The 43,128-nt window shown below is 44.2% G+C and carries 42 protein-coding genes; 15 read left to right on the top strand and 27 right to left on the bottom strand.

Annotated elements, in window-relative coordinates:
- Positions 1–144 precede the first annotated feature (144 nt).
- Positions 145–2,166: an alpha-amylase family protein gene (locus K339_RS0123030; RefSeq protein ID WP_028525716.1), complete on the bottom strand. Its 2,022-nt coding sequence runs from the start codon at positions 2,164–2,166 to the stop codon at positions 145–147.
- 75 nt (positions 2,167–2,241) lie between these two features.
- Between K339_RS0123030 and K339_RS0123035 the strand changes: the two genes are divergently transcribed.
- Positions 2,242–2,835, top strand: coding sequence for a Crp/Fnr family transcriptional regulator (locus K339_RS0123035; RefSeq protein ID WP_028525717.1), 594 nt, complete (start codon positions 2,242–2,244; stop codon positions 2,833–2,835).
- Between the two features lie 73 nt (positions 2,836–2,908).
- Complete coding sequence (locus K339_RS0123040) at positions 2,909–3,469, top strand: DinB family protein (protein WP_028525718.1); 561 nt, start codon at positions 2,909–2,911, stop codon at positions 3,467–3,469.
- A gap of 48 nt (positions 3,470–3,517) precedes the next feature.
- Here K339_RS0123040 and K339_RS0123045 read toward each other — a convergent pair whose 3' ends face one another.
- The 3 genes from K339_RS0123045 to K339_RS0123055 form a co-directional block, all read right to left on the bottom strand.
- On the bottom strand, positions 3,518–3,976 hold the full coding sequence (locus K339_RS0123045; RefSeq protein ID WP_028525719.1) for an RES family NAD+ phosphorylase: 459 nt from the start codon (positions 3,974–3,976) through the stop codon (positions 3,518–3,520).
- A gap of 1 nt (position 3,977) precedes the next feature.
- Positions 3,978–4,481, bottom strand: a complete 504-nt coding sequence (locus K339_RS0123050; protein ID WP_028525720.1) for an Xre family toxin-antitoxin system antitoxin — start codon at positions 4,479–4,481, stop codon at positions 3,978–3,980.
- 315 nt (positions 4,482–4,796) lie between these two features.
- Positions 4,797–6,920 carry a Tex family protein gene (locus K339_RS0123055; RefSeq protein WP_028525721.1) on the bottom strand — a complete coding sequence of 708 codons (2,124 nt, stop codon included), beginning with the start codon at positions 6,918–6,920 and terminating at the stop codon, positions 4,797–4,799.
- Positions 6,921–7,146: 226 nt separating this feature from the next.
- On the opposite strand from K339_RS0123055, the gene K339_RS0123060 reads away from it, so the two are divergent.
- Entirely contained in the window at positions 7,147–8,127 is a 981-nt protein-coding gene (locus K339_RS0123060) for a phosphotransferase (RefSeq protein ID WP_028525722.1), read from the top strand.
- 20 nt (positions 8,128–8,147) lie between these two features.
- Here the strand turns inward: K339_RS0123060 and K339_RS0123065 are convergent, their stop codons facing one another.
- The 6 genes from K339_RS0123065 to K339_RS0123090 form a co-directional block, all read right to left on the bottom strand.
- The gene (locus K339_RS0123065) at positions 8,148–9,455 is read right to left on the bottom strand and encodes a TolC family protein (RefSeq protein WP_028525723.1); all 1,308 of its coding nucleotides are present in this window, start codon (positions 9,453–9,455) and stop codon (positions 8,148–8,150) included.
- Between the two features lie 5 nt (positions 9,456–9,460).
- Complete coding sequence (locus K339_RS0123070; protein ID WP_028525724.1) at positions 9,461–10,579, bottom strand: ABC transporter permease; 1,119 nt, start codon at positions 10,577–10,579, stop codon at positions 9,461–9,463.
- Between the two features lie 12 nt (positions 10,580–10,591).
- A complete protein-coding gene (locus K339_RS0123075; protein ID WP_037301638.1) occupies positions 10,592–11,551 on the bottom strand; it encodes an HlyD family secretion protein in 960 nt (319 codons plus the stop codon).
- Positions 11,552–11,563: 12 nt separating this feature from the next.
- Positions 11,564–12,268 (bottom strand): ABC transporter ATP-binding protein, encoded by a 705-nt coding sequence (locus tag K339_RS0123080; RefSeq protein WP_028525726.1) that lies wholly within the window; start codon positions 12,266–12,268, stop codon positions 11,564–11,566.
- Between the two features lie 220 nt (positions 12,269–12,488).
- Positions 12,489–15,977, bottom strand: coding sequence for a PVC-type heme-binding CxxCH protein (locus K339_RS0123085; RefSeq protein ID WP_028525727.1), 3,489 nt, complete (start codon positions 15,975–15,977; stop codon positions 12,489–12,491).
- A 120-nt stretch (positions 15,978–16,097) separates the two neighbouring features.
- Positions 16,098–17,348, bottom strand: coding sequence for a GDSL-type esterase/lipase family protein (locus K339_RS0123090; RefSeq protein ID WP_028525728.1), 1,251 nt, complete (start codon positions 17,346–17,348; stop codon positions 16,098–16,100).
- A 237-nt stretch (positions 17,349–17,585) separates the two neighbouring features.
- Here K339_RS0123090 and K339_RS0123095 point away from each other — a divergent pair, with 237 nt between their 5' ends.
- Together K339_RS0123095 and K339_RS0123100 are read left to right on the top strand one after the other, a co-directional pair.
- A complete protein-coding gene (locus tag K339_RS0123095) occupies positions 17,586–18,497 on the top strand; it encodes an MBL fold metallo-hydrolase (protein ID WP_028525729.1) in 912 nt (303 codons plus the stop codon).
- A gap of 212 nt (positions 18,498–18,709) precedes the next feature.
- Positions 18,710–19,249 carry a DUF6580 family putative transport protein gene (locus K339_RS0123100; RefSeq protein WP_028525730.1) on the top strand — a complete coding sequence of 180 codons (540 nt, stop codon included), beginning with the start codon at positions 18,710–18,712 and terminating at the stop codon, positions 19,247–19,249.
- Positions 19,250–19,303: 54 nt separating this feature from the next.
- Here K339_RS0123100 and K339_RS0123105 read toward each other — a convergent pair whose 3' ends face one another.
- Positions 19,304–20,218, bottom strand: a complete 915-nt coding sequence (locus K339_RS0123105) for a 1-aminocyclopropane-1-carboxylate deaminase/D-cysteine desulfhydrase (protein WP_028525731.1) — start codon at positions 20,216–20,218, stop codon at positions 19,304–19,306.
- Between the two features lie 79 nt (positions 20,219–20,297).
- Between K339_RS0123105 and K339_RS36185 the strand changes: the two genes are divergently transcribed.
- The gene (locus K339_RS36185; protein ID WP_051398185.1) at positions 20,298–21,128 is read left to right on the top strand and encodes a DUF2059 domain-containing protein; all 831 of its coding nucleotides are present in this window, start codon (positions 20,298–20,300) and stop codon (positions 21,126–21,128) included.
- 2 nt (positions 21,129–21,130) lie between these two features.
- On the opposite strand, the gene K339_RS0123115 is transcribed toward K339_RS36185, so the two are convergent.
- Complete coding sequence (locus tag K339_RS0123115; RefSeq protein ID WP_028525732.1) at positions 21,131–21,550, bottom strand: DUF4783 domain-containing protein; 420 nt, start codon at positions 21,548–21,550, stop codon at positions 21,131–21,133.
- 99 nt (positions 21,551–21,649) lie between these two features.
- Here K339_RS0123115 and K339_RS0123120 point away from each other — a divergent pair, with 99 nt between their 5' ends.
- Positions 21,650–22,147 (top strand): phosphoribosyltransferase family protein, encoded by a 498-nt coding sequence (locus K339_RS0123120; protein ID WP_028525733.1) that lies wholly within the window; start codon positions 21,650–21,652, stop codon positions 22,145–22,147.
- Positions 22,148–22,165: 18 nt separating this feature from the next.
- On the opposite strand, the gene K339_RS0123125 is transcribed toward K339_RS0123120, so the two are convergent.
- From K339_RS0123125 to K339_RS0123135, 3 genes are all read right to left on the bottom strand, one after another.
- Positions 22,166–22,486, bottom strand: a complete 321-nt coding sequence (locus tag K339_RS0123125; RefSeq protein ID WP_028525734.1) for a YbjQ family protein — start codon at positions 22,484–22,486, stop codon at positions 22,166–22,168.
- Between the two features lie 139 nt (positions 22,487–22,625).
- On the bottom strand, positions 22,626–23,393 hold the full coding sequence (locus K339_RS0123130) for an SDR family NAD(P)-dependent oxidoreductase (RefSeq protein WP_028525735.1): 768 nt from the start codon (positions 23,391–23,393) through the stop codon (positions 22,626–22,628).
- A gap of 33 nt (positions 23,394–23,426) precedes the next feature.
- On the bottom strand, positions 23,427–24,185 hold the full coding sequence (locus K339_RS0123135) for an SDR family NAD(P)-dependent oxidoreductase (protein ID WP_028525736.1): 759 nt from the start codon (positions 24,183–24,185) through the stop codon (positions 23,427–23,429).
- A gap of 408 nt (positions 24,186–24,593) precedes the next feature.
- Here K339_RS0123135 and K339_RS0123145 point away from each other — a divergent pair, with 408 nt between their 5' ends.
- Positions 24,594–26,282: a sodium:solute symporter family protein gene (locus K339_RS0123145; protein ID WP_028525737.1), complete on the top strand. Its 1,689-nt coding sequence runs from the start codon at positions 24,594–24,596 to the stop codon at positions 26,280–26,282.
- On the opposite strand, the gene K339_RS0123150 is transcribed toward K339_RS0123145, so the two are convergent.
- Positions 26,279–27,130, bottom strand: a complete 852-nt coding sequence (locus K339_RS0123150; protein WP_374754673.1) for a zinc dependent phospholipase C family protein — start codon at positions 27,128–27,130, stop codon at positions 26,279–26,281. The genes K339_RS0123145 and K339_RS0123150 overlap by 4 nt on opposite strands.
- A gap of 528 nt (positions 27,131–27,658) precedes the next feature.
- On the opposite strand from K339_RS0123150, the gene K339_RS0123160 reads away from it, so the two are divergent.
- Positions 27,659–28,057 (top strand): Dabb family protein, encoded by a 399-nt coding sequence (locus K339_RS0123160; RefSeq protein ID WP_028525739.1) that lies wholly within the window; start codon positions 27,659–27,661, stop codon positions 28,055–28,057.
- Positions 28,058–28,127: 70 nt separating this feature from the next.
- Here K339_RS0123160 and K339_RS34540 read toward each other — a convergent pair whose 3' ends face one another.
- The gene (locus K339_RS34540) at positions 28,128–28,919 is read right to left on the bottom strand and encodes an anti-sigma factor (protein WP_051398187.1); all 792 of its coding nucleotides are present in this window, start codon (positions 28,917–28,919) and stop codon (positions 28,128–28,130) included.
- Positions 28,916–29,455: an RNA polymerase sigma factor gene (locus K339_RS0123170; RefSeq protein WP_028525740.1), complete on the bottom strand. Its 540-nt coding sequence runs from the start codon at positions 29,453–29,455 to the stop codon at positions 28,916–28,918. Before K339_RS0123170 ends, K339_RS34540 begins: the two co-directional genes overlap by 4 nt.
- Positions 29,456–29,622: 167 nt before the next feature.
- Between K339_RS0123170 and K339_RS0123175 the strand changes: the two genes are divergently transcribed.
- Entirely contained in the window at positions 29,623–30,054 is a 432-nt protein-coding gene (locus K339_RS0123175; RefSeq protein WP_028525741.1) for a heavy-metal-associated domain-containing protein, read from the top strand.
- 77 nt (positions 30,055–30,131) lie between these two features.
- Positions 30,132–30,596, top strand: a complete 465-nt coding sequence (locus K339_RS0123180) for a group I truncated hemoglobin (protein ID WP_028525742.1) — start codon at positions 30,132–30,134, stop codon at positions 30,594–30,596.
- A gap of 60 nt (positions 30,597–30,656) precedes the next feature.
- Here the strand turns inward: K339_RS0123180 and K339_RS0123185 are convergent, their stop codons facing one another.
- The gene (locus tag K339_RS0123185) at positions 30,657–31,859 is read right to left on the bottom strand and encodes a class I SAM-dependent rRNA methyltransferase (protein ID WP_037301643.1); all 1,203 of its coding nucleotides are present in this window, start codon (positions 31,857–31,859) and stop codon (positions 30,657–30,659) included.
- A 97-nt stretch (positions 31,860–31,956) separates the two neighbouring features.
- On the opposite strand from K339_RS0123185, the gene K339_RS0123190 reads away from it, so the two are divergent.
- Positions 31,957–32,796, top strand: coding sequence for a sugar phosphate isomerase/epimerase family protein (locus K339_RS0123190; RefSeq protein WP_028525744.1), 840 nt, complete (start codon positions 31,957–31,959; stop codon positions 32,794–32,796).
- 49 nt (positions 32,797–32,845) lie between these two features.
- Here the strand turns inward: K339_RS0123190 and K339_RS0123195 are convergent, their stop codons facing one another.
- From K339_RS0123195 to K339_RS0123210, 4 genes are all read right to left on the bottom strand, one after another.
- Positions 32,846–33,532, bottom strand: a complete 687-nt coding sequence (locus K339_RS0123195; RefSeq protein WP_229598797.1) for a SanA/YdcF family protein — start codon at positions 33,530–33,532, stop codon at positions 32,846–32,848.
- Positions 33,533–33,544: 12 nt separating this feature from the next.
- A complete protein-coding gene (locus K339_RS34545) occupies positions 33,545–36,202 on the bottom strand; it encodes a DNA gyrase/topoisomerase IV subunit A (RefSeq protein WP_037301645.1) in 2,658 nt (885 codons plus the stop codon).
- A gap of 130 nt (positions 36,203–36,332) precedes the next feature.
- Entirely contained in the window at positions 36,333–37,223 is an 891-nt protein-coding gene (gene hemF, locus K339_RS0123205) for an oxygen-dependent coproporphyrinogen oxidase (protein ID WP_028525746.1), read from the bottom strand.
- Between the two features lie 7 nt (positions 37,224–37,230).
- Complete coding sequence (locus K339_RS0123210) at positions 37,231–37,947, bottom strand: tRNA1(Val) (adenine(37)-N6)-methyltransferase (RefSeq protein ID WP_028525747.1); 717 nt, start codon at positions 37,945–37,947, stop codon at positions 37,231–37,233.
- Between the two features lie 25 nt (positions 37,948–37,972).
- Here K339_RS0123210 and K339_RS0123215 point away from each other — a divergent pair, with 25 nt between their 5' ends.
- A complete protein-coding gene (locus K339_RS0123215) occupies positions 37,973–38,374 on the top strand; it encodes a hypothetical protein (RefSeq protein ID WP_051398188.1) in 402 nt (133 codons plus the stop codon).
- An 8-nt stretch (positions 38,375–38,382) separates the two neighbouring features.
- Here the strand turns inward: K339_RS0123215 and K339_RS0123220 are convergent, their stop codons facing one another.
- Complete coding sequence (locus K339_RS0123220) at positions 38,383–39,015, bottom strand: ribonuclease H1 domain-containing protein (RefSeq protein ID WP_028525749.1); 633 nt, start codon at positions 39,013–39,015, stop codon at positions 38,383–38,385.
- A 75-nt stretch (positions 39,016–39,090) separates the two neighbouring features.
- On the opposite strand from K339_RS0123220, the gene K339_RS0123225 reads away from it, so the two are divergent.
- Positions 39,091–40,122 carry a DUF6807 domain-containing protein gene (locus K339_RS0123225; protein ID WP_028525750.1) on the top strand — a complete coding sequence of 344 codons (1,032 nt, stop codon included), beginning with the start codon at positions 39,091–39,093 and terminating at the stop codon, positions 40,120–40,122.
- A 44-nt stretch (positions 40,123–40,166) separates the two neighbouring features.
- Here the strand turns inward: K339_RS0123225 and K339_RS0123230 are convergent, their stop codons facing one another.
- Together K339_RS0123230 and K339_RS0123235 are read right to left on the bottom strand one after the other, a co-directional pair.
- Positions 40,167–40,958, bottom strand: coding sequence for an oxygenase MpaB family protein (locus K339_RS0123230; RefSeq protein WP_028525751.1), 792 nt, complete (start codon positions 40,956–40,958; stop codon positions 40,167–40,169).
- 302 nt (positions 40,959–41,260) lie between these two features.
- Entirely contained in the window at positions 41,261–41,872 is a 612-nt protein-coding gene (locus tag K339_RS0123235) for a master DNA invertase Mpi family serine-type recombinase (RefSeq protein ID WP_028525752.1), read from the bottom strand.
- Between the two features lie 67 nt (positions 41,873–41,939).
- Here K339_RS0123235 and K339_RS34550 point away from each other — a divergent pair, with 67 nt between their 5' ends.
- Positions 41,940–42,587, top strand: coding sequence for a TaqI-like C-terminal specificity domain-containing protein (locus tag K339_RS34550; RefSeq protein ID WP_084332290.1), 648 nt, complete (start codon positions 41,940–41,942; stop codon positions 42,585–42,587).
- A 278-nt stretch (positions 42,588–42,865) separates the two neighbouring features.
- On the opposite strand, the gene K339_RS0123245 is transcribed toward K339_RS34550, so the two are convergent.
- On the bottom strand, positions 42,866–43,128 hold a 263-nt coding region (locus K339_RS0123245; RefSeq protein WP_028525753.1), incomplete at its 5' end, for an integrase core domain-containing protein.

Here is a 43,128-nt window from a genome sequence, read left to right on the forward strand (position 1 = left end):
TACAAATGTTGTGCCTCTACCGAGGCTACTTCCGATACACTTGCCTACTGGAAACCACTACAAATGTTGCGCCTCTACCGAGGCTACTTCCGATACACTTGCTCATTGGAAACCACTACTACAAATGTTGCGCCTCTGCCGAGGCTACTTCCGATATACTTGCCCACTGGAAGCTGCAATTGGTGAGGGCGAAATCTGCGCAGTGGTAGCATAAATCAGTTCGTACCCTTTCAGCGACAAATCGTCTATTTGTGGGCTTGGCTCGGTGCCTAAATTCGCGACAAAAACGTAAGAATCATCTTCCACCAATGTCCATGCAATGAGCTTCTTTTCGGCCGTAGCATCGGGAGCGAGTAGCCATTTTACCCTTTTTCCATCAATCTGCGGCCATATTGTTTCCGCAAAAAGACGCAACTCCAACATTTCGGTAAATTGTTCGATGTTTTCTCCCCACTCAAACGGCCCGTGGGTTACTTTGTCGGTCTCGGCATCGTCGTGGATTTGAAAGACGTAGAGTTTGGTATATTCTTCATTTTTGCCCCGTTGTTGGTGCAGGTTTCTTACTTCAAAGCCCAAACTATAATAACTTGGCATATCTGTCAAAAACAGCCCTGTAAAGTACCGAACAATGTTGCCTGCACGGTAAAATTCATCAAAACGGGGGTCGTCTTTGTCGGCCGTAATCATGGTAAAGCTTGGCGCAAACGCCCGCGAACGGAGCAGTTGGTCATACAGGCTAAAACGCTCCATAAACGTAGCCTCTCCCACCACCGACGATTGTAAATCGCCCAAAGTAGCATCGGCCCGAATCGCCTCCAAGTGGTCAAATTCATCTCCATAGCCCATTGTATCAGGCGGTGCGATAAAGGTTTCGGCGTAAAAAGCAAAATGCTGGGCGCCGTGTTTTTGCACAAATTCCTTGACGGCTCGCAACGGATCATAAAAATCATCGGGCTGGGCTGGCACTCCCTCGGCCCGCATTTGGACGTGGGCCATGTCGCCCCGCATAAAATCAAAATTATACGCCTGCTGACATTCGTGGTATTTACGACTAAAATACGCCCAAGCCGCCATGTGTGGACGCTGAAAATCAAGCTCCCATTGTTGATTATCATTTTTGGAATGATAAAAACGGTAGCGCGTCAACGGTCCAAATACCCGCGACATGTCCTGAGGATGGTCAAATTCATACTGGTACCAAGGAGTGCCACGTTCGTCGAGGACAAACTCCTCAGGATTAATGTGTAACCCCCTATACGGTGGCGCCATGGTCATAGGCAAGGTTTCAAACCCTCGACTGACCAAGTCTTGCATCAACGCAAGTCGGCGGTGTAAACGTTGTTGTTGGTCAAAACCAAACAGTATTTCCTGTCTTTTTTTGTCGTGTAAAAAAGGGATATTTGGGTCAAAAAGCACCTCTTTACCAAAGTTTAGCCACGAGCCGTCGGCCGTACCGTGATGGTGCAGATGTTGCCAAATGACTTCTTCCACTTGCTCCCACACGTTTTCTGAATGGTTGACAAGCCGACCGCCCTCTCGCTGCACCCACTCAAACAAGCGAGGATGCGTCAATACAATTTCCGAAAAACGGTCAGTGTGTGGTATCACATCCAAGCCTACCGTTTTGCCCATGGCGTGTAGCAAATTCACCACCACTTTGAGTTGTTTTTCGACCGTGTCGAGCCACGGCACTGCACGTTGAAGTTGCCAGCTAAAAAACTCAGCATTGATATTCCAACTCACTTTTCCGTACAGGCTTCCTACGACCCCTGGCTCCCAAATGGGAAGTAGGTGAATAGAATCGTGGAAAGACGGCAGGGTAAGCGCATACCCCACCACGTTCCAAAAACTGCCAATCGTTCGGACGTTTACGCCCACCATGTTGGACGTTTTTAGCCATTGACTATCTGGCTCATTTGCCCGTGGCGAAACAATGGTTTCTGTGGGCTGTAAGGCGCGGCTAAGTAGCTCTGTTCCTAGGCGTTTCTGCAAAATATCTAGCAGTTGAAACGCATCAAATTTAGTAGGCAAATCGGGCAACAAGCCTGACACAAACGAGGATTTTTTTCGTTCGTAGCTTGTTAATGAACGGTGATAAGTAGTACGCCAATCTTGCACGTACGCATCACGCGTCAGCGAAGTAGTAGAAGTCAAACTGTTCATCATAGGTCTTTGTAGGTCAGCAAGGTACTATTTTTTAAGAAAAGGTCATATCTTGTGTTGGAAAAATTAAACAATCGTATGCCTGATTTATCCCCCGGCCTTGCCACGCTCAAAACCGTTATTGATGCGGCATCCCCGTTGACAAATGATAGCTGGGAAGCTTTCAGTGCCATTTGGCGGCCTTTTTCTGCCAAACGAAAAGAAATCTTGACCGTGGCAGGTGAGCGAGAGCGGTATTTATATTTTGCGTTGGAAGGCGTGCAGCGGATCTATTACTTTGACGATCAAAGCCGCGAAGCCACGTTGGTTTTTACGTATGCTCCTTCGTTTGGAGGCGTTATCGACGCGTTGATGCTCTCTTCCCCTTCGCGGTATTTTTACGAGACCCTCACCCCTTCCGTTTTTTTACGGGCTTCCATCACCGATTTACAACCTTTAATTGATACACGCCCCGACGTCGCTAACTTGATTCGTTTAGGCGTAACAAGTGCCCTCTCAGGAGTGCTCGAACGGCTCGTCGAGCTTCAAACGTTTAGCGCTGAAGACCGTTTCAAGCAGCTTTTACGACGAAGTCCACACATTTTACAGCTCGTTCCTCATAAATATTTGGCCAATTATTTGGGCATCGACGCGACCAATTTCAGCAAATTTATCAATCGAATGAAAATCTAGAAAATCTTGGCAAATACCAACATTTCTTTGGCAGTATCCCCCGACTTTTGCGGACATACAACCAACAACAACGATGGCAACGATTCAGCATTACGAACTTATTGAGCAACTCGAAAATCGCATTGAGCGACACTTGGAAGAGGCAATTCACTCACTGCAAAATTTACCCGAAAAAGTACTTTTACAACCTGCCCCCAACGGCGGCTGGAGCATTGCGCAGTGCCTCGAACACCTCAATACCTACGGCGATTATTATTTACCACAAATAAAATCAGGACTAGAAAATGCCCAAAAATCGTCACCTTCCGCACACTTTCAAAGTTCGTGGTTGGGGGCTTATTTTATCAAAATGATGGAACCTGAAACGGGGAAGAAAAAGTATAAAGCATTCAAAGGACACATTCCTGCACCCGATTTGGACGCCTACGCTACTGTCGCGCGGTTTATTCAACAACAAGAAGAATTGTTGTCGTACGTAAAACAAGCCAAGTCAGTCAATCTCAACAACATTCGGATTCCGATTTCTATCACTCGGCTGATTCGACTTAAATTAGGCGATGTTTTTCAGTTTATTATCGCTCACGACGAGCGGCATTTGCAACAGGCTTTTCGCCATTTTTCGACAAGTAGGTAGCCCCTACGGGGCAGCTTAGTGGTTAACAGTCACTAATAACCAATTCCACTATCTGAAAATTCTTTTGTCGAAGGGGAACTTCTCAATTTTGGTTACTTCTATGCTAGGAAAATCTCGGTGGTTGGGGTTAATCAAAATGTTGAAGTCCCCCTTCGTCACCACCGATGGGATTTTTAGGGCGCAGTACTTATTTTCGAGTACAAAGGTATCTCCCAGTTTTTGGGTAGAGATGGGGTGGGGAAATTCGTGCCAGTTGGTAGGCAATTCGGATTCATCCACCTCCTTAATGGGTACGTCGTCGGGAAGTTTGATGGTCAACATCACATAATCGTCTGGCAAAGTAGCCAACGTAAAATGAACAGCAACTTCGGCCATGGCTAATGAACGATTTTGCGCGGTGTAAATCAGCTCAACTCCAATGGAATTCCAGCGTCCCCCCTTCAATGCGGCTCCTTTACCCGATAACGGAAGGGCAAATTTTTCCCTTGACAGTCTGAATACCTCCATGCTATACAAGGATACCGTAGTTGATACGGGTCAATTCACTAATCACCAGCTCTTTTCCGTAAGAATCTTTCAGAAGTTCAATGGGTTTGAGGCTACCTAGGGCATAATTGGGCGTATTGAGCCATAGTCTGAGTTTTTCCATGTTCCCAAAAACGTCAAGGCCCACTTTGGTTACCTCCGCCATTTCAATAATTTTTTCCGAATGAATGGACTTGAACTGGTGCTCAGAGGTCGATTTATAGCGTTGTAATGACTTGGTAGAAATATCAAGGAAATTGGCCCAATCGCTTTCGGTAAAAGGAGTATAATCTTGGATTAGCACAAAAAGGGAATAAGGGATTCCTGTTCGAATCGCGGCAATAATCAGCATTTTATTCGACAAGAAATCCTCGTATGTGATTGCCTTATTTAGCTCAATATGAAAGTCTTTCAAGGGCGACTGCCTCAAGAATGAAGTTATTTCTCGGTTAAGCTTCCCTACAATCGTTGAATTTATTGCTGCCATTTTTTTACTTGGACATTTGTTCTCAAATATAGGACAAATTTCCATTCAACACAAATTATTATCCCTTTCTTCAATGAGCATAGACAGGTTCAAAATGTATCCCCCCTTGCCCTGTTAAGTAGAAAGTTTTGTTTTTTACCCGCAGAAGGCCGTTGACTACAGGTTGAACGCATTAAAATATAGAATGGCTATTCATTGCTCCAGAGGAGCTACATCTTAGTAGAAAAATGAATCAAATCCTACTTTTTTAATGCGTTTAACCTGAAACCTTAGCGAACAGTGCAGTAAGTTATTTTGCAGTTTTCGCAAAAGTCCTTACAGCTTCATACTCAACGCAATTCGCTTGCGTGACAAATCGACTTCCGTCACTTTTACCGTCACGTGCTGTTGGAGTTTTACTACTTCGTTCGGGTCTTTGATAAAACGATTGGCCATTTGCGAAACGTGTACCAAGCCATCCTGCTTGACGCCAATATCAACAAATGCACCGAAAGCGGTGATGTTGGTCACGATACCTGGCAGCACCATGCCTTCGTGCAAATCTTCGGGCTTACGAACGCGGCTGTCAAACTCAAAGGCCACGATGGTTTCCCGAGGGTCACGCGAGGGCTTTTCGAGTTCTTTTACAATGTCTTGCAAGGTCAATAAGCCCGTGGAAGCGCTTACGTATTTTTGAGGGTTAATTTGGCGGCGCAACTCAGGTTTGCGCATCAATTCCGCCACGTTGGTTCCCAAATCTTTGGCCATTTTCTCTACCACAGGGTAGCTTTCGGGGTGAACAGCACTGTTATCGAGTGGGTTCTCCGCATTTTCAATCCGTAAAAAACCTGCGGCTTGCTCAAATGCCTTACCTCCCAAGCGGGGAACTTTCAGCAACTGTTGGCGCGACTTAAAATCCCCATTTTGGGCACGGTAAGCCACAATGTTTTTGGCCAAAGCAGGGCCTAATCCCGACACATACTGAAGAAGGTGTTTGCTGGCAGTATTGAGGTTGACACCCACGGAGTTTACACAACTTTCAACCACGGCATCCAACGCGCCTTTCAGCATATTTTGCTCTACGTCGTGCTGGTATTGCCCTACCCCAATGGATTTAGGATCAATTTTCACCAATTCTGCCAACGGATCCATCAAACGACGGCCAATCGACACCGCGCCCCGCACTGTGACGTCTTTGTCAGGGAACTCATCACGAGCTACTTCCGAGGCCGAATAAATCGACGCCCCCTGCTCCGAAACCATGTAAATAGCCACGCCGCTGATGCCACTGTTGGAACCAAGTGGGCCGTTTTTTATAAAATCTTCCGTCTCACGCCCAGCCGTCCCGTTTCCGATGGCAACCGCCTGAATCTGGTGTTTTTTAATCAAATTGAGAATCGTTGCTTCAGCTTCCAAACGTTTATCAAAAGGATAAATAACTGTATCGGCCAACAAATTTCCCTGAGAATCAAGGCATACCACTTTACAGCCCGTACGGAAACCTGGGTCAATGGCCAATACCCGTTTTTGACCTAGAGGCGATGCCAGAAGCAACTGACGCAGGTTTTCGGTAAATATCTGAATGGCGTATTTGTCGGCTTTTTCTTTTGATAAATTTGAAAATTCCGTTTCAATACTTGGTTTCAACAAACGCTTATACGCATCCGAAACAGTTTGTTCTTGTTGGTCTTTGCACGCAGGTAAGCCTTTGACAAACAAGCGGTCGAGGTATTCAATGGCTTGTTCTTCGTCGGGAGAAATGTCAATATTTAAAAAACCTTCTTCCTCACCCCGTCGAATGGCCAACAAACGGTGCGAAGGAATTTTGTTGAGCGGTTCGCTAAAATCAAAATAATCGCGGTACTTGGCTCCTTCTTCCTGTTTCCCTTTTTTGACTTTAGACGTAATGATGGCGGTACGCTCAAAGGCAAAACGCATTTTGTTACGGGCTTCGGTAGTTTCCGAAATCCACTCCGCCATAATATCACGCGCCCCTTGAAGCGCATCATTGACTGATGCTACTTGGTCGTTGAGGTATTTCTCAGCCAAACGCTCAGGATTTCCTTCTTTACCCGAAAAAATCACTTGCGCAAGCGGCTCCAACCCTTTCTCAATGGCCATCAAAGCCCGCGTCTTGCGTTTGGGTTTGTAGGGCAAATAAATATCTTCCAACGATTGAAGATGATAGGTATTTTCGAGCAGTTTACGCAGCTCGGGTGTCAGTTTACCTTGTTCTTCAATACTTTTAAGAATGGCTTCGCGGCGTTTTTCAACCTCCTGAAATTTCTGGTACTGTTCTTTAATGGCGAGAATTTGAACCTCGTCGAGCTGACCTGTCATTTCTTTCCGATACCGCGCAATGAAAGGCACAGTAGCTCCTTCGTCGAGCAGTTGAATAGTATTTTGGGTTTGTCGTTCGCTAATGCCCACGATGGGCGCAATGAATTGAGATGCGGTCATTTACGTTATTTATACTTTTAAAAATCTTTATCGCTCTATTGCTCTCCCCGAACTATCATCTGGGGAGAAAAGGCGCTGCGTCAGAGACGCAGCGCTGTTTTTACACCGAAACAGCCCGCAAATAAGCAAACAGAAGCGGATTGGTGCAAACTATTTTTTCAATCTAAACCCAAAACGCTGGCACAATTGTTTTAGTCGTACCTTCGAAAATTCAAATCACAACTTTATGCACCTCGACATCACGAAAGCACAAGCATTGCAAGAATACCTACAGGCAAAAGGATGGCTCAAAGAGAACGAGCCTATTTTTAGCCTTGAAATCCCAGGCGAAGGTAACATGAATTACACGCTTAGGGTTCGCACGCACGACCGTACGCTTATCGTCAAACAAGCTCGGCCTTACGTCGAAAAATACCCACAAATCTCGGCTCCCTGCGAGCGTGCGGTGATTGAAGCTCATTTTTACGAGAAAATCCAAGAATTTGCCTCCATTCAAACCTTTATGCCTACGTTGATTGGCGTGGATGAAAGTGCTTATATTCTTGCATTGGAAGACTTGGGCACGTCGAGCGACTACACGTTTTTGTATCAACCACAACAAAAACTGTCGATGGTTGAAGCCGAGGCATTAGCACATTTTTTGGCCATGTTGCACCAACTAACGTGGAAAGAAACCCTCGACGGGACTTTTGCCAACCGTGCTATGCGGGTACTCAACCATGAACATATTTTTAAGTTTCCCTTCATGGAAAACAACGGATTTGACCTCGATTCGCTCCATGATGGGTTTCAGATGATTTCGATGGCCTATAAAGTTGATCCGTATTTGAAAAAGAAAGTGGCCGAGTTGGGGCAGGTGTATTTATCAGACGGGCACAGCTTGCTGCACGGCGATTTTTACCCTGGCAGCTGGTTAAAGACCGATTCGGGCCTGAAAGTGATTGACCCTGAGTTTTGTTTTTATGGCTGTCCTGAATTTGACTTGGGTGTACTCACTGCCCATCTGATGTTGGCCAAACAAGACGAAGATACCATTCGTAAAGTGTATCAAGCCTACGGTGCAGTAAAAAATCCACAATTAGTTGATCAATTTACGGGCGTCGAAATCATGCGTCGTTTGCTAGGTTTGGCCCAATTACCCCTCTCATTGAGTCTGCTCGACAAAGAAGAATTGCTCGAAACGGCCTACGAAATGATTATGAAATAGGCCATCTAAGACGGGGGACGTTAGAGCGCCCCCGCAGCTTTTTTGTACCGCACATAGGCAATTAAAAACTGATACACACTGTTCAAATAATTGGTTTCGGCGTCCTGAAGGCTGTATTCGGTGTTTTTCAAATCAGCCAATAAAAGCGTACCCTTCTCGTAACGAAAGCGGTCGGTTTCTAAAATTTGTTGCGCTAACGTCACGTTTTTCTTCGTGTCCAGCACATTGGCCTTTTCTTGGGCCAACACTGTCGTTGTGTTGGTAATTTCGTACTCAAAATCTCCTTTTAGCTTATCAATAGTATAACGGTTCACTTGCATTTTCAAAGCATATTCGTTGCGCAAAATGGCCGTTTGCTTACCGTCATACAGGGGAATATTTAGCTTCAAACCCACATAGTTGAACGGAAACCACGTTCCCGACGAAAACGGATTAAATTTATCATTGAGCTGGAGCGCGGTATAGTTTCCGTAAGCACTTACCAACGGTGCCAACCGTGATTTTTGTTTTTGCTGAAGCAATTCATTCACCCGCAACTCCGATTGCTCTTGCTTTAGCTCAGGGCGAGTATCAAGCGCCGTTTCTGGGGTTGTATTTTCTGATGTTGCCAACACCTTTTCCAAGGTTTCGGTTAGCTCTACCGAGGTTTGTTTAAGGCCAATTTGGTACAAAAGGTACGCCTGATTCACTTTTAAATCTTGTTTTGCTTTCGTTAGGGCCGTTTGAGCGTTGTTAACATCCAATTGCATACGGTCAAAATCGTTTTTTAGAATCGTCCCTTTCTCCCACTTCGTCTTTCCCGACTCCCAATACGCTTGCGCCCGAACAACCGCTTTTTCGGCCAAAATAATCTTTTCTTGGCTGAACAAAACGGCGTAATAAGCTTCCGTAACGGCCTGTTTTATGTCTATTTTTTGCTTTTCAAGAGTAATTTTTTGCCCCTCCACTGTTTCAGAATTAATCAATCGGTCGTACTTGGTAGCCGCGTCATAGACTTTTTGCTCCGCCGAAATACCCACGTTATTATTGAACGGAACGCCTAACACCAATTTGACGTCTTGGCCGTTGGCAAAAGGGGCATTTTTAAAAACCGATGTTTGAAGTTGGGTATTCCAACGCATATCTGCCGAAGCGTTGACCTGCGGAAGCCATTTAGCGCGAAGTTTGGCCTCTTCTCCCTCCGCAATTCGCAGCTGAAGTTGTTGGTTTTTCAGTTCGAAGCGATTGTCAATGGCCATTTTTAGGGCGTCATCGAGCGATAATTTTTGAGCCCCTACTGCCCCAGGCAGCAGCCCAATTCCTAGTAAAAAAAGCGCGATTTTCTTCATAACAATTAGGTTCTAAATACTTGGGCAGGTTCCATTTTGGTGATTTTGCGCATGGCAAACAAACTCCCCAATACCGCGATGAACAGGGTCACGCCAATGAGAAAAAGGATTAAATAAGGCGTAATTTTGATGTTAAGGCTGGTCTTGGTGACGTTGACAAAGCCCCGCAGCAAGACGTAGGCCATAACAAAACCGACCGTCGAATAAATAACGGCTTGCCATAAAATCAGTTGGCGGATGATTCCGTTGGTTCCCCCAATGGCTTTGAGCGTACCGTAATCTTTCAATCGGTCGTTGACGGCCGAAAACATCGTTAAGCCCACAATGGCAAAGCCCGTGATAATCGCAAAAACGACCAATAAACCGAAGGAAGCCACAATGCCACTGTTCAACGCAAAATACTTGAGGCTTTCTTGGGTAAATGCTTCGCCGTCGCGGGCTTTCACACCCAAAATCTCTTTGTTGATGTTGTTTACCACTTGTTGATGCGTAAAACCAGGTTCGGCCTCCACCAAAAACGCCGACGCTTGGTTGGTAGAAATTCGGCACAGTTTGCGAGCGCGTTCAACCGTTGTAAAGCCATAAGCAACGCCTAACCCTTTGGCACTTCGGGTGTTTCCGCTCAAAAAAACGCGGGTTCCGTTGAACTCAAAATGGTCGCCAATTTTGATTTTTTTGGAAGAAATGGGGTCGTATTCGTCCGTAATGAGGGCGCCTTCTTGCTGCAAATCTTCCAAATTCCCTTTGACAAAATTCCACGGCCCACCCGCATGTCGCGGCGATTGAGTTCCAATGAGGGTAATGGGCGTTTTGGTACCATCCTTAAACTTGGCGCTACCTGCGGCCACCACCATCGTATTGACCCGCTTTACGCCCCTGATGCTCATCAGCTCCCGCGAGATGCGCATATCCAGCAGCGGCAAATCACTGACTTGCTGACTTTTATCGCTCACAACCCAAATGTATTGCTTGTTGTTTTCGGCCAAAGAAATGGTACCGCCCAACAAGGCAAAACAAATGCCGAGTTGTTGTCCAATCAAAAAAACCGATAGAATGATACCAAACAAAATCCCGAACATTTTGGCTTTGTCGTACCACATAAACTTAAACGCCTCTTTGAGCATGGTAGGTCAGGTTTATTTGAGAAGAATAAGACAGTCAACGCGGCTGCCAATCAACGGCATTTTTCCCGCCTCCAATCGAATGGACACGTCCCGAACGCGGCGGTCTTCTTGTTCGGTCGCTTGGTCTTTAAACAACGATTTTTGTTTTAGATACGCAGCGGCGTAGCTCACTTTGCCCTGCGCCAAAGTGTCGCCCGTGGTTTGGGATAAAATATAGGCTTTCTGCCCTACTTGAACCCGTTCGGCGTAGAGTTCATCCACTTCGGTTTTGGCATACAACGGCCCTGACGGCGCAAAATCGGCGATTTGGGAGTCATTATTGACGTATTCGCCCACTTTGACCAGCACCTTCAGGATTTTTCCAGAAAGCAATGCCAACACTTTTTTCTTTTCTAAAACTGTTTGGTAATAGTTTAAATCAGCCTTCGATTCGCCGATACGGCTTTGGGCTTGCCGTACGTTAGCCTCGGCCGTCTCAATATCTTTCAATAACTTATCTACGGTCGCTTTACTATCGTCCACGACTTGTTTTGTTTGGGCGTTACCTTTGAACAAATCCACGTTTCGGGTATAATTTTCTTGGGCATTGGCCAAACTGACGCGCAACCCCTCAAGGGTGGATTGGTTGGCAGCCAAGGTGGCTTGGAGCGTTGCAATCTTGCTTTGTGACTGACGAAGTTGGGCGTTTTCTACGGCTACTTCCACGCGTAACAGAGGTTGTCCTTTTTTAACCGAATCGTTTTCGTCGATGAGCACTTCCAGTACGCGCCCCGTTGTGCCTGCCGTTAGGCTCATAAGTCCATCTTCTGGCTCAATTCTAGCCACCCCCAAAATCTGGTCTTTGGTCGAAGGAAGTGCCACCGAATCGACCTTGGCTACTTTTTCTTCCGAGTCCGATTTTTTACCACAACCCCACCAAAGTGGGAGGCAAAAAAGCAACAACCATTCTTTTTTGACTTTCGTAGTTTTCACGTGTATAAGTTGTTATGTTGCAACATTCGTTAATTCAATGGGAATCACTTGTCCATTTTTTACCTCTACGGCACGGTCGGCGTACTGTTGCAAGCGTGGGTCGTGGGTAACCACAGCGACCGACTTTCCTTGACGAGCCAGCGTCTGTAATTCCTTCATCACCACCCCCAACGAATCTTTGTCGAGCGATGCCGTAGGTTCATCACAAAGAATCATTTTGGGGTTGGTCACCAAAGCCCGAGCAATGGCAATGCGTTGTTGTTGGCCACCAGACAACGCTTTTGGTAAATTTTTACGGCGTTCTATCATTCCCACCGTTTCGAGGGCTTTTTGCACCCTTTTTTTTCGTTCACTGCTGTCCAAACCGAGTAATTTTAGCGGTAACTCAACATTTTCTTCCGCCGTAAGAGGTGCTAAAAGATTGAAGCTTTGAAACACAAAACCAATGGTTTCCAGTCGCAGGCGAGCCAATTTGGTGGCATTCAAGGAATTGATGTGCTGCCCGTCCACCCACAAATCGCCGTAGCTTGGATAAATGACACACCCCAACAGCGAAAGCAAGGTGGTTTTACCCGAACCAGAAGGGCCAATAATCAAGGTAAGCTCTCCTTCATACAACTGAAAATCAGTAGCTTGAAGGGCTACAATTATTTGATCACCCGTTTTGTATTCTTTTCCCGCACCTTTGAGTTCGGCGATGAGCTTTTTTTGATTCATGTTTTTAAAAAAGTACGATATTGTAATTTATATAAAATACTACAACAACATCGTATTTTTCGTATAACTGAGAAGGTTTAAATTTTGTTAGAAAAAAGTTAAATTTTAATCTTCAAAAATGGTGGGAAAAACAGTGAATTAGCGCAAACAAAAAGACTTCCCAATTCGGCCAACGTAGCCTCAGTGGGAAGTCTAGAGCAAGCAGTTAAAACTACTTGGTTTACATATCCATCATCAAACGAAGCTGGGCGGCTCCGTTTTGGTCATCCAGCACTTGTACAGAAATACTATTTTCTTTGAAGGCGTTTCTATCGATGGCAATGGTGAACGAATGAATGCCTTTGGCCAATTCGCCCGAGATACCCGTTGGCGACATTTTCATCGGTTTGGCATCCACCCAAGCCGATACTCCCGCGACTGAGTTCAGCGCTAATTCAACGTTTCCTTTGTTGACTACTTCCAAATTGAAACGAACAAAACTAAAACGCTTTCCAGCCCCACCTTCTACCACTGGTAGTTCATCAAGCGGCAAGTTGCCCGATACTTTACTGTAAATCGGCATGTTTATGACCTTTCCTTTGTCCTTTGCCACAAACAAACCTCCTTCTTCTGTTACTTTTCGGGTGAGTTCTTTGCTACCCATGGCAGTATTCCAACGGCGCACAAAGCGAGAAGTAGGAACGCGGTATTGACCACCCATTTTTGATAAAAACCCAATCAAATCCACAAATTCTTTCTTGTCAAGCCCCGCCGTCAAGCTCGCTGGCATCAACGAACCTGGTGTTTTTTCGATGGTTGAGATTTGATTTTTAGCAATTGATATTTCCTGCCCTGCGACATCCCGCACCACTACTTCGGTATTGCCATTACTGACCAAATAGGCCATCATCTCACTGCCATCTTTTTTCACAATTCGCTGCAACTCATAACCTTCTTTGATGGAAAGCGTAGGATACAATACCGAACGAATGATAGTTTCTACGGGCGAACTTGTTCCCAAACTACTCAAATCGGGACCAATTCGTCCGCCAGCTCCGCCGATGGCATGGCACGTTTGGCACAACAGTTCTGACTTTCTAAATACTTTTTCGCCCAATGCAGGGTCAGCCGTTTCGGCCACTGTTTTGGCCAAAGCTGTTATTTCGCGGTCGTTGAGTTGTTGCGGCATTTTCTCCACTGGCAACGTACCACCAGACGCCTCCAGCGCTTTTTCCAATTGCACTACATCATCGGCACGACGACGCGTCCAAGGAATATTGCGTCCCATCAATTGGCGACCTACTTTGGCAAAATTTTCAGGAATTTTGCGCGTATTAATCGCTTCTGACAAAGCCTCTGTCGCCGTTTTAGTCGCAAAAAATGCTTTAAACAGGTCTGCGACATCGGTTTCAGCAGGTACAGTCCGCATCAAGTCAGTGCCAATTTTGGCCGCTTCGTTGGCATTCAGTCCCACCAGTTGCGTCGCTGACATTACCCGTAGCTCGGGAGCATTTTTGGCTCCCGTTAAGTCCACCAGCATTTTTTTCGATTTATCACTTCCCATCGCTGCTAAAGCCACCAGAGCTGCTTTCTTAACGGGTTTCTCGCCTTGTTGCACCAAACTCAACAGTTGCTCACTCAGTTCTTCCATTTTCCACAGCCCCACCAACCGAATCGCCGTGGTCGAAACGGCTTCTTCGTCGCTCTTTATGAAATCCACAATTCTGCCCAGTCCATTGGTAGGCTGTATTTTTCGTTGCTGTGCAGCCTCCGCCAGCGCCCCTAGCCGCGCGGCCGTTTGTTTGTCGCGCGCCGCATTACCTTGAACCGTCAAATCAAACAAGGTAGTTAAGTCAGCCGCTTTTCCCCATTTTGTAATAGCAGCCAGTGCATCCTTTTGATATTCTTCGGGCACTTGGCCTTTCTGATACAATTGGGTCAAACGGGCCACCGCTTCTGGGTTATTGACAGATTTTAGGGCAAAAGATGTTTTCTTAGCATCCCCCAAAAAGTTAGCCCCCGTTTTTAGACGGCTCAACCACTGAGGTTCCAATTCGCGTACGGTTTCCCATAGCGCAAAATCCAAAAATTCATCCATGGAGTTATCCAATACGGTCAAGGCCGTTTGCGCTGCTTCGGCAGATTTTAGCTTACGCAAGGCAATGACCGCCTCCAATCGGACGCGAGGGTGGGTATCTTTAACGGCGTTGGCCAACAGCCCTGCCTCTTCTTTTACTTTGCCATGCCACAACTGAAATGCCCGAATCGCCGCTGCACGCGCGTTGTGGTTTTCAGCTTTAAGTAAACTCGATAACACTGACTCATTGACGGTATCCAACGTTTGGTAGGTCCACAACGCTTCCAACAACAAATGCTCGTAATTGGGATCTTTTTTATCCAATTTACTCACCCATTGGTCAAGGGCGGGAATTACCTCTTTCGCCCCACGGCTTTTGAGGACTTGTTTGGCTTGGAGCCGCGTCCAATCTTCGGGTTGGCGAAGCGCCTCCAAGAGCTCATTTACCGAAGCCTTGGTCAATTGTGGTTTCTTGACCAACGGGCGATTCTTTGCCACAATCCGCCAAATCCGTCCGTGTTCTTGGTCACGGCGCGGGTCATGGAAATCAACTTCTCCGTGCTGAATGATCGGGTTGTACCAGTCAGCAACGTAAATAGCCCCGTCGGGACCCATCGAAATATCAACGGGACGAAAAGCGACGTGGTCAGTCCAAAGCAAATCTTCCACTTGTTTTGACACAAACCCACTGCCTTGTTCTTCCAGTTTAAAACGATTGATGCGATTTGCTCTAAAATCATTGGTAATCAACGAACCCGCCCACGATTCGGGCAAGTGTCGCCCTGAAATAATATCCAAGCCGCTGTGTTTGGGCTGTCCTGGGTTCAATCCCCGCAAAATACGCTCTGCGCCTGGGGCAGTCACAAAAGTTGCCCCAGGAAAGGCGTAATTAATTCCCTCATTTCCCGCCCCATCGGTCAAGAATGACGAACCCCAACGCGAAAACTGCAAGCCCCACGGATTGATAAGTCCTTTGGCATAAATATCAAGTTCGAGTTGTTGCGGGCGCAATTGCCAAACCCCTCCTCCTTCTAAGCGCTTGATGCCCGCGGGGGTTTCTACGTGGCTGTAGATATAAATGGATTGATTAAAATACATGCTTCCTTCAGGGCCCCAACGGAAGGTGTGAATTAAATGGTGCGTATCGGCGGTTCCGAATCCGCTCAAGATGCGGCGTCGTTTGTCGGCTTTGCCATCACCGTCGGTATCGGCAAAGTGCAAAATTTCGGTCGAGTTGGCCACATAGACGCCACCATCTCCTGGCAAAATACCCGTGGGAGTCAGAAGTCCTTCGGCAAAAATGGTCGATTTATCCGCCTTGCCATCGCCGTCGGTATCTTCTAATACAAACACTTTGTCGTTGGCCTGTTCACCCGTTTTTAGGTGAGGATAAGCAGTACTACTTACCACCCAGAGACGCCCTTCAGCATCCCAGTTCATTTGAATAGGCTTGGCCACCAACGGCTCGGCGGCAAACAACGTTACTTCAAACCCATCGGCTACTTTGAACGATTCGAGTTCTTTTTGAACGTCGGGGTTGGGTACATCCCAGTTTTTATCTTGATTGACCAAAGCGGTCGTCACGACGACGACGGGAATGAGCAAGGTTTTTCGTAAAAAAGAAGCGGTTATGTTTAAATATGTTCGTTTCATACGCTATGAAATAGTGGAGGTTCGATTTTGAGGTTTTCGGGTTTGGGGTTTTCTGTTTCGGGTTTAGAGTTTTCTGTTTTTCCCAATAACCAATAACAGATAACCAGTAACGAGCAATACCTATTTCAACAGGGTTAATTGATATGTTACGGGTTTGGGTTGATTGGCCGTTTCTATTTGCGCTTCCAACCAAGTAATCAAGTAGTTCTGCTCTTCCAACCCTTTTTTGTGGCGGCCTTGCTCATACGAACGAAAACCAATGATGTAGGTTTGGTTCAGAGGTCGGTATTGAAAAAAGAACAATTCTTCTTTTTTCAGGATGGTTTTCCGAAGCTCTTCGGCCTGATAATAGGTAGGCCCTTGCTTGATCGTTACCCCTTCTTCCCACTCTTTGGCCGACGCCGTCACAATCACATCGTCTGCCGTTGAAAGGGTATAAAAACCTTTTTTCAAACCCTTTATTGAAAGCTTGCGGCCATTATCAACCGCAATGGCTTTACCATCTTCCTGAGGCGCGGGCAGAGGCAGGCACGTTTCGTTGACCGTAAAACTCAAACTCATGGTCGATTTGTCAAACTGATGCAATTTTGTCGCCACCGTCGATTCTACGGCATTGTTTGCCACATCAATGGCAATACTCCCATTTCGCGGCGGAAGGCCCAAACTTTTTTCCAAAGCCGTTGCCAAATAATAATAGCCCGTTCCGTTGAGATGCACCCCATTTTCGGTAATCACTGCTTGTTTACTGATTTCTAACATCGGCTTGAATACATCCAAATACCTTTTTTTGCGCTCTTTAGCGATTTGCTCAATCGCCGCAGCGTACATTTCAAGGGCGGCGTTTCTTTTCGTTGTGTTGTCCGAAGCAGGCAGTAAGACAGGGATAGGCGACACTAACACCGCTTTTGCTCCCAGTTGGTCAATTTTATCCAACAAACTTGCATACCCTTGTTTAAAGCGAGCAAGACCTTCCTCTCCCTCTTGAGCTTCGATACCACCATAACCCACAAAGACCACCGTCGGTTTTGCTTCCGTGATTTGTCGAATCAATAGCTCATACGGCGTTGGTGGAGTCGTCACGTAACTGCGCGCTTCACCATAGACATTGTCTCCCGACCAACCTATATTTCGGTAGGTAATGGCTCGGTTTGGCCAACGGGTAGTTAGGGCAAGTTCTAAATAGCCAAATTGTACATCGTTTTCAAACAACGAGTTTCCGACAAAAAGTACCCTGTCCCCCTTTTCGAGCTGAAAAGCCGCATCAAGCGCCTCCACATTGGTTTTTGCGTTGGTCTGAGCGAACGTAATCGTTGCAATGCTCAAAAAAAGTAGGGATAGAATGAACGTAAGTGATTTGGACAGCTTACACATGGAAGTTTAAAAGTGTTCTAAAATGAGAAAGCAGATATAAAAAAGAGATTGGTGTGTGGGGATAAGAAAAACAAACGATGACTGCCCTTCCTACAACCTATTATAAAGAGTCAGCAAGAGGCAAAAATTACCCACCTTCTCTCCTTCTTTTGGTAAAAAAACTAACAAAGCTTCTTTATCGGCCACAAAGCGGGTATTTTTAGCCTTTTATTGATAGACCTTTATTTTCATCAACTCATGTTTAGGTACTGGATACTTCATTTTCTTTTTGCGCTTACTGCGTATGCTCAAGAACCCTACGTGGTGGTATTGGGAACTGCCCAAGACGGTGGCTATCCGCAGGCGGGTTGTAATAAAGCTTGCTGTCAGGCGGTTTGGGAGAAAAAATTAGCCTTTGAATCTGTTTCGTGCATCGCATTGGTGGATCCAAGCACTGGCCAACGCTGGATTTTTGACGCTACCCCTGATTTTAAGATCCAATTAGAAGCGCTTAAACATACCACAAACAACGAATCAAATGACCTGTCGGGGATTTTTCTTACGCACGCCCACATTGGTCACTACACTGGCCTCATGGATTTAGGAAGGGAAGTCATGGGTGCCAAATCCGTGCCCGTGTTTGTCATGCCTCGTATGAAAGAATACCTAGAGAAAAATGGCCCATGGAGTCAACTGGTCAGCATCGAAAACGTCAAGCTCCAGCCTATACAAGAAAACGGATTCGTTCAATTAAATAGCCGTTTGCAGGTTCGGGCGTTCCGCGTTCCGCATCGGGACGAGTTTTCAGAAACAGTAGGGTACGAAATCAAAAGCCAAGGGAAACGTCTCGTGTTTATTCCTGACATCGATAAATGGCAAAAGTGGTCTGAATCGCTCGAAGGGTTGGTACAATCGGCTGACTATGCCTTACTCGACGGCACTTTTTACAAAGACGGAGAAATCAACCGCCCCATGAGCGAAGTTCCGCATCCGTTTGTCACCGAAACAATGTCGCTATTGGATACGCTACCTATATCCCAAAAATCCAAAGTTCATTTTATTCACCTTAACCATACCAACCCACTTCTCCAACCAACGTCCGAAGAGTCAAGGCTAATCCAAAAAAAAGGCTTTCAGGTAGCGCGCTCACTGCAAATTTTTAGACTATGAAATATATACTAAAAGCTAGCTAAATACCTATCGGCCAAGAAGGTTTATAAACTTTTTTAAGTATTAGTTCACTATTTGTCATTTTTTTTAGTGTTTTTTTGACACACTTCTTGCAATTTTCACAAATATCATTTTATCTTTACACCCAAGTTCAGAGAAATCTAAGAGCCAATAAAAAAAAACACGTATCGAGAGAATCTTTTACCTCAGTCATGAATTCAGTTTTTACGAGATTTAGTACAGTAGCTGTGCTGATTTTTTTAGCTACACTTTCTCGGATTTTACCTCATCCATTTAACTTTACTCCCATCGGAGCGATTGCCTTGTTTGGTGCTGCTCAGTTTAGTCGTAAAGTTTATGCTTTCATGATTCCGATGGTAGCCATGCTTTTGAGTGACGTGCTCATTGGCTCACCTTCTCTCCCCACTTACGTTTCTTTTGTTCTCATTTCCGCATTTGGTCTTTTCTTTTTGAAAAAAGTTACTTTTGGACGCGTTGTCGTGGCTAGTTTGGTAGCTTCTATTTCGTTCTTTTTAATTACGAATTTCTTTGTTTGGTTTCAAAGTTCGATGTATCCACAAACATGGGCAGGACTTGTAGCGTGCTATACTGCGGGTTTAGCATTTTACCAACAAACATTTTGGGGAAACTTATTCCTCAACACCGTCATGGGTGACTTCTTTTACAATGCTGTTCTTTTTGGAAGTTACTACGGTATTCAACGATTGACATTCAAGCCTTCTATGGCGTAAAATATTTGTTTTCATGGCTGTTAATAGGTAGATAAATAGCCCCGATATTCGGGGCTATTTTCTTTTTATCGGGGGCAACAGTTCACTTCTTCCTTGTAAACCTCCCGTATGTAAAACCACCATTTGCGTTCCTGGTTTAAAAAAACCTTCTTTCGCTAATTCCACCAGTCCATACATCATTTTAGCAGTATATACTTGTTCAAGTGGTATGCCCGTTTGCGTTTCAAACTCACAAATAAACTCCAACAGTGTGTTGTTCATTTTTCCATAACCTCCAAAATGATACTTTTCTATCACTTTCAAACGTCCTTTGGGTTCGGGAATATGCGTTAAAACCAACTGAGCTGCCTCTTCTGACGATATTTTCAGGCTAGGAAAAACCAGTACATCATCCTCAAACGTGGATACAATACCCGCTGCCGTTCCACCCGTGCCCAGCGCAGTACAGAAGTAATCAATCTTTCCGTCAAGTTGATCTTTTACCTCTTCCACCATTTCAGCTACTCCTTGTACCGCCCACTGATTTGACCCACCTTCGGGAATCACAAAAGCATCTCTGCCATAAAGGTGCGCCAATATTTCTTTATTGCGGTAAGCTGTTCGGCCTACAAAATGTAGTTTCATCCCACACTTAGCCGCAAACTGCAACGTTGGGTTTGAGTCGGGGTTCAGTTCTTCGCCTCGAATGATACCAATGGTGTCAAAATCGAGTGCCTTTCCCGCAGCTGCTACGGCGGCAATGTGGTTTGAGAATGCACCACCAAACGTAAGCAATGTTTGAAAACCACTTTTTTCGGCTTCTATCAAATTATATTTTAGCTTCCGCCACTTATTTCCCGAAATGTAAGCATGAATTAAATCATCACGTTTGATGTAAACGCGTAAATCCAGCTCTATAAAAATAGGGGCTTCAACGATTTGAATAGGGGTTTGGGCGGTGTTCTCCCAAAATCTGACGACTTTACTCACAATAACAATTTCCTTTTTACGTACATTTGCTTAAATCAATACCCAAGTTTTATCAACTTTTATCATTCCCCAAACAACTATGAAAAAAATAATTTTGAGCCTGATGATGTTTGGTGTTGTTGGCGCAGCCTCAGCCCAAGAAACTCCCTCGGCAGATGCCATCCTTGACAAATACCTAGCGGCCATTGGCGGCAAAGAGGCCCTTTCCAAAATCGAAGACATTGCCATTAGCACAGTGGCCGAAACACAACGCGGCTCGATGGAATCGGAAGTAAAATTTAAAAAAGGCAATAAATTCAGCAGTGTCATGTATATGATGGGCAATGAAGTAATGCGCCAAACTTGCGATGGGACAAAAGTAGCCATTACTTCTGGTTTTGGAGGTAATACCAACTCTCGCACCCTTGAAGGCAAAGACGCAGCAGGCGCCATTTTACAAGCTGCTCCTTTCCCAGAATTACTTTATGCTGAATTTAACGTTCAAAAGACGGTCGTTGGCAAAGAAGCAGTCAATGGCAAAGATGCGTGGAAAGTAGAGTTTGCCATTCCTGAAGGAAGAAAATGGAACGATTTCTTTGACGTAGAGACGGGTCTTAAAGTAAAAAGAGCGGGCTCGGGTGAAGGGCAAAGAGGCCCTCGTCCTGATGGACAAGGCGGTGGTCAGCGGCCAGAAGGACAACGCCCCGAAGGTGGCGGCGGACAGGGTGGTCAAGGCGGCGGCCGTGGTGGAATGATGGGCGGTGGAATGATGAACGCAGCCCTCAGCGACTACAAAGAAATCAAGGATGCCAATGGCGTTAAAATCCCGTACATCCGCGAGCAAGGCAATGGGCAGTTCTCTTCAAAAGCCGAAGTAACGTCGGTCAAAGTAAACAAAGGCATCAAAGACAACAACTTTGTGATTAAATAAAATCACTCTTTCTTAAAATGTAATGTATTGATAAGGTATTCTTTTTCGGTGACTCTCATCAAAATATATACCTGAAACGAGTTACCATTGAGTGCCTGATACGTTGCCGTACAATACCGAACTTTAGAAGCCGTCCCCTGAAAGCCGTATTTAAAGTCTTTCGGGGGATATTTTTTAAAGAAGTTTTTCAAAATCAATTCTGCCTGTCCATCACGAACGCGCCGAAACTCAACGTGTTCGGCATCAATGACTAAGTCCAAATTTTTCTCAAAATGCACCGCAAGATTGTGGGCATTTCCGCTTTTTATCGAGCCTTTTATTTTTTCGGCAATTTCAAGCTCGCGGGCAGCCTTCTCGGTAATAAAGCCACTAAAAATACACCCAACTACTAACGTCAAGAAAATAATTTGCAGGGTTCTCATTGCGAAAGCGTAAATTTGTTTTTTGATTTCAATAAGTTCTTGGCTAAAATTGTGCCAAACTCGTTCGTCTCACAAAAAACAGATTATTCCTTTTTCGCTGTGCAGAATCCAATACTTTCACTCGACCAAACCCACCAAAAAATAAAGCGAATTGCGTTTGAAATTTACGAACGTAACCTCGAAGAAACCAACATTGTCCTTGCTGGAATTGTGGGCGAAGGTTATACCATGGCTGGTCTTTTAACCAATTACCTGCGGGAGATTTCGCCTTTGAACATTACGTTGATGAAAATTGACCTCAACAAAGAGCAGCCCCATACCAGCCCTGTCCATTTTGACATAGACAAAGAAGCTCTCAACGGCAAAGTAATCATTGTGGTGGACGATGTGCTAAACACAGGGCGTACGCTTGCCTACAGTCTCTCGCCGTTTTTAGGTGTTTCTGTCAAACGGGTACAAGTAGCGGTCATGGTCAATCGGGCACATCACTCTTTCCCTATTTCGGCCGATTATGTCGGTTATGCCCTCAGTACTACCCTCAACGAGCACATTCGGGTGAAGCTTTCTGAGCCTGAAGCAGGCGTATATTTAAGTTAATAAGAGGGGAAGCCCCTCTTATTCATAAATAATGGCAGTACCGTTGGCGCTTACCATAAGCATGGTACCACTACCACCGATGGTTTGATAATCTAAATCAACCCCAATGATGGCATTGGCACCTAGGCGTTGGGCTTGTTCAATCATTTCTTTGAGGGCAATACTCTTAGCTTCGCGCAAACCCTGTTCGTACGCCCCCGAGCGTCCGCCTACGATGTCACTAATGCCTGCAAAGAAGTCTTTTACAAAATTGGCACCTATGATGGCCTCGCCGTTGACCAAACCGATGTACTGAGTAATTTTTTTACCCTCAATGTTGTTGGTAGTTGTTATGAGCATATCAAAAGCGGTGAGAATGTTAAATATGGGCACAATAGTAGTCATAATGGGATAAATCGGCGGTACAATCTAGGAACAACGGTCTTGGGAATGTACCAACGACTTAAAACCTCCATGAAAATATTGGGATATGTGCTTTCTAAATAGTCGTTCCTCCATCGACGGTATAAATGCCTCCTGTGCAGTATCCCGACGCATCCGAAGCCAAATACAAAACCAACGAAGCCACTTCTTCTACTGTCCCCATGCGGGCAATGGGTAATCGTTTTGTAAAATGCGCCAATGTTTTTTCGTCTTGCCACAATGCCTGGCTAAACTTTGTTTTGATAAGCCCTGGCGCTACGGCATTTACACGGATTCCGTCGGCTCCCCATTCTTTGGCCAATACTTTGGTAAGCATATTGATGGATGCTTTACTCACGCTATAAATCCCCAATCCAGGATCGGGCGTTTCGCCAGCAATGCTGCTAATATTGATAATGCTGCCCCCTCCCCTCAGTTTCATGACGGGATACACCAGTTTTGATAGTTGAAAAGGTGCTTTTACGTTGATGTCCATGATTTTGTCATAGGCATTGTCGGGGCAATCTACGGTGGGGCCATAATAAGGGTTGGCCGCCGCGTTATTTACCAAAATATCAATGCCACCATAAACTTCAACCGTTTTGTCAAATAAGTGCTTTGTTTGCGCTTCGTCTCCCATTCTTGCCTCTATGGCCGTGACTTCGCCCCCCGTTTTACGAATGTCTTCCGCCAATTCGTCGAGGTCTGCTTGTCGCCGACTGCTGATCACGACTTTTGCGCCAAATTGCGCCAAATACCGCGCAATTTGTTCGCCAATTCCTTTACTTGCTCCCGTAATGAGTGCTACTTTACCTGTCAATTGAAAAAGTTGATTATCAGCCATTTTGGTTGTTTCTTTAGTAATTGGTGAATGAAACTAGGCAGTCAAAAGTCCGCCATCTAGGACGAGGGTGTGCCCTGTCATAAACGATGATGAAGCCGAAGCCGCGTACAAAATTGCGTCAGCGATTTCTTCGGGTTTTCCAAATCGCTTCATCGGAATGGCATTTTGGAGTGCTTCTAGGTAGTTGGTATCGTCGTTGACAATCGCATTTTCGAGCATGGGCGTCAACGTAAACGCTGGGCAAATGGCATTGACCCTGATACCGTGTTTGGCAAATTCGAGGGCAGCCGAACGCGTCATACCCACTACGGCATGTTTACTGGCCGAATAACCAATGTGCCCCGCAAATCCGCCCAAACCTGCCACCGACGCAATATTGACGATATTTCCCTTTTTTCTACTCAAAAAATGGGGTAAAACGGCTTGCATACAATAAAAAAGACCGTTTACGTTGACATCAAGCACTTTTTGAAAGTCGTCAATCGGGTATTTTTCGGTACGAGCTCGTGGCCCAACGATGCCCGCACTATTGACCAATACATCAATATTCCCAAAGTAGGAAATACAATCGCTAATCATGCGCTGTACGTCTTCTACGTCGGTGACATCAATACGAGCAAAAGTCGCCGCAGCACCCATTCCCGTAAGCTCTTCTACGAGTTCGTCACCTGCTTTTTCTGACAGGTCAGCAAGGAATAATTTAGCACCTTCGCGCGCAAAAGCCAATGCCGCCGACCGCCCAATGCCAGAACATCCTCCCGTAATAATCACTACTTGATCTTTGAAATTCATTGAATGAAAAATAAGTTAAATTAAGGGTTTTTGAAAAAAGTATCGGTTGTTAAAACTAGGATTATGACGCTTTAAACATCTTTTTTGACTTTCTAGCTAATCTTTACGAGAAGCTCAAAGAATACACCTAATTTTACGGCACGCATTTTGGTTATTTTTTTGATGTAAAACAAATAATTCACCCATTCCCTTTTGCTACTCAAATTTTGCGCATTTGTATGATGGACTCCCAGCAACCTAACGAGACCGAAGGATTACCACCTTTCATTAAAAGTTGGCGCCAAATGTACCGCATTGTCATTGGTACCTTATTAGTACTTATGGCGCTTTTTTACGTAATGATGAAGTATTTCGAATAATATTCCCAGATTCCTAAACCTTTCACTTTCCACCTAATCCCTCCTGCCAATGAGTTTTATTGACTGGATTGTCTTAATTGGTACCCTCAGTTTTATTATTATTTACGGTATTTACCGAAGCCGTGGCAAACAAAACATTGATGATTATCTTATTGCAGGTCAATCGCTGCCTTGGTACCACGTATGCTTTTCCGTAATGGCTACGCAAGCAAGTGCGATTACTTTTTTATCTGCCCCAGGCCAAGGCTTTGCCGACGGAATGCGTTTTGTTCAGTTCTATTTTGGGCTTCCACTGGCGATGGTTGTGCTAAGTATCACTTTTGTGCCTATTTTTCACCGACTTAAAGTGTTTACTGCCTACGAATTTCTCGAAACTAGGTTTGATGGTCGGGTTCGTATTTTTACCGTTATCCTATTTTTATTATCACGCGGGCTTTCAACGGGGCTTTCTATTTACGCTCCTTCCATCATTTTAGCCACTATTTTAGGCTGGGATTTAACTTGGACTAATATTTTGATGGGCTCGTTGGTTCTTATTTATACCGTTACGGGCGGCACAAAAGCCATTTCGCACACCCACTTACAGCAAATGATTATTGTAACCATGGCCATGTTTGTGGCAGGTTACATGGTTGTTCATTTGTTGCCCAGTGACATTGGTTTTGTAGATGCGCTCAAGATTGCGGGTAAAGCAGGACGTCTTAACACCATTGATTTTCATTTTGACCCCAATAGCCGTTATAATATTTGGTCGGGTCTGATTGGAGGTTTCTTTTTGCAACTATCGTATTTTGGCACTGACCAATCGCAAGTAGGCCGCTACCTCACGGGAGAATCCATCGGACAAAGTCGCATGGGGCTCGTAATGAATGGTTTGTTGAAAATCCCGATGCAATTCCTGATTTTGCTCGTTGGCGTGCTCGTTTTTGTCTATTATCAATACAATCCCGCCCCGTTATTTTTTAACAAAGTAGAAACTGACAAACTCAGAAATAGCGAATACGCCGCCGATTACCAATCGTTGGAAGAGAAACATTCATTGGCAGTGAGCAGTCAGCGGGCAGCCGTCGATGGTTTGGCAAAAGCATTGGATTCCAAAGACGAAACTTCGATTACCCATTGGCAAGAAGCCTTGAAAGAATCGGACGATACCCAAAAGCAACTTAAAAAAGATGCGGTTTCATTGATTAAGAAAAACAACCCAACAGCCGATACCAGCGATGTGAATTACGTCTTCTTGCGATTCGTACTCGACCGCCTCCCAATTGGACTGATTGGTTTATTAATTGCCGTCATTTTTAGTGCGTCAATGGGCTCGATTGCCGCTGCCTACAACTCCTTGGCCTCTACCACAGTCGTAGATTTGTACAAACGCATTTATAAAACCGATGCCAGTGACAATCATTATTTGATGGCAACCCGCATTTCTACCATTGGATGGGGCATTTTTTGCATTTTTGTGGCACAATATGCCAGCAAATTAGGAAGCATGATTGAGGCTGTCAATATCCTTGGTTCGCTTTTCTACGGCGTTATTTTAGGTATATTCTTAGTCGCGTTTTACTTCAAAAACATTGGCGGAAAAGCCACTTTTTGGGGAGCAATTGTGGCCGAAATCGGCGTAGTTCTATGTTGGTGGTATGACTTGATGGCGTTTTTATGGCTCAACGTCGTAGGATGTGTACTCGTCATTGCTTTTGCGTGGGTAATTCAAAAACTCAAGCCTGCCAACGCCTAATTGTCGCTTTCCGTTCTGACCGAAAATAGTCGCTTCAACCAGCCCATTTTTTCTTCTTTTTCTTCTCTTTTTGCTTGTTCGTCTAAGTCAAAATGAGAGAAATCGGAAAGGATGGGCTGGCCTGCATCCACCCAACAAGTAAACCAAAAATCCGCCACCATTTTAACCGAAGCACGCATTTGCCGTTCTACTTGGCGGTTTAGCAGCTGGTGGTACCGTTCCGAAAACTCCCTCGAATAGGTCTTCACTATCACCCCATTACGATCTTCTAATACGTATTTTTGTTCAGGTCGAAATTTCACCGACAACTCCCGCTCAAAACGTAAGACACTGTCCAATCCTGCATTGGCATTTCGGACGGCCTGCCAAGCGCGATGGGCTACTTTGTGTTCGTACATAGCCGCTCCCACAAACATATCGTAACTTTCCCCGTATAGTTCTGCCACTCTCGATTCCCAAAAAGCGTGAATCCCTTCCTGACCCGTCATTTGGCCGTTGTAATTGCGGGTTGTGTGCAGGGGAACGTTGGCGTCGGCAATGTAATGCCCCAAATCTGCCGCCACACGTAAAATACGGCGGGGATTTTTCTGGCGAAATGCTTCCGTCAACTGAAATTTGTATTGCTGGATTGCCCACGGTACAGTACCATTGAGCGCCAATGTATCTTCGCCATATTTTTCAACGGCCTCTTTCCAATAATACGGAAGTTTGTACAATGCACTGTCTCCATACGCCTCAGCGTCAATATAATGGCGTGGGGCCTCTCCCACCACGGCATAACGCCTTTTGTCAGGATTGACCGCATTTTCGGTTAAGTAGTTAATTTGTTTTTTGAAAAATACTTGCATTTCGGGAGGAAGGCTAAAAACCGCGAGACGATTGATGCGCTGGTGCGCCCAAAAACCCCACTTTATTTTACCAGAAAAGCCACAAATTGGGATATTGAGCAATAGCAGAAGAAAAATTAGTGTAAATATTTTCCGAATTAAACATAGATTACAGGGGTACATCCCAAATTTTATTTGGTATTTGTTCTTTACACAAAAGTGTAATATCGCATTTTTTATCCTCAAAAACCGAAATAAAACCATTTTTGAACTGCAAAATGGCTTAAAATAAGTTTTTGAATTAAGTAATTGGCTGAGTATTTTTTGCAGAATCATCGAATTAATCTTCAAATTTTTACTGAGACGTTGAATAAGGTTGTATCGTCACTTTTAATACAGTCGTAATTTGATTTGGCAAAAAGCAAAAAATACAGAATTATTTATATTTTTAATAAAAAAAGTACAATTTTTAAATTTCGTTCGTTATCTTTGCACCGTATTCAAAATCAGACGTGAAAACTGAAATTTAAAAATCAAATTATTACCAAAATGAACAAGAAGAAGTTTTTCGGATATATCAAACCAGTATTTGGCCTTTGTGTATTTATGCTCATCATTTACGGAGCCTACACGCCAAGTCAGAATGCAGAGATTCAAAAAATCGTTTGTATTAAATTTAAGGCCGACGCAAGTGCCGCCGATATTGAGCGCCACATGAACGAGTTTGCCCAACTCCGCCGTGAGATTCACCAAATGGTTGCTTACTCAGGTGGTAAAACGTTGAGCGTGGCAGGAAGCTCAGAATATGATGCAATGCACTATCTTACTTTCCGCACAAAGGATGACATTTTGACGTTCCAAAATCACCCAAAATACCAAGAATTTGTAAAAAACAACCAAGCCTCTTGGGAAAAAGAATTGGTGATTGATGCAAGCATTGCTAAATAGTTTTTGATAAAAACTCTCCAACAAAAAAGTCCCGCAAAAGCGGGACTTTTTTGTTGGAGACGGGGCAGGATTACCCTGCCACCTTACCCATCACGTATAACTCTTCCAAATGAGGCGTCGGATTGCCTCCTTTCTTTTCGAGCGTGACCGCAAATGCTTCTGCTTGTCCCGTCGTTTTCATTTTTTGGAAGGCAGTACTTACATCAAACACGCCTAAATCAACTGGCTTACCTTCCACCAACGCCCAAAGTTGATATTGTTTGTCAGCGCTAGGAGTAGGCAATGACAAAACACTTAACTGAACTTCCTGCGTTTTAGGATTCCACACAACCCGTACCGAACTATTCGGAGATTTCTCTACCCCTTTCAAAGTGACAAACTGGTTATTGGCATCATTTAATTGCGCAATTTGCGTCGTTTGTGCTTTAATTTCGTTCTGTTGTTGTGCCACCGTTGTTGAAAGTGTATCCAAACGAGCATTGAAATACACCACCGAGCCCACCAAAGCTGCTACTGAAGCCGCCGCTACCCATCCCCATTGAAAGGAATTTCCGCGAGAATTAAGCGGTAAAACGGGCACATTATCTTCTTCTTCCTCGGTTACTTCTTCTACCTTGGTTTCTGGTTCATCCTCAGCAAAGACGAGCTGTGCCATAATTTTACCTTTCAATGCAGCTGGGGCAGCCACTTTGTTGGCAAAAGCGAATTGTTCTATTGTATCGCTGAGACTATCTAACTCAGTCCTTATTTCGGGGTAAATTTTAGATAGGCAATCCACTTCCCTCCGTTCCTGATCAGAAACGTTCCCTGAGAGATAGTCTTCTAGGATACCTGATTCTATGTATTCTTTAACGTTAATCATGCACCAAAAAATTTTCTTAAATCCCTAAGAGCACTTCGCACACGCGTTTTTACCGTCCCAAGCGGCATGTCTAGCCTTTGGGCTGCCTCTTCGTGCGTGTAGCCTCCCCAATACACCATTTCTATCAGCGTTTGCTGCTCCGGTTTTAGTTGCGACACCACTTCTTTAAGTTCGTTATTGTTAATTTCCTCATATATAGATTGACCTTGTTCTACAGTATATACGGCCGTATCTATGTCTTGGATTTCGAGGCGATTAACCCGCAAATAATCTATCGACGTATTTCGTGCGATGTTGAGCATCCAGGTAAACAAACGCCCTTTGCTTGAATCGTATTGGGCAATGTTTTTCCAAATTTTGACGAAGATTTCTTGCAACAAATCCTGTGCAGTTTCTTCAGTGCGAACCACCTTTAAGATGACCCCGTACAAGGCGTCGGAGTAATTATCATAAAGGTAATTGAAAGCTTTGCGATCTTGCCTTCGCAGTAGCTCCAATAGTTCGCTCTCATTCAATTTAGGCGTTTTTAATCCCATATAATAAAGTTAAACCACTTGAGAATGGATGGTATATACAAGTAAACAAAAGCGAGCGTACTTCTGTTTAAGAGTCTTTCATGTATGCAATATCAAAAAAAAAAATTAGTCCTCTAAATCCAACTTGGCATTAACCATCGTAGATAGTACCAAAAAGACTATCGACCATGAAAAAAGGACTTATCAAAACCGCTAAAATTTCGCTTTACTCCTTAGGTTTTCTTTTTGTGGCATTTGTTGTCTATGCCAATTTAGAGCCCGCCCCCATGCACGCTTACGTAAAGCCAATTAGCATGACCATCATAAAAGTAGATGGGCTTGACGAAACTACTAATTCGGAAGCGTTACAAAAACAAATTAGTCAACAAAAAGGGGTCACCGCTTGTACAGTCAACCCCGCAAGTCAACTCGTGAGCATCACTTTTGACCCTGATGCCACCAACGAGTCTTCTTTGAAGTCATTGGTAGGAACCTATTCTGCCAAAAAAGTTGAGCCTGCTTCCTTTGATGGCATTACAGCAAGCGGCCCTGAGTGCCCCGTGCCGTTGTCTTACATTCAAGCATTTGAGCGCGCTAAATACGCCTTCTGTTTCCGTTAGCATCTTTTATTTTCTCTCAATAACTACTCAAGTTTTAATTTAATCCATTTTCTCAATCAATTAAATCAATTAAAACCATGAAAAAAGCATTTTTGTCTTTATCGGTTGCGCTTGTGTTCATTATGTCATCTTGTAAGAAAGAAGAAGAAGCAGCGCCAAAATCATTATATGACCGCCTTGGTGGGGTAAGTGCCATTTCAGCAGTTGTGGATCAATTTATCACAAACGTAGCGGCAGATCCAAACATGGTTCGTACGTTTACGCCACTTCTTCAAGAAGTACAAAAGGGAAACACGGCACGTTTGACTGCCCTTCGTAACAACTTGATTGACCAAATTGGTCAGGCTAGCGGTGGTCCACAAAAATACACAGGAAAAGACATGGTGACGGCCCACAAAGGGATGAAAATCACCGACACTGAGTTTAATTCATTGGTCAATGACTTAGTAATGGCCTTGAATAAATTCAATGTACCATCTACCGAGCAAAACGAACTTTTAGGTGTTTTAGGAGGCTTAAAAAGCCAAATTGTAGGCCAATAGTAGGGTCTGGTTGGGTAGTTGAGTATTACAGCAGGGCAAATTGCCCTGCTGTTCTTATTTTTACTCGACCCAAAGTACCAATCCTTTGAGGTAGCTTCCTTCAGGATGGAAAAGGTTGACGGGGTGATCGGCGGGCTGCGTAATTTGGTGTAAAACCCGCACTTGGCGTCCTGCTTCGATGGCCGCTGCAACTACCGTGTTATAAAACAGTTCGCGATCCACTACTTGCGAACACGAAAAGGTAAACAATATCCCGTTTGGTTTTAGGTGCTTGATGCCTTCTGCATTCAATCGCTTATATCCTTGTACGGCACGATGACGCGCCGACATGCTCTTGGCGTAGGCTGGAGGGTCAAGAATCATCAAATCGTAAGTACCAGTTGTTTCTTTTAGAAACTTCATTACGTCTTCTGCATACGACTGGTGGTTGGTGGTCTCACCAAAATTGGCTTCCACATTGCGCTCCGTTAATTCTATCGCTTTTTTAGAAGCATCCACCGAATCGACCGATTGTGCCCCTTCTGCCAAAGCATAAATAGAAAAGCCACCCGAATAACAAAACGCATTCAGCACATTTTTTCCTTTGGCATAGCTTCCCAACAACCGTCGGTTATCGCGTTGGTCGAGGAAAAAGCCCGTTTTTTGTCCCGTTTCCCAATCAATCAAAAACGTATGACCGTTTTCTTTGACAGGATGCGGAACGGGACAACTACCGAAAACGTACCCGTTTTGGGTAGTTTTGGCAAACTCATCGGGCAAGGTATCGGCGCTTTTGTTATAAATGGCCTTCAAATCACTTCCGTATAAATCTTGTAATGCTTGCGCCAACTCATCGAGCACGCGGTACATCCCAATTGAATGGGCTTGAATAACCAATACTCCGTTGTAGAAGTCGATAATAAGCCCAGGTAAACCATCGCCTTCGCCGTGTACCAAGCGGTAGCTGTTGGTGATGGTGTCTTCACTACTCCATTGGGTGGCAAACAACTGCTGGCGAACGGTCAGTGCTTTTTGCAATTTTTGTTTCCAAAAATCGACGTTGGGTACAATTTGTTCAAAACTGAACAATTTTACGGCAATGTTGCCATTGTGGTAATGCCCCGTAGCTAAGTACTGGCCACGGCTATCACAAACTTCAACGATTTCACCGTCAGTTGGTTGGCCTTTGATTCGGGCGATTGCCCCCGAAAAAACCCACGGATGAAACCGCCGTACGGCTTCGTCGCGATTGGGTTTTAGATATACAAGTGGAAAAGAATGCACGAAGATGATTATTAATTGAAAGACAAAAATACTTAGCACAATGCAAGTAGAAAGCACATTTTTCGTTTTTTTTCCTGAAACTAACCACCAATCACCAATGAATCGTCGCGATTTTTTGAAACAAACATCCGCATTAAGCGCGGGAATTGCCCTCACACCAAGTCTTTTTACTGAAGCGAAACCCATCAAAAAATTTGGAATTCAGCTTTACAGCGTTCGTGATTTGATGCCAAAAGATGCCAAAGGAACCATGAAAAAACTGGCTGAAATGGGCTATACTCAATTTGAAAGCTACGGAGGGCCTGACTTTTTGTGGGGAATGTCGCCAAAAGAATGTAAAACATTTTTGGGCGATATGGGCGTCAAAATGGTGAGTACGCACTTTGACATGAACAAAGACCTTGACAAAAACATCGAGCGTGGCGCTGAAGCAGGCCTTAAATACATGCTTTGTCCTTATCTAGGCCCTCAAAAAACGATTGATGACTGGAAGAAAAAAGCGGATTTGTTCAACCAAGTGGGCGAAAAAGTAACCAACGCGGGGATGAAATTTGGCTACCACAACCACGATTACTCTTTTAAACCACTCGAAGGACAAATTCCGCACGAGGTACTTTTGGCCAATACCGACCCCAAAAAGGTCATGTTTGAGTTGGATTTGTGCTGGATTGTGGCAGCAGGTCAGGATGCCGTTGAGCACTTCAAAAAATACGGTAAACGCTACGAATTGGTACACATCAAAGACATGGTGAAAGACAGTAGCGGCAAAGTAACACAAAAGGATTTGGGACAAGGCTCTATCGACTTTGTGACGATTTTGAAAGCTGCCAAAAAAGCGGGTGTAAAGTATTACCTTGTAGAACAGGAACAATACCCTGGGGCGTCGATTGATAGCATCAAAGTGGATGCCGATTGGATGAAACAACTTTCGATTTAAAATTAACGCAAAACCTCCCGAAAGTTTTGAACTTTCGGGAGGTTGTTGTTTATTCCCCTTCCCTTACCCCCGCTTCAGGTTTAAGGACATATACATCCAACATCGCCTTAGGACGGGCAAGGTACTCACGAAGCAATGTTTTTAGCGAATAGCCATCGGGGACATCTTGCGCGGCAAATCCAACCGCATCCATCCCTTCATGCTCGGCTAAGTAAAGTGCTCGGGCATTATGAAAATTTTGGGAAATCACCGTCACCCGTTCTTGTCCATATATCTCGCGACACCGCACTACGGAGTCAAACGTTCGATAACCCGCCGTATCGAGCAGCATAACATCTTCAGGAATCCCCAATTTTGTCAAGGCTTGTTTCATCGCTTTGGGTTCGTCGTAGGTTTCCGCCTCCTTGTTGCCGCTCAAAATCAGGTACTTGACTTTTCCTTCTTTGAACAACAGCGCCGAAGCTTCCATGCGGTATTTAAAGAACAAGTTCTCTTTCCCGCGCGCTACGTATTTGCTCGTACCCAAAACCAGCCCAACATCGTTGGAAGGCAGCGAAGAAACGTCAAAAAACACTTTATGACGGGTCGTTAACACCACAATCCAATTACACAACAACACTGCCACTACCACCCCAAATACCGACCACAAGCTTGCTTTGATGAGCTTTTTCATCAAAGAAACCCGCAAACGACGCGAATGGCGAATGGCGTTGATATGTAAAAAAGCGGTTTTCACATTGCTAGTTTTTTAGAATAGCCCCAACTGCCCCGTCTCATCGGGAGCTGCGGGTGGGGTTTGTGGTGGGGTTTCGTCTTCATCAGACCGCGCGGCTATGTCAGGTTCATTTTCAACAATTTCTGGTTCGGCTATTTCCGCTTGAATGGATTCTAGCTGCTTTATTTCTTTGATTTTCAAAGCAGAAACCCGATTCCCCAAGGCTTTCCAGCCTCTTACCTCCACAAATTCGTCCAAAGTATGTTGCTCAATTTGGTTCTCCGTTTTGCTCTTTTCAATCACCACTTCCATGCGTGGATGTACGTCCGTGGAGACAAAAACGATTTTAGACCCTTTGTTTTCACCAATAAACGAAAATTTCTTATCCGTGGTTGTGGTTTCTATTTTAAAACGCTTGGCAAAGTAATTTTTTTGTACCGACTCGTAATAAACTGCCGTAATTGGTTTTTCGGGAATAAACTTCTCCAAAAGCACCAACTCTTTGGGTTCATAGCGGTTGGTCAAATCAAAACTGGTAAGTTCGTACGAGCCTTCTTTGTAAAGTACCAAAATCAGGTCACCATTGTCAAAATTACCCAAATAACGCCCCCGATCGTCACGGTTTAATCGACCAAGCACTTCGTCGTACCACAAATCAACGCCACCGAGTGTTGAAGCACCTGCCGATTTAAAGGCTATTTTACGGACGGGATACTTGGTCAGTACATTTCCCATAGCCGAACGATTTTTGACCGCTAACTTAGAAAAATCAAAATCAAAAATCTTAATTCGGGCTGTACTTTGGGCGGTTAGGCTTACGGTAATTATTTCTGCTTCTCCGTTGTCGTTGGCACTAAAATAGGTCATTTTCGACTTGTTTGTCCCCAACGACACGTCGTATTCTTTGTCGCGCGTGATGCCCGTTACGGCAAAACGTTTGGCATAACTCACCCCCGATTTTCCGTCAAGGTAGGAAACGTTGTATATTTTACGTTCGTCGTTTTTCTTAAACACCGACACGTAAAATATGTCTTTTCCCACAAAAACTTTGTCTGCTACGCGTACCACTTTGTATTTACCGTCGCGGCGAAAAACAATGATATCATCGATGTCCGAACAATCCATGACGTATTCATCTTTTTTCAATCCATAACCAATAAAACCTTCTTCGCGGTTAACGTACAGTTTTTGGTTTGCAGCTGCTACGACTGTCGCAGCAATGGTATTAAACGATCGAATCTCAGTACGACGCCCACGGTCTTTGCCGTATTTTTTCAACAAATCTTTGAAATAATTGATGGCATAGCGTGTCAAATGAACGAGGTTATCTTCCACTTCGGCCAACTCCGCCTCAAGGCGTTTCATGGCTTCATCTGCCTTAAACGCATCGTATTTTGAAATACGTTTGATGCGCAATTCGGTCAGACGAAGAATATCCTCTTCTACGATTTCGCGGTAAAAGTCATTTTTGTAAGGCGTCAGCCCCGCATCAATCGTTTGAATAACCGCCTCAAACGTTTCGCACTCTTCAATATCGCGGTAAATGCGATTTTCGATAAAGATTTTCTCTAACGAACTGTATAAAAGTTTTTCTTTTAGCTCAAATCGTTTGATTTCTAGTTCACGTTTGAGCAAATGAACCGTTTGGTCAGTACACGTTTTTAAGATTTGAGAAACCGTCACAAAGTGGGGTTTTTCGTCGATAATCACGCAAGCATTTGGCGAGATACTTACCTCACACTCCGTAAAAGCATACAAAGCATCAATGGTAATGTCGGGCGAAACGCCTGGTGCAAGGTGGATAACAATCTCCACGTCCCTTGCCGTGAGGTCTTCCACCGCTTGCATTCCCTTTTCGGGTTTTTTAATCTTAATTTTCCCTTCCTCGCTGGCTTTGATAATCGAATCCTTGATAGAAGTCGTGGTGGTGCCAAACGGAATTTCACGAATCACCAACGTTTTTTTATCAACCTCTTCAATTTTGGCCCGCACGCGAATTTTCCCGCTCCGTAGTCCATCGTTGTAGTTGGTCACGTCCACAAAACCGCCCGTTGGGAAATCGGGATATAACGTAAACGGCAATCCTTTCAAATAAGCCATTGACGCCTCAATCAATTCCACAAAATTATGCGGCATGATTTTGGTCGAAAGCCCCACAGCAATCCCTTCTACGCCCATGGCCAACAGCAACGGAAACTTCACAGGCAGCGTGACAGGCTCTCGCTTACGGCCGTCGTAGCTCATTTGCCACTCGGTCGTATCTTCGTTAAAAATAACGTCGTTGCCAAACTTAGAAAGTCGCACTTCAATATAACGGGCGGCGGCGGCGCCATCCCCCGTTCGGATGTCACCCCAACTCCCTTGCGTATCAAACACCAGGTCTTTCTGACCCATGTTGACAATCGCTTCGTTGATAGACGCATCCCCGTGCGGGTGAAACTGCATGGTAGCCCCAATCACGTTGGCTACTTTGTTAAAGCGCCCATCGTCCATTTCTTTCAGTGCATGAAGAATACGGCGCTGCACAGGTTTCAGGCCATCCTCAATGTTAGGAACAGCACGCTCTAGAATTACATAAGAAGCATATTCCAAAAACCAGTTTTGGTACATATCCGACACCACCAACTGGTCGTGGCGGGTGTGTTCAGTGGGATTTTGGTCTTCGGGTAAAGTGTCGTTTATTTCGCTCATCGGTTCGTATTGAGTGCCACGTAATATAGGTTTATTTCAACCTTTTCACCAAAATAGTCGCTCAATCGCTATTGGTAAATTACAATTTTTTAACACGTAAATATACAAAAAAATGTCCAAAAAACGCGTTTTATACCCACTCAATGCCTTTTTTTAGCATCGAAAGTGTGTATTCTTCGCGCGATTGAGGAACGGGACGATAATCGTATTCCCAGCCTGCCAAAGGTGGCAAACTCATTAAGATTGACTCAGTTCGTCCGCCCGTTTCAAGTCCAAATTTTGTGCCACGGTCCCACACCAGATTAAATTCCACGTAACGCCCACGGCGTACCAACTGCCACGCTTTTTGTTGCTCACTATACGGAATATCAGCGTTTTTTTTCATCAATGCCGTATAAGTCGGCGCAAAGGTTTCACCCACTGCTTTGACAAACCCAAACAGTTGATTTTTATGGTCGTCGGAGGTTGGTTTTAAATAATCGAAGAATATTCCGCCCACACCACGGGTTTCTTGGCGGTGAGGCAAGAAGAAATAATCATCTGCCCAATTTTTAAATTTGGGATAATAATTGACATCGTGGGCATCGCAGGTAGCTTTGAGTTGTTGGTGAAACCAGCGAGCATCTTCGTCAACGACATAATGCGGCGTCAGGTCAATCCCTCCCCCAAACCAGCTTGTGCCGTTGGACATCTCAAAGTAGCGCACGTTCATGTGAATGATGGGAACCATCGGGCTCACAGGGTGCATGACAATCGACACCCCCGTGGCAAAATAATCGGCCCGCTCAGTGAGGTTCATTTGTTTCATGAGCGCCTCAGATGTTTGCCCCTGCACCGCCGAAAAATTGACGCCCCCTTTTTCAAGGATATTTCCCGCCTGAATCAAGCGCGTTCGGCCACCGCCACCGCCGTGGTGTTGCCAAAGGTCTTCATGAAACTTACCTTTTCCGTCGGTTTGTTCGATGGCTGCACAGATTTGGTCTTGTAACTGTTGGAAGTAATCAGAGATTGTGTTACGCATTTTTAATTTAAAATATCAAATAATAGTCCTTTAATAAAGTACGAAAACCCTCAGAATACTTACCGTCACCTTCGTGAATGGTAAGTTTCTCTAACTGCAATGGCTTATTTTGCCACTGGAAGGTCGTGATAAGTCGAAAAAGTGCTTTTTCTTCTCGTTGAAAAATCTGAAGTTGTTTGACAGGCCAAAGTCCTTTCTCCTGCATGAGTTCAGTCATTTTTTGGGTTTCAAAGGGCGGTAATAATACCACAAATCGGCCTTTTTTTTGCAGTAAACTAGCGACTGAATTGGCTAATTCGACCAAAGAAAGGCTTTCGGTGTGCAGCGCTTGGTTTTTAATTTCGTTGGTAGAAAGCAGGTGATTTTCAAAAAATGGTGGGTTGCTGATAATAAAATCGTAGCCCTTTTCTTTGTTCCAATTTTGGAGGGCGGTTTTATACACCTGAATCCGTTCGGCAAAAGGACTTTGGCTAATATTTTCTTGGGCTTGTTCGGCGCTTGATTGCTCAATTTCAATGGCGTCGATGTGTAAATTTTCGTTCCTTTGCGCCAGCATCAGGGCCAACACCCCCGTACCCGTGCCAATATCTAACCCTTTTTTCACCCCATCCACCGACGCATACGCCCCTAACAAACAGGCTTCTGTACATACGCGCAATGAACTACGGTCGTGCCAGACAGTAAATTGTTTGAACTTAAAATAGGGGTTTGAGCTACGTCCCATTGTCTTACCTTTATAAAAATGATGTATGAATAATTATCTAAAACAAATCCCTTATTCCATTGCCCAGTACATAATGTACGCCCTTATTGGCTTTGGTCTGGCATTTCAACTTTGTGTTATTATTGGACTGATACCCCATAAATATGTTTGGGGTGGACGGCTCGAAAATCAAGAGCAGATGGTTGTGTTTGAGCTTATATCCATGTCCAATTTACTATTATTATTTATACTCATCCAAGTCCACGGACGAACAAAATATACTAACTTAAAAAAAGTAGCGACCGTACTGTTATGGGTTTTTGCGGGAATTTTTGCTTTAAACACCCTTGGAAATCTCTTTGCCATTTCGTCGCTTGAAACTTTACTTTTTACACCCATTACCGTCGTGGCGTCCATTATGTGTGGCCGAATCGCGTTGGGCAAATAAAAATTTAGCTATTTTCGGCCAAAATCGGCGGGATTTTCTCCCCAATATTCCGTTTCCCATTTCACAATGGCGTTGGTATATTTATTTTTCGACAGCCATTCTTCAGCCCGCTGGAGCATTTCAAAAAGGGCTTTGTTACGCGGCGTTACTTCCAATTTTGTATTGGCGTGTTTTTTCTTTATCCAGCTCATGGCCGTTTTAGAATCGGTATAAATCGGCAAATTGCTCTGGTGTTTTTGCAAATACGCCAAGCCGTGAACAATCGCCAAAAACTCCCCAATGTTGTTTGTCCCATCCTGAAATGGCCCTTGATGAAAGAGTTTTTGCCCCGTACGAACATAGACGCCTTGGTACTCCATGTCGCCCGTGGCGGTATTCCACGCGGCATCTACCGCAATGCTTTCAGGGTTGGGTTTACCCACATTGGCAGGGGCTTCTTTCAGCGCAGGCTTGGCTTTGCTAGGAGTAATAAATTCCCAATAACTTTTGCTAAGAGCAGCTTCTGCTTCCTTCAATGAATCGAATGACTTATATTTTGCTTCCGCAAAACCTTTGATTTGCGCCTCGCACTCGTCCCACTCCGTAAACACCCCTCGACGGCGGCCTTCCCATACTACGTAAAATTTTCGTTTTTTTGCCATGCTACAAACTTAAAGAAAGTACGGGGTAAAAACGGAATCCCGACGCCTTTAGAAGGAAATTCCACTACAAATTCTATGAAATTTCCTTTTTTAGTGGGCGCTTTGGCTCTTTCAAGTTTAGCTATTGCCCAAAAAGGGGTTGTCCTCACCCCCAACGAAACCGAAAAGAAAGTCGAAGTAACAATCGATGGTAAGCCCTTCACCAGTTATTTTTATCCAGGCCCTGATGTTTTAAAAAAAGCAGTTCTTTACCCACTGCTTACTGCCCAAGGCACTGAAATTACACGCGGCTGGCCCATCAAACCTCGTACGGGCGAGCGCGTAGATCACCCGCACCACGTCGGAATGTGGCTCAACTATGAGTCGGTCAATGCCCACGACTTTTGGAACAACTCAACTAAGGTGGACCACGCCAAACACACCTACGGCACCATCGTTCATACGGGAATCACCAAAATGAAAAGTGGCAAAAACGAAGGTACCCTTACCGTTACGGCCGACTGGCTCGACAAAAATGGCGGCTTGATGCTCACCGAAACCACAACGTATATTTTTAAGGGAGACGCCACCACCCGCACCGTTGACCGCATCACTACGCTAACTGCTAAAACCGAGGTTGTGTTTAAAGACGTAAAAGACGGCATGTTTGCCATTCGCGTCGCTCGTCAATTAGAACACCCTTCTACGGGGCCTTCTGAGTTTACGGATGCGTACGGCGTCGTAACGAAAGTAGCCACGATGGACAACACGGGCATTACGGGCAACTACCGCACGAGCGAGGGTGTAGAAGGAGACAACGTTTGGAGTACGCGCGGACGTTGGTGTAATTTACGGGGAAAAATTGGCGACGAGACCATCAATGTCGTTATCCTCGACCACCCCAAAAACGTGGGCTACCCAACTTACTGGCACGCACGTGGTTATGGGCTTTTTGCGGCCAATCCGCTCGGCCAAGCCATCTTTAGCAAAGGAAAAGAAACCCTTAATTTGACCCTCAAAAAGGGGGAATCAACCACCTTCCGTTACCGTACGGTGATTGCTTCTAAAAACTTATCGGATGGCGACATCAATAAAATTGCGGCAGATTTTGATTCGGTCAGACGATAGTCAGACCGAGTAAGACCAAGTAACGATGATAGTCAGACTAAGAACTACCCGAATTTGAGTTCGGTCTGACTATCGTCTGACCGAAGGTCAAGCGCTGCTATTTGCGGTTTGTAGGCTGTGGGTAGAATGGTATCCTTCAGCAAATGTTCCACCTTTAGGTACCTAAACAACTTGTACGTAGCAATCACAGGCGCCAAAAAGGGAATTTTGCCAAGCCCCAAAAGCCGATTTACTCTTTGAGGAACGACTAAAGTTTGAGCTTGTTTTAGAATAAAAAAGCGAACAGGCCCCAAATGTTTTTGGTATTGGCGGTATAAGTCATGGGTAAACTCGCTGGCTACTAAGTTATCCCGCAAGTGCTCGTCCCGCATTTTTTCCCAATCCTCGAAGGTTGTAGGCAATCCCTGAATGCCCATTCTAGCCCCTACCCGATAAAATACGTCGAAAGTTTCCTCTTTCTCTTTTTGAGTTAATTTGCGTTCCAGCACTTCATAGGCTCGAATCGAATAATCAATCAACATAAAAAGCACGTCGCGGTACGCCCAATCTGGGATTTGAGCCCCGCGTTTCTGTTCGACCGCTCCGTGAATAGCCGCAATTTTATCAATGGCCGCAAGCGCTTGTTGCTGTTCGGCAAAAACGATTTGTCGCGCGTACTCCACCGTAGAGAACAACCGCCCCAATGGGTCAGCAGGCAGTTTTCCCGTAAAATAAAGCCAATCAACGGCCTTATTCAGCGCAAACTCCGCCGATGCTCCCGCAAAAATAAAAAGGATAGTATCGGCTTTCCCCCAAATTTGCCTAACAATCGAATCTGGTTTGACAAAGTAGTTCATTGTATAAAATCAAAAAGTACTTTTATTTACAAAGTAAAATAAAAAGGTTGGGTTTTACAAAAAAGATTGTCCCTTTAGGTTAAACGCATTTAAAAACGCTTTAGAGATACGAAATTTTAGTAGAAAGGATAAGAATGCAGAAGACGCGCTCAAACAATCCAGCGAAGCTTCAAAGGAACGTGAGATAGCTAACTTACGGCACTTTAGCAACCTTTATAGCAAACCACATAACTTCCTTAAAATAAGGTATTTATTCTCAAAAATCTTATTTTCAAATGCGCTTAACCTAAAAATGAAAATGATTATTGTTTTAAAACTTCCAATTTATTTGTTTTGACAAAATTTGTAATAGTTAGCCTGTGTACTTTTAGGATTCTACTAATGGCACTGTATGATACTTTGTTATTGAGCAATTCTTTTATTTTCCTTTCTTGACCTGTCAGCTTAGTCTTTGAAGATTTTCGGCCTTTAGGGCGACCTAGTATCACTCCTTCTGCTCTTTTTCTTGCCAGTGCTTCTTTGGTTCGTTGCGAAATAAGGTTTCGTTCTATCTCTGCCGATAGTCCAAAAGCAAAAGCTAAGACTTTAGAGTTGATGTCATTGCCTAGCCGATAATTATCTTTGATTGTCCAAACCTTCACCTCTTTGCTCATGCACTGATTTAAAATACCCATTATCATCAACAGATTTCTTCCCAATCTCGAAAGTTCTGTGCAGATTAAAATGTCATCTTTTTTCATTTTGTTGAGCAATTTACCCAAAGCTCTGTTTTCTACATTTTTTGTACCTGTGATGGTTTCTTCGAGCCAACGATCAATAACCATTTGATTTTTTTCACAAAAGTTATTTATCTCAAATCTCTGATTTTCAACCGTTTGCCTGTCGGAACTTACTCTGATATATCCGTAAATCATTATCACAAATTGTTTAAGTTAAAGATGACTTTAACCTATGCAATAACCTTGCTATAAAAATCGCCCGATTCTTCGCGGCAGAGACATCAAACGCTATAGGTATGAGTTTGCAGACCTGTGGATTATTGCCACATTTCCGAGCCTCAATTATGATATTGAAAATTACCCCGCTGTAAAACAGCACCTTTTGAGTTTTGGCTACGACCGCTTGAAGCAAACAGGCGACTTTGGTGCAAGAAAGAAAACAAATAATAAATGGTTTGAAACTCAAGATAGTATAGGTTATTGGGACGATTTTTTTAACGAAAAAATAACGTGGGGAAATCTTAATTTGGAAGCGAGTTACTGTTTAGCTGAGGCTGGAATGTTTATAAATGCTCCTTGCCCCATGATTGTCCCAGCAAACAAATATATTTTGGCGGTTCTGAATTCAAAAATAGCAGATTACTACATTCGGGGATTGGGTGTTACAAGAAATGGTGGCTATTTTGAGTATAAGCCCATGTTTGTAGAAAAATTACCTATCCCTATTTTATCAGCAGAGGAACAATATGTATTTGCAAACCTCGTGAATGAAATTATGGTTTTAAAAAATAGTAACCTTTCTTATTTTGAGTTGGAAAAACAGATAGACCAAAAGGTTTATGAATTATATGGCTTGAATGAGCATGAGGTTCAATTTATTGATAATCAGAAGTCTAATCAATATTTATAAAGCCGATCATATTTATCTCGTTGAGAGTTAACTCATGTATTTCAAAAATCATATCGTCAACCATCTTTTCCAAATCAATTGTGTTTTGAGCATTTTGTTTTTTCTCCTGTATTTCAAGAATTAGACTTCTAAATCGGATATTCTGCTCTCTATCGACTTTTTTGACAAAGAGTTTATCGAAAAATATTTTTCTAAGTTCTCTCGTTCCCCCAAGTAGTTCGGGAAAACTGTGCTAACCGCTAATTATTGGACACGTAAATGATAGAAAGTTAGAGACTTCAAGCACAGATTTTTGTCTTATTTTGAGTTAAATTTTTCATGTCAATGTTATGTTTGAGCAAATACTTGTAAGGGCTTTGAAAGTTGATTCCTCCATGTATTCTCTCGAAATTATAAAAACTTCTAAATTCCTCCAATGTTTCTCGAGCTTGCTTCAAATCGTCAAATTCAAACCTCTGACATACAGAGCTTTCCATGATGGAATGGTAGGCTTCGATGTGCGCATCTTGTTGGGGTGTTGCAGGTTTTGTGAATTCTTGTT

It is taken from the genome of Runella limosa DSM 17973 (genome assembly GCF_000482465.1).
GTDB classification, from domain to species: Bacteria; Bacteroidota; Bacteroidia; order Cytophagales; family Spirosomataceae; genus Runella; species Runella limosa.

Coding starts and splice junctions, on each gene's coding strand:
- K339_RS0123030 (WP_028525716.1), bottom strand. CDS start 2,166: ATGATGAACAGTTTGACTTCTACTACTTCGCTGACGCGTGATGCGTAC.
- K339_RS0123035 (WP_028525717.1), top strand. CDS start 2,242: ATGCCTGATTTATCCCCCGGCCTTGCCACGCTCAAAACCGTTATTGAT.
- K339_RS0123040 (WP_028525718.1), top strand. CDS start 2,909: ATGGCAACGATTCAGCATTACGAACTTATTGAGCAACTCGAAAATCGC.
- K339_RS0123045 (WP_028525719.1), bottom strand. CDS start 3,976: ATGGAGGTATTCAGACTGTCAAGGGAAAAATTTGCCCTTCCGTTATCG.
- K339_RS0123050 (WP_028525720.1), bottom strand. CDS start 4,481: ATGGCAGCAATAAATTCAACGATTGTAGGGAAGCTTAACCGAGAAATA.
- K339_RS0123055 (WP_028525721.1), bottom strand. CDS start 6,920: ATGACCGCATCTCAATTCATTGCGCCCATCGTGGGCATTAGCGAACGA.
- K339_RS0123060 (WP_028525722.1), top strand. CDS start 7,147: ATGCACCTCGACATCACGAAAGCACAAGCATTGCAAGAATACCTACAG.
- K339_RS0123065 (WP_028525723.1), bottom strand. CDS start 9,455: ATGAAGAAAATCGCGCTTTTTTTACTAGGAATTGGGCTGCTGCCTGGG.
- K339_RS0123070 (WP_028525724.1), bottom strand. CDS start 10,579: ATGCTCAAAGAGGCGTTTAAGTTTATGTGGTACGACAAAGCCAAAATG.
- K339_RS0123080 (WP_028525726.1), bottom strand. CDS start 12,268: ATGAATCAAAAAAAGCTCATCGCCGAACTCAAAGGTGCGGGAAAAGAA.
- K339_RS0123085 (WP_028525727.1), bottom strand. CDS start 15,977: ATGAAACGAACATATTTAAACATAACCGCTTCTTTTTTACGAAAAACC.
- K339_RS0123090 (WP_028525728.1), bottom strand. CDS start 17,348: ATGTGTAAGCTGTCCAAATCACTTACGTTCATTCTATCCCTACTTTTT.
- K339_RS0123095 (WP_028525729.1), top strand. CDS start 17,586: ATGTTTAGGTACTGGATACTTCATTTTCTTTTTGCGCTTACTGCGTAT.
- K339_RS0123100 (WP_028525730.1), top strand. CDS start 18,710: ATGAATTCAGTTTTTACGAGATTTAGTACAGTAGCTGTGCTGATTTTT.
- K339_RS36185 (WP_051398185.1), top strand. CDS start 20,298: ATGAAAAAAATAATTTTGAGCCTGATGATGTTTGGTGTTGTTGGCGCA.
- K339_RS0123115 (WP_028525732.1), bottom strand. CDS start 21,550: ATGAGAACCCTGCAAATTATTTTCTTGACGTTAGTAGTTGGGTGTATT.
- K339_RS0123125 (WP_028525734.1), bottom strand. CDS start 22,486: ATGCTCATAACAACTACCAACAACATTGAGGGTAAAAAAATTACTCAG.
- K339_RS0123130 (WP_028525735.1), bottom strand. CDS start 23,393: ATGGCTGATAATCAACTTTTTCAATTGACAGGTAAAGTAGCACTCATT.
- K339_RS0123135 (WP_028525736.1), bottom strand. CDS start 24,185: ATGAATTTCAAAGATCAAGTAGTGATTATTACGGGAGGATGTTCTGGC.
- K339_RS0123145 (WP_028525737.1), top strand. CDS start 24,594: ATGAGTTTTATTGACTGGATTGTCTTAATTGGTACCCTCAGTTTTATT.
- K339_RS0123150 (WP_374754673.1), bottom strand. CDS start 27,130: ATGCAAGTATTTTTCAAAAAACAAATTAACTACTTAACCGAAAATGCG.
- K339_RS0123160 (WP_028525739.1), top strand. CDS start 27,659: ATGAACAAGAAGAAGTTTTTCGGATATATCAAACCAGTATTTGGCCTT.
- K339_RS34540 (WP_051398187.1), bottom strand. CDS start 28,919: ATGATTAACGTTAAAGAATACATAGAATCAGGTATCCTAGAAGACTAT.
- K339_RS0123170 (WP_028525740.1), bottom strand. CDS start 29,455: ATGGGATTAAAAACGCCTAAATTGAATGAGAGCGAACTATTGGAGCTA.
- K339_RS0123175 (WP_028525741.1), top strand. CDS start 29,623: ATGAAAAAAGGACTTATCAAAACCGCTAAAATTTCGCTTTACTCCTTA.
- K339_RS0123180 (WP_028525742.1), top strand. CDS start 30,132: ATGAAAAAAGCATTTTTGTCTTTATCGGTTGCGCTTGTGTTCATTATG.
- K339_RS0123190 (WP_028525744.1), top strand. CDS start 31,957: ATGAATCGTCGCGATTTTTTGAAACAAACATCCGCATTAAGCGCGGGA.
- K339_RS34545 (WP_037301645.1), bottom strand. CDS start 36,202: ATGAGCGAAATAAACGACACTTTACCCGAAGACCAAAATCCCACTGAA.
- hemF (WP_028525746.1), bottom strand. CDS start 37,223: ATGCGTAACACAATCTCTGATTACTTCCAACAGTTACAAGACCAAATC.
- K339_RS0123210 (WP_028525747.1), bottom strand. CDS start 37,947: ATGGGACGTAGCTCAAACCCCTATTTTAAGTTCAAACAATTTACTGTC.
- K339_RS0123215 (WP_051398188.1), top strand. CDS start 37,973: ATGAATAATTATCTAAAACAAATCCCTTATTCCATTGCCCAGTACATA.
- K339_RS0123220 (WP_028525749.1), bottom strand. CDS start 39,015: ATGGCAAAAAAACGAAAATTTTACGTAGTATGGGAAGGCCGCCGTCGA.
- K339_RS0123225 (WP_028525750.1), top strand. CDS start 39,091: ATGAAATTTCCTTTTTTAGTGGGCGCTTTGGCTCTTTCAAGTTTAGCT.
- K339_RS0123230 (WP_028525751.1), bottom strand. CDS start 40,958: ATGAACTACTTTGTCAAACCAGATTCGATTGTTAGGCAAATTTGGGGG.
- K339_RS0123235 (WP_028525752.1), bottom strand. CDS start 41,872: ATGATTTACGGATATATCAGAGTAAGTTCCGACAGGCAAACGGTTGAA.